Genomic DNA, 56,586 nt, shown 5'->3' on the forward strand with positions numbered 1-56,586 from the left:
CAGAGGGCATACCCATTTGGGTAAGCAGCGCAGGTAAAAGGCGTGAAGACCATACTTCACCAAACCCTTGCGCCCATGCGCGCTGCGCCTCGGTTAAACGCGCTTCAGCCGCTTGTGCCAATACGCTGAAATCATCATAAAGCGCATCGACCAATGCTTGCTTGGCATCACCTTCAATCAGGTTCTCAATCAAATCCTGCTGATATTTGCGTAAGCTTTGCAGGCTTTCATGCGCAAGACGGCCATCTTTCTCAAGAAGGCCTAACCATTCGATAAGACGATTGGTGGTTTTACCGGCAGCAGAAACCACGACCAAGTCATCTTCGCCACTGTATTGCTCGAGGATACGAGCCACGCGACGAAAACACGCAGGGTCGGCAAGGCTACTGCCACCAAACTTGTGTAACTGGCGGGACAGCGAATGCTGTGGGGGTACTACTTCAACCGCGCTCATTACTGACTCTCTCTCACTGTGTCGAATGCATGTTTCAGGTCAGCGACCAAGTCGTTATGATCCTCTAGACCGATGGATAAACGCAATAGCGTTGCGGCAATACCCGCTTCCGCCTGCGCTTCATCAGACATGGCTCTGTGCGTCATCGAACCTGGGTGAGTCACGAGACTCTCCACACCGCCGAGTGATTCTGCCAACGTGAATAGCTTAAGGGAGCGAAGGAAAAGTTTCAGCTCACTTTCGTTTCCTTCGAGCTCAAAGCTCAACATTCCACCAAAACCTGATTGTTGTTTCTTCGCAATCTCATGGCCAGGATGCTCTGGCAGCGATGGATGATAGATAATGCGTACCAAAGGCTCGCCTTGTAAGAAGGCCAGCACCTCTGCACTGTTTTCTTCATGCTGGCGCATTCTCGCGCTCAAGGTACGTAACCCACGCAACGTCATGTAGCTATCGAATGCATTGCCCGTTGCGCCGATACAGTTACCCCACCATTTCAGTTCGTCCGCCAAATCCTGATCTTTGGCAACCACAACACCACCAACGGTATCAGAGTGACCATTGATGAATTTCGTGGTGGAGTGAACAACGAAGTCAGCGCCTAGGTTAAGTGGCTTTTGAAGCATTGGAGACAAAAAGGTGTTATCCACGCCGACCCACGCGCCCACCGCATGAGCCTGCTGGCAAATCGCTTGCACATCTACCACGCGAAGAAGCGGGTTTGATGGGGTTTCAATCCATACCAGTTTCGGGTTCTTCGCAAGCGCTGACGCCAAGGCCGCTTCATCAGACTGATCAACAAACGCAATCTTGAATGCCCCTTTTCTCGCGCGCGAATCAAACAAACGATACGTGCCACCGTAGCAATCGTGCGGCGCAACAATCAGATCGTCAGGCCCTAATAAAGACAACACCAAGTTAATGGCTGACATGCCGCAGTTCGTTACCACCGCTCCCGCGCCATTTTCTAAATCACAAAGTGCAGTCTCTAGCAGGTTTCGTGTTGGGTTACCGCCACGTGCATAGTCGTAGGTTGGCACTTCCCCAAACTCTGGGAATTCGTAATTGGTTGAGAGATAAATAGGAGGAACCACTGACTGGTATTGTGAATCTGTGGTGATACCAGTGCGGACGGCGATGGTGGCTGACTTCTTGTCGCTCATAGGTGCTTCCCTGTAAAAAATGCGTGCGGAATATGTTTGAATTATGATCAACCTTAAACATTCAAGAGCAAGACGTCAATACTTCTAGACGTCTATATGTCTTTACATGTAGCGGTTAATATCGCTAAAATTTATGTTCATCCAACCTGGGCGATTGCTTCCGGCGTTGACTGCGATTTGAGAATTGAACTGCTTATGAAGGTGAACGATGGCAGACTGGAATGGCGAATATATTAACCCTTACGCCGAGCACGGTAAAAAGAAAGAACAAGTAAAGAAGATCACCGTCTCTATCCCGCTGAAAGTGTTAAAGATTCTGACTGATGAGCGTACTCGTCGTCAGGTGAACAATTTGCGCCACGCCACCAACAGTGAACTGCTGTGTGAAGCATTTTTACATGCTTACACCGGTCAACCACTGCCCACGGATGATGATATTCGCAAGGACAAAGGCGATAGCGTGCCTGCGGAAGCAAAGCGCATTATGAAAGAACTGGGTATCGAGTTTAACGAAGAAGAATATTAATTTCGTTAGCAGAATGACAAAAAAACCAGCCGATTGGCTGGTTTTTTTTATTTAAAAGAAAACAGTACTATTTTCCTTTCAGAGTACTACGGAAGAATTATGCGTTGATAAACGCTTATTTATCTTCCATGTAGTTTTCTGGCATCTCGATGCGCGACACACCAGATTCCACCGCAGCTACCGCTACGGCTTTCGCGACGCGAGGCAACAAACGTGGGTCCATCGGCTTAGGAATGATGTAATCAATACCAAAACTCAACGCATCAGCACCCGCAGCCTTCAACACTTCTGCTGGCACAGGCTCTTTCGCTAGAGAACGAATGGCTTCAACCGCTGCTAACTTCATTTCGTCATTGATGCGGCTTGCACGTACATCCAGTGCGCCGCGGAAAATGAATGGGAAACAAAGCACATTGTTCACTTGGTTCGGGTAATCCGAACGGCCAGTGCCCATGATCAAATCATCACGCACTTGGTGTGCAAGCTCAGGTTTGATTTCAGGATCCGGGTTTGAACACGCAAACACGATTGGCTTCTCTGCCATCAGCTTCAACGCTTCCGGAGGCAGCAAGTCAGGGCCAGACACACCCAAGAAAATGTCCGCACCTTCAATCACATCTTCAAGCGTGCGCTTGTCAGTGTTGTTCGCAAACAATTGCTTGTATTCGTTGATGTCATCACGACGCGTGTGGATAACGCCTTTACGGTCCAGCATGTAAATCTTTTCACGCTGAGCACCACATTTGATCAACAGCTCCATACACGCAACAGCCGCTGCACCTGCACCCAAACAAACGACGACCGCGTCTTCGATGTTTTTACCTTGCAGTTCTAGCGCGTTCAGCATGCCCGCCGCGGTGACAATCGCCGTACCGTGCTGGTCATCATGGAAAACAGGGACGTGGCAACGTTCGATCAACTGCTTTTCGATTTCAAAACAATCAGGTGCTTTGATGTCTTCAAGGTTGATGCCACCAAAGGTGTCAGAGATGTTGGCGACCGTGTCGACAAACTCTTCGATGGTGCGGTGCTTCACTTCAATATCAATGGAATCCAAACCCGCGAAGCGTTTAAACAGTAGCGCTTTACCTTCCATCACAGGTTTTGATGCAAGTGGGCCCAAGTTACCTAGGCCAAGGATAGCGGTGCCGTTTGAAATCACGGCAACCATGTTCCCTTTCGCTGTGTATTTATAAACATTATCAGCGTCTTGTGCGATTTCACGTACGGGTTCAGCCACACCTGGGCTGTACGCCAACGCCAGATCTTCCACGGTATCAGCTGGCTTGGTAAGTTCTACCGAAATTTTACCTGGCACTGGATAGGCGTGATAGTCCAGAGCCTGTTGGCGTTTGTCTTCAGACATGTTGTTATTTCCTGATTGTATTTATCGTCATTGGTTAAAAGACTTGCCACGTTAGCGATCTCGCAAGCAAAGAGATCAATCCGTAACAAGTTCAGGGCGAGAACATCCCTACCCTAAATGTAATCGTAAAATGTTAACGCAGTGAGAATTTCAGAACCACCCTATTCCACGGTTATTATTAATTAGTATCTATAGTGATTTATGTAACGGGTATTACATGCCGAGATGGCATAAAAAAAGGGAGGTGCTTTCGCACCTCCCTTTTTTCGTTGTCTTTGCAATATTACTTGCTAGACAGTGCGCCAAAACGCTTGTTGAAGCGATCAACACGGCCGCCAGTGTCAACAACACGTTGCTTACCAGTGTAGAATGGGTGGCACTTGTCACATACGTCCAGGTTGATATCTTTACCTAGAGTAGTGTTGAATTCAAAAGTGTTGCCGCATGAACATTTTGCAGTTACTGCAGCGTATTCTGGATGGATACCAGCTTTCATAGGGATAACCTCTAATATAAGGCCGTGTCGCTCTCCCGAGCCTATCGGGCACCACACGTCGTTAACAAACAAATTGTAAGGCGCGAAATTCTAATCAAGGAGACCTAGGATCGCAACTTTTTTGTTCAATTCATTTCAAGACCAAGGATTACACTGCTTCAGCGCCTTGATTCAAAAAGATTATACTTTCGTCCTTTGCGCACCTGTTCCCCATAGGTACACTGTTCCGATGACAAGTTTCTTAATACGCAGCCTTTACACCTCATGATCCCAATCATTGCCCAAGTGGCCTTGCCTGTGCCGTTGCACAAAACGTTTGATTACCGAATTGGCAGTGACATGCCTGTTATCGGTGGGCGAGTACGCGTGCCATTTGGTAAGCAATTCAAAGTGGGCATAGTGGTTGCGCTGTCCGATACGTCAGATTTTCCGCTAGAACAAATCAAACCGATCAATAGCGTCATAGATGCAGCGCCTTTGTGGCCCTCTCCTTTATATCAGCTATTAAATTGGGCAAGCCGCTACTATCAGTACCCACTTGGTGATGCACTTGGCACGGTAATGCCCGGCCATTTGAGAAAAGGAAAGCTTGCGCAGCGTGAACGCGAACGCGTTTGGCAGATCACCGAATCAGGTAAAGACCAACCGCTCACGGCATTAAATCGCGCCCCCAAGCAAGCGCGTCTTTTAACCTTGCTAAGAAGCGGTGCGATGACACACAGCGATCTGCTTGATACCGAACTCACGGCAGCCGTTATCAAAGCGGTTGAGGACAAAGGTTGGATTGCGCCCGTAGAGAATGTGCGTGCGAAACCGTGGACACCAGGTTATGCCGTCGTCGAAGACAAGCCGACCCTCAACCATGAGCAAGCCATGGCGGTGGCAACCATCAATGCCAACCCAGAGTTTGGCTGCTATTTGATTGAAGGGGTGACAGGTTCAGGTAAAACAGAGGTGTACTTGAACCTGCTTGAGCCTGTTCTGTCAAAAGGCCAACAAGCCCTGATCCTTGTGCCTGAGATTGGTTTAACGCCGCAAACCATCAACCGGTTTAGACGCCGCTTCAATGTGCCCGTTGAAGTACTGCACTCAGGCTTGAACGATACCGAGCGCCTAAATGCTTGGCTCGCAGCCCGAGATAACGAAGCCGCCATTATTATCGGCACTCGCTCTGCGCTTTTCTCGCCGTGCAAATCTCTCGGCATCATCATTGTCGATGAAGAGCACGATGCCTCTTATAAGCAGCAAGACAGTTTTCGCTATCACGCCCGCGATCTGGCTGTGATGCGTGGCCATGAAGAAAACATTCCCGTGGTTCTTGGCTCTGCCACTCCCTCACTGGAAAGCCTTCACAACGCCACCACAGGCAAATACCATCATTTAATTTTATCGATTCGAGCCGGTAACGCCGTAAAAGCCAAACACGGCGTGTTAGATATCCGAGGTTTGTATCTCGAGTCAGGGCTCTCTGCGCCCATGATTGCGGAAATGCGTAAGCATTTGTCCGTGGGTAATCAGGTGATGTTGTTTTTGAACCGCCGAGGTTATGCCCCTGCGTTAATGTGTCATGAGTGTGGCTGGCTGGCTGAATGTAAGCGTTGCGATGCTTACTACACACTGCACCAGCAAAGCGGTGAACTCCGCTGCCACCATTGCGGAACGCAGCGCCCAATCCCACACCAATGTGGCAGTTGTGGTTCAACGCAGTTAATCAGCGTCGGAGTGGGCACGGAACAGCTTGAGTCCCAATTGGCTAGCCTGTTTCCTGAATACAAAACCATTCGTATAGACCGCGATAACACGCGACGCAAAGGCGCGTTAGAGGAATACCTCAACGCCATCCACAATAAAGAATATCAAATCCTTATTGGCACGCAGATGTTGGCAAAAGGGCATCACTTCCCTGACGTCACGCTCGTGGGCTTGGTGGATGTAGACAGTGCCCTGTTTAGCAACGATTTTCGTGCCCCAGAAAGATTGGCGCAGCTTTTTGTGCAAGTAGCAGGTCGAGCAGGCCGTGCCAGCAAGCCCGGTTTAGTCTTGTTGCAAACGCACCACCCAGAACACGCACTGCTGCAATCCTTGATTCACAAAGGCTATGACAGCTTCGCACGGGCGGCTTTGCAAGAACGCCATCAAGCGCAATTGCCGCCATTCAGTTTCTTTGGGTTGATCCGCGCCGAATCCCACCAAAGCGACATGGTTGAACAGTTCCTGCAACAAGCACGTACCGTGCTGGATGCCAGCCCATTGGAAGATGACGGTTGCGCCGTGATGGGGCCAGCCCCAGCGCCGCTTCATCGCCGAGCGGGGCGCTACCGTTGGCAACTGATATTCCAAGCGCCGAGCAGAAAGATGTTGCAGCAACGCCTCTCCATTGCGCTTCAAGCTATTCGTCAGCTTCCTTTGTCCAAAAAAGTTCGTTGGTCGCTCGATATCGAACCGCAAGATATGAGCTGAATGGTTTTCATTCGACTAAACCGACCGACATCACGTTATTCTTGTAATATCTGTTAACATGACCATGTTTAATACAGCCCCATCAGATTAAGATAGAGGCACCAAGACAAATTTTGTCTCATTGCTGTAGGTCCCAAATGGGAAGCATTGCCAAATATATTAAGCAAGAGGAATAGCACTATGGCGACAATGAAGGATGTTGCCCATCTGGCCGGCGTTTCAACGGCAACGGTATCACGCGCCTTGATGAATCCTGAAAAGGTGTCGGCATCGACACGGAAGAAAGTCGAACAAGCTGTGATGGAAGCTGGCTACAGCCCAAATTCATTGGCGCGCAACCTACGACGCAATGAGTCGAAAACCATCGTGGTTATCGTCCCGGACATTTGTGATCCTTATTTTACTGAAATCATTCGCGGTATCGAAGAGGCAGCCATGGAACACGGCTACCTCGTGTTGCTGGGTGACAGTGGTCAACAAGACAGTCGCGAAAGTTCTTTCGTGAACCTGGTATTTACGAAGCAAGCTGACGGTATGCTCCTTTTAGGCACAGACCTTCCTTTTGACGTCAGTAAACCAGAGCAGAAAAACTTGCCACCTCTCGTAATGGCCTGTGAATACGCGCCAGAACTTGAATTGCCAACGGTACACATCGACAACCTGACTGCGGCTTTTGAAGCGGTGAACTACTTAACGCAAGTGGGTCACAAGCAAATCGCGCAAATCACAGGATCGAAGGATGCGGCATTGACGCAATTCCGTGTGCAAGGTTATCAGCAAGCACTGCGTCGCGGTGGCATCACGATTAACCCTGCCTATACCGTATCGGGTGATTTCAGCTTTGCTGCTGGCGCACGCGCGATGACATCTTTACTGTCTTTGCCTGTGCCACCTACGGCCGTATTCTGTCACTCCGACGTCATGGCTATCGGTGCAATGCAACAAGCCAAGCGCCTCGGTTTCCGCGTCCCGCATGACATCTCCATTGTCGGCTTTGATGACATTCAATTTGCGGAATACTGCGACCCTGCCCTGACGACGGTATCGCAACCGCGTTACGACATTGGTCGTCAAGCCATGTTGATGCTGTTGAAGATTCTCAAAGGCAACGATGTGCAAGCAGGTTCACGTTTGTTGGATGCACAACTGGTTGTTCGTGAGAGTGTCGCACCACCATCACGCTAAACTCAGTCTATCGGTACTGGCGTGCTTTCGAGCAAGCCAGTACCATATAGCATCCATTCGAAGAAAAGATACGCAAATCAGTGGCAACCAGAGATTATGTCAAACGTGGCAAAGCGCCGCGTAAACCGACCAGAAATACCAAGAAAGCCCCCCCCAAAGCGGCCTTCCCATTAAAGTGGGCGATTATCGCTGTTTTACTCGTGGGCGCATTCGGTTACGGCCTTTTCCACCTCGCCACCAGCACGCCACCGGAAAACACCACACCTGTAGAGCAGAAAGTTGAAAAACCTAAGCCTGCGGCAAAAAGCCCCCCTTCAAGCCAAAAGGCAAAAGAAACACTGCCACCTCAGCCCAAAGAAAAATGGTCATACATTGAAGAGTTAGAAAACAAAGAAGTGGAAGTCGAGGCCAACGAGCAAGAAATCTCAAGCCGTCCGTATCTCATGCAGTGCGGTGCTTACAGAAGCTCAAGCCAAGCCGATGAGCGCAAAGCCATGATTGCTTTCCAAGGTCTAGAAAGCCATGTCAAAACCAGCCAAGGCGAGAAAGGAATCTGGTATCGCGTAGTGTTAGGGCCTTACCCGCTCAAGCGCGAAGCAGAACGCGACCGCAACATGTTACGCCGCGCAGGTATCGAACCTTGCGCAATCTGGTACTGGAACTGATTTAATCTCGTTTTTCGGCGAAAAAATACGATAAAGCAGGGTTTCATCCCTGCTTTTCCCCTTGAATTTAGTTTTCTCCATCCCCACCTCTGTTGTTAACAACTCATACTGGCTAGTAAGCCAGAGCAAAACGAAGAGGTTCTTCCGTGACAACGATTGTTTCAGTCCGCCGCAACGGCAAAGTTGTGATCGCCGGTGACGGCCAAGTGTCACTGGGTAACACCGTAATGAAAGGCAATGCCCGCAAAGTTCGCCGCCTATACAACAACAAAGTACTGGCAGGTTTCGCTGGCGGCACCGCTGATGCCTTCACCCTATTCGAACGTTTCGAGCGTAAGCTGGAAATGCACCAAGGTCATTTGACCAAAGCCGCGGTTGAGCTCGCTAAAGATTGGCGTTCTGACCGTGCACTGCGCAAGCTAGAAGCACTGCTTTGTGTTGCCGATGAAACCGCTTCTTTGATCATTACCGGTAACGGTGATGTGGTTCAGCCAGAGCACGACATGATTGCCATTGGTTCAGGCGGTAACTTTGCACAGGCTGCGGCCATTGCATTGCTTGAAAATACTGAGCTAGATGCACGCGAAATCGCCGTAAAATCTCTGACCATCGCTGGCGACATCTGTGTCTTCACCAACCAGCACCACACCATCGAAGAACTTGATTACTAAGCAGGATCCCAGCATGTCTGAAATGACCCCACGCGAAATCGTGTCTGAACTAGACCGTCACATTATCGGTCAAACCAAAGCTAAACGTGCCGTTGCGATTGCGCTTCGTAACCGCTGGCGTCGCATGCAGTTGGATGAAGATCTACGTGCAGAAGTGACGCCAAAGAACATCCTGATGATCGGCCCAACGGGTGTCGGTAAAACCGAGATCGCACGTCGCCTCGCAAAACTGGCGAACGCACCGTTCATCAAAGTCGAAGCCACAAAGTTCACCGAAGTGGGCTATGTCGGTAAAGAGGTGGAAACCATTATCCGTGACCTGACTGACGTCGCGGTGAAAATGACCCACCAGCAAGCGATGGAAAAAGTGAAATTCCGCGCTGAAGAACTGGCTGAAGAACGTATTCTGGATGTCCTACTGCCGCCACCTCGCGATGCATGGGGACAATCAGAGGAACCAAAAGCCGATTCGAACACTCGTCAAAGCTTCCGTAAGAAAATCCGTGAAGGCAAACTAGACGACAAAGAAATCGAAATCGATGTTGCTGCGCCGCAAATGAGCATGGAAATCATGGCCCCTCCAGGCATGGAAGAAATGACTAATCAACTACAGGGCATGTTCCAAAACCTCGGTGGTAGTAACACGTCTAAAAAGCGCAAGATGAAGCTAAAAGACGCGCTAAAAGCTGTGACGGAAGAAGAAGCTGCGAAGCTGGTTAATCAAGAAGAATTGAAAGACCAATCCATCCACATGGTTGAGAACAACGGCATCGTCTTCATCGATGAAATCGACAAAATCTGTAAGCGCGGCGAAAGCTCAGGCCCAGATGTATCGCGTGAAGGTGTTCAGCGTGACCTGCTTCCATTGGTTGAAGGCAGCACAGTTTCTACCAAACACGGCATGGTACGTACCGACCACATCCTGTTCATCGCATCAGGTGCTTTCCAAGTGGCAAGCCCATCGGATTTGATTCCAGAACTGCAAGGTCGTCTGCCGATTCGCGTTGAACTGGAAGCACTATCCGCATCGGACTTCCAACGCATTTTGACTGAGCCAAATGCATCTTTGACAGAGCAATACTCTGCACTGATGGGCACAGAACAGTTGAACCTGACCTTCACGCCAGACGGCATTGAAGAAATCGCGAACGCAGCATGGCGCGTGAACGAACGCACTGAAAACATTGGTGCGCGTCGTCTACACACTGTGATGGAACGTTTGGTTGATGAAGTGTCCTTCGACGCGAGCGAACGTGGCGGCGACTCTGTTGAGATCAACGCAGAATACGTGCGTAACTGTCTAGAAGAGCTGGTTGACGACGAAGATCTGAGCCGCTTCATTCTGTAATCCTTCAGATTATCAGACAGTAAGATAAAAACAGGCAGCTTCAGCTGCCTGTTTTTGTTTCTACCTATCCAGCCTTAAGCAATGACTATCACGGCTAATTTGGGCTTCAACATTGCCGATAGTGTAAAAAATGCCAATAATGTCGCCTGATTCTTTAGGTACTGCATGGCTATGTCTTCAATCACTCTTTCTACTTGGCTCGACGCTGCGCGTCCTAAAACACTGCCGCTCGCCATCGCGTGCATCTTGTGTGGCAGTGCAGTCGCAGCTCAAACCGACCGTTTTTCTATCACTGTCACTCTGCTCGCATTGGTGACGGCGCTGTTGTTGCAGATCCTCTCCAATCTTGCCAATGACTATGGCGATGCCGTTAAAGGCACAGACAATGACGACCGTTTAGGCCCGAAGCGCGCCATCCAGCAAGGCTTGGTCACCACCACCACGATGAAAAAAGCCATGGCGCTGAACATCGTACTCACCATCTTATCGGGTGCCGCATTGGTGCTAACCGCGTTTGACCAGACTGCAGATATTCTGAGTTTTATCGGCTTAGGTGCACTCGCGATTGTCGCTGCGATTTGCTACACCGTTGGCAACAAGCCTTACGGTTACCGCGGACTTGGTGACTTATCCGTGCTAATTTTCTTTGGCTGGCTCGGCGTGGCAGGTACGTACTATTTGCAAACCGGCTCGCTGAGCAGTGCGGTACTTTTGCCAGCAACGGCTTGTGGCTTACTGGCTGTCGGCGTGCTAAACATCAATAACCTTCGCGATATCGACAATGACAAAGCCTGCGGCAAACACACCTTGGTCGTGCGCATGGGCCCAAGATGGGGGCGAATGTACCATCAAGTGCTACTCACCGGCGCCTTTGGCTGTTTCGCTCTCTATGCCATGCTTGAGCATGCACCTCTCACAGGTTGGTTGTTTATATTGGCACTCCCGCTCGCCATCAAACACGGTAAAGCCGTGTGGTCGTCACCCGACGGAGAAACCGTGCGTCCGATGATGGCAGACATTGTGAAAGTGGCATTGCTGACCAACTGTTTGTTCGCCATCGGTGTCTTAGTTAGCTAATACGACCATGTACATAAAGGCGTTGGGCATCCGATTTATGTTTTGAGTCATTGCAATGCCCCCCCTTGTCGTTATACTTTTTTGACATAGGGTGACGGTGAGCTTAGTTCGAACCGTTACTATTTTGCCTTCCGGCCACTTGCGCCCCAAGAAGAAGTCTGATTATGGAATACAATACCTCTGAACTGTGCGACATGTACCTCGATCAGGTTGATGTGCTTGAACCTATGATGAGCACGTATGGCGGCCGAAGCTCTTTTGGCGGTCAGATTGTCACCGTGAAATGCTTTGAAGACAGCGGGCTTATCCGCCAAGTGGCAGAGCGTAATGGCGAAGGTTGCGTCATGCTTATCGACGGTGGTGGCTCATTGCGCCGTGCTATCGTAGATGCTGACATTGCAGCACTGGCTGCGGAAAACAACTGGGAAGGCTTGGTCGTGTACGGTTGTGTGCGCGACGTTGATGCGCTAGATGAAATCGATATTGGCGTTCAAGCGCTAGCATCTATTCCGGTTGGAGCGGATAACCAAAGCGTGGGCGATACTGACATTCCGGTGAATTTTGGTGGTGTCACCTTCATTCCTGAAGATCACCTCTATGCAGACACGACAGGTATTATTCTTTCTCAAGAGCCTATCGATATTGAATAATCACACATTGGCGTAAACGTTGATGTGTCTGATGCCTCATTGAAAAACAGTGAGGCATAAAGAAAAACAGAGCCCATCGGCTCTGTTTTTTTATTCTACTTCTTCAATTTTACCAAGCAGGCTACGAATGCGTTGTTGCCATGCCTCTTGGTCAGAACGAAGACGCGCATTTTCTTGCTCTAATACATCTCGGCTTTCACGAACAGTGTCCGTTTCTTGACCCAAGGTTTCGTTCTTTTCTTTAAGCTCTTCAATTTCCATTTGAAGCAGAGAAATGGTATCCACTGCCATCTGAACTTTGGCTTCAAGCTGCTCTAAAATTTCCAATGACATCAAGGCCACCTTTCTAATCCAACTAAATCTCGCCAAGGCTTGCCCGATAAGGGTTCTTCACCTTGTGCGTCCCAGAAAACCTATTCTAACGGGGCATGGCTCAGGCCGCACCTTTCTAATACGTTTTTAGATCACAAGCGAACAAAAAAGCGGCAGTTTTAACATTTTCTCATACCGCCGTTGTTTTTAAATCCGGTTTCCCCATTGCACTTTTGACTAACAATGCGATCTCACTCAATTTATATTCACTTTTCACATGGTACCGTATACACGATCGTATCTCTCTTGGAACATTCCAAGACTTGCCGGTATCGGCTGGGCTGACACTCTTGGTGTCAGCCTTTTCTTTTTGTGCCCTCTGAAGCCCGTCGAAAGTTATTCACTTCGTATCACGTTGCCTTTCTTCACACTCAAATTCACCGCACAAATGCTCAATCGCGCATTCATATTGCATAAATAATGAGCGAACGCACATTTAGACGCGCAAACACTTCACGAAATCCGTTTCATCTCTAAAGTAGCAGGTACGATTATCGTGGCAGCCAAGACCACGAGCATGAAATGGGTCTCGTACCTACCCCAATAACCGAATTCTTAGCGCTATGCTGTTTAGAGGAAACAAAGAGGACACCCTATGAGCACGGAACAGAAATACGTCGTCGCATTGGATCAGGGCACTACCAGCTCTCGTGCGGTTATCCTCGATCATGACGCGAACATAGTGACCGCCGCCCAACGCGAATTTACGCAAATCTACCCACAATCTGGTTGGGTGGAGCACGACCCTCTTGAGATTTGGGCCACGCAAAGTGCCACATTAGTGGAAGCACTGGCAAAATCCGGGATCCGCTCTGATGAAGTCGCTGCCATTGGTATCACCAACCAACGCGAAACCACCATTGTGTGGAACCGTCATACCGGCAAGCCGATTTATAACGCCATTGTATGGCAGTGCCGTCGTACTGCTCCGATTTGTGAGCAGCTCAAATCAGATGGCTACGAAGATTACATTCGCGAAACCACAGGCCTTGTGGTTGACCCATATTTTTCAGGTACCAAAGTAAAGTGGATCCTCGACCATGTTGAAGGCGCGCATGAACTTGCTGCCAAAGGCGATCTGCTGTTTGGTACCGTCGATACTTGGCTTATCTGGAAGATGACCCAAGGGCGTGTCCATGTGACCGATTACACCAATGCGAGTCGCACCATGCTGTTCAACATCAACACGTTGGAATGGGATGACACCATGCTCAAGGCATTGGGGATCCCATCCTCAATGATGCCGGAAGTAAAACCTTCCTCCACCGTCTATGGCGAAACCAACATTGGTGGTAAAGGCGGCACACGTATTCCAATCGCAGGCATTGCAGGCGATCAGCAAGCAGCACTGTTTGGCCAAATGTGTGTGGAAGCCGGCCAAGCAAAGAACACCTACGGCACAGGCTGCTTCTTGCTCATGAACACCGGCAAAGAGAAAGTCACGTCGAACAATGGGCTTCTCACCACCCTGGCTTGTGGACCAAAAGGCGAAGTCGCGTATGCACTTGAAGGGGCCGTCTTCATGGGCGGAGCGTCTATCCAATGGTTACGCGATGAAATGAAACTCATCAGCGATGCGAGCGATTCGGAATACTTTGCAACGAAAGTAGATACCAGCAATGGCGTGTATGTTGTTCCTGCATTTACCGGGTTAGGTGCGCCACATTGGGACCCGTATGCACGTGGTACTATCGTGGGCATTACGCGCGGTGTGAACGCAAACCACATCATTCGCGCCACACTTGAAGGGATCGCGTATCAATCGCTTGATGTGTTAACCGCGATGGAAGCCGATTCGGGCATCAAACTCGATTCACTGAAAGTGGACGGCGGTGCTGTAGCCAACAACTTCTTGATGCAGTTCCAATCCGACGTATTAAACACGGAAGTAAAGCGCCCGAAAGTCACCGAAGTGACCGCGCTGGGTTCTGCCTATCTTGCAGGTTTGGCCGTGGGCTTCTGGAGCAGTATTGACGAGCTCATGAACAAGTCAGAATTGGATCGCAGCTTCACACCTTGCGAAGATGACGGCAAACGTGAACGCCGTCACCGCGGCTGGCAGCGCGCGGTTGAATGTTCAAAAGGCTGGGAAGACCACTAGACCGTGCTGTTCACGCCTCCTTTTCAATACCTTAAACGTAACCCTCGCTGATAAACGGCGAGCGTTACGTTTCTTGTCTCAAAAACGCAAACGTTTCCTTTTTGCTTATGGTAAAATCCGCGCCGAGTTTTTCAGCGACTCGCACGGCCTTTTTTCACACTATGACAAGGCGGCGATTAGCTTCTATTTCACTTCATGAAAACACTGGAGATCGGATGAAACGCGATTTAGCGATGGCTTTTTCACGCGTCACAGAGGGCGCAGCACTGGCAGGTTACAAATGGCTTGGCCGCGGCGACAAAAACGCTGCTGATGGTGCTGCAGTTGAGGTTATGCGCATTCTTCTGAATAAAACCGAAATCGAAGGTGAAATTGTCATTGGTGAAGGTGAGATCGACGAAGCACCGATGCTATTTATCGGTGAGAAAGTGGGTCTAGGCGGCGATGCGGTTGATATTGCAGTCGACCCTATCGAAGGCACACGCATGACAGCCATGGGGCAATCAAATGCATTGGCAGTATTGGCGGCAGCCGAAAAAGGCAGCTTCTTAAAAGCCCCTGACATGTACATGGAAAAACTGTGCGTAGGCCCTGAAGCGAAAGGCATTATCAACATCGACCTGCCACTTCGCGATAACCTGATCAACATTGCCAAGGCACTGGGTAAAACCTTGGACGAATTGGTGGTAACGACATTGGCGAAACCACGCCACGACGACACCATCCGTGAGATGCAAGAAATGGGCGTGAAAGTGTTTGCGATTCCTGATGGCGACGTTGCTGCCTCTATCCTAACGTGTATGCCAGACAGTGAAGTCGATGTGATGTACGGCATCGGTGGCGCACCAGAAGGTGTGGTTTCAGCTGCCGTTATCCGCGCACTGGGCGGCGACATGAATGGCCGTTTGATTCCTCGTCACGAAGTGAAAGAAGACAACGCAGAAAACCGTCGCATGGGCGAAGTGGAAATTGAGCGCTGCACAGAAATGGGCATCACCACCAATATCCGTTTGACCATGGAAGACATGGCCAGCAGCGACAACGTGATTTTCTCAGCAACGGGCATCACCAAAGGTGACTTGTTAGAAGGCATCACGCGCAAAGGCGATATCGCGACCACAGAAACACTGCTTATTCGCGGAAAATGCCGCACCATTCGTCGTATCAAATCTATTCACTACCTTGAGCGCAAAGATGACGCAGTAAAAGCCATCATTCTTTAATCTCAAGACGAACTGTTTGCACACAGGCTGACGGTTAGTGATAAAAAAGCACGCTAAATAGCGTGCTTTTTTGTTGGTATCAGGAAGGTGTTGTCTGCCGAGGTGGTTTCTTCTCTGGCTTTTTAAACAAAGCCAAAAGAGGAATTAAGACCACATACGACACCATGATGAATCCAAAGGTATACACAAACGCCAACAGCGTCGATTGCTCGTGAAGCATGTTGGTCACACTGGCAATGAAGCTAGGGTCTGTTACCGTTTTACCCTGAGAGGCAGCAAGATGCTGGACAACAGGGTTATCAGGGGTAATGCCCGACCCAAGGGCATGCCATTCTTTTTGCTGAATTTGGCTGAAATAGGTATTCACAATCGAGATACCGAACGAACTGCCTAGCGTTCTGCAAAGGTTGAATACCACCGCACCGCCCACTGCCTGATTGGGCGCTAACGTCGCGTAAGCCAACTGACTCAATGGCGCAAACACTAACCCCATACCGGCCCCTTGAATGATGCTAGGAATAAGCACCCAATAGACATCTATCTCGAGCGAATAGCGCATCATCATAAAGCTGCCGATACCATTAAGCACAAGGCCAATGGTGATCAACATGCGAGGGTCGAGGCGATCGATAAACCGCGAAATCGCCAGAAGCACAATGGCGGAAGCAACGCCTCTTGGTGCCATAACAAACCCAGTGGTGTCGACGGGAAAGTTGAGCAGCTGTTCCAGCATCATGGGTTGTAGTTGGGTGATACCAAACATGCCCATCGAAAAGCCAGTCATGATCAGGCAAGACACCAACAAATTTCGATCTTTCAGTAGCCACATTGGTGCAATGTCGCCTTTGGTTTTGAACGATCGCACCAAGAAAAAGGCCCACGCAAGCATGCTAATAACAAACGCAAACAAGATGGTATTAGAGCTAAACCACCCGTCTTCGTTGCCACGTTCCAGTACCATTTGTAGCAAGCCTATACCGATAGCCATCCCAAACACCAAGGGCCAATCGACCGTGGTTTTATCTCGTCCATCAATGCGCACAAAGATAGCCAGCAGGGTCAAACACAATGCGCCTATCGGCAAGTTCACATAGAAAATCCAGCGCCAGTCCATGTGTTCCGTTATCACCCCACCCACCGTCGGCCCTAGAATTGGCCCCAGTAGCACACCCACAGAAAACAGCGCCATGGCTTTGCCACGCTCTTCTGCTGGATAAATCTGTACCATAATGGATTGAGAAAGTGGAATGACCGACGCGCCAAACGCTCCCTGCATAATGCGGAAGATGATCATTTCGGTCAGGGAGTCCGCTTGTCCGCAAAGCGCCGACATGATCACAAACCCAGTGACCGACACCAGAAGCAGCTTTCGAACGCCAAAACGCAAACTGAAATAGCTCGCCAATGGAATACAAATGGCTTCCGCCATAGAGTAAGACGTCAGCACCCATGTGACTTGTTCCGAGGTCACCCCGAGCGCCCCCATCATATGCGGTAAAGACACATTGGCGATGGTCATGTCGAGCAGCACCATGATGGCCGACAACATCACTGCCAAGGTCACCATGAGGCGAGTGGTTCCTTCTAGCGGCTTTATCGCTTCCGAGCTTGCCGCAGTATTGGCCTCCATGCCTATTTCGCCACAGTGGTTTCACGCGACAGCGTATCAATGGTCACCGTGGCACTCGCACCTACCCGCATGGGGGTCGATGATGAGGCATTCGCGTTGTCATCAAGTTTGATTCGTACAGGAAAACGCTGTGGTACTTTTACCCAGTTTCCCGTGGCATTTTCTGGCGGCAGCAGAGAAAAGGATGAACCGCTGGCTGGCGAAATAGCGTCAACAACGCCGCTAAACATGACATCAGGATACATATCTAACACGATAGAGACGGCCATCGTGGTGTGAATGTGCCCAATATCGTCTTCCTTAAAATTGGCTTGAACCCAAAACGAATCTGCCTCAATGAGTGGCATCATGGCTTGCCCGGGAGCAACAACACTGCCAGGGCGCACATTCACATCACCTAACCGCCCAGAAGAAGGGGCAACAATTTCGGTATACGAAAGGTTTAGCGAGGCTTCTGATAATGCTGCGGCGGCTTGTCTGACTTGGGGCGCGGCGTCACCGACTGCGCCTTGTTCACTAACAAGCTGCGACATCCTCGAGCGCGCCACGTCCAAATTGTTCTTCGCGGCAGCAAGCTCTGCTTTCAAATCATCACCCTCTTGTTTCGGCAACAATCCCTTCGCCACCAGCGCCATGTTACGACGATATTTTTCTTCCGTGTCGACAAGCTGCGCACTGGCAGCGCGGATTTGGGCACTCGCACCGACAATGGCATCACTGCTCGCTTTATTCGCGGCAGTAGCACTCTCATACGCAGCCTGCGCTTGTTCTAAACGGGCTTTATAAGGCGCAGGATTGATCCGAGCGAGCAGCATGCCTTTGTCCACATGCTGAAAATCAGTGACATCAACACCCGTCAGTTGCCCACTGATTTGCGGCGCTATATAGAGGATATTACCGTGAACGTAGGAATCATCCGTGCTGGGATACTGCGCTTGATGACGCACATAAAAATACGCAGCGACCACCAATACGCCTGCCACCAGCGACAAAATAATCAGGTTTTTTACGGGAAAGGCTTTTTTATCCGCCATTTGACCTCCTCGGACACGCTAGCCGCCAACAACAGCGCACTAATATCGATGCAGTGTAGTTACGCTGCTTTATTTTGTGAGAAAACAGCGGGCTATCGGCCCGTTTTTCTTGTCAATTTTTACCCTTGCGACATACGGTCTCAGTTGCATGACAAACTTCACATTCTGAGTGTCAAACCTTACACAGCGCATGCGAAAACGTCGCGCTTCAGCGCTCACTGAAAACCACACTGCTACAATAAATAAGTAAAGACATTGCTTTATTTAGCCTGCGCACTTCATAATGGGTCAACAACGGGGAGTAGCGAAACGCGATGAAAACAGTCGACAAAATCCTGAACAAAATTAAACGCGAAGGTGCAATCAGTGCCCGTGTATTGGCAGATGAAATGGACATGACCACCATGGGGATTCGTCAGCATCTGCAAGCCATGGAAGACGATGGTCTTTTGGATTTTAGCGATATCCGCGTCAAAGTTGGTCGTCCTACGCGCCATTGGTCGCTGACCGCGGAAGGCCATCGCCGTTTTGCAGACAGCCATGGCGATCTCGCCATTTCAGTGATTGATTCTGTCGAGAGTTTGTTTGGTGAAGCAGGCCTTGCCAAAGTCATTCAGCAACGGGAAGAAAAGACGTTGCAGCAATACCGCGATGCGCTCAAAGATTGCCACAATTTAAAGGCTAAACTTGAAACCTTGGCGTATCTTAGAGAGAAAGAAGGTTACATGGCCGAAGTGCAACAAGATGGCGACGCTTTCTTGTTGATCGAAAATCATTGCCCGATTTGCCAAGCCGCAACCCGTTGTCCAGCGTTGTGTAAGTCAGAGAAGAACATATTTAAAACCCTGCTCGGAGAGCATTATCACGTTTCTCGTGAGGAGCACATTATCGAAGGGCAACGCAGGTGTACCTACAGAATTTTGTCGAGAGAGTAACGAACGAAAATAATAAGCAGCCTGAGAGTCAGGGTCGCATCACTGAAAGGTAAGGAGCGCATATGGCAAATTGGATCAAAGCGGAAGTCATCGAGAATCGTCGCTGGAATAAGGATCTGTTTAGCCTTGTGCTCGACGCTGACGTCTCTCCATTTGTAGCTGGCCAGTTCACCAAACTCGGTTTAGAAATCGACGGTAAACTCATCCAACGCGCCTACTCTTACGTCAACTCACCCGACAGTAAATACCTCGAAATTTACGCGACTCGTGTCGCCGATGGCCTTTTATCACCACAACTCCATGCGCTTGAGTCAGGCGATTCAGTGATGATCACCAAAGACGCCGCTGGCTTCTTTACACTGGATGAGATCCCCCAAGGCGAACATCTTTGGATGCTCTCAACCGGCACCGCGCTCGGTCCTTATTTGTCTATTTTGCAGCAAAAAGACGTCTGGCAGCGTTTTAGAAAGGTCATTCTGGTTCATGCTGTGCGGTTTTCTGCAGATCTCAGCTACCAAGCGGAAATTAACGCACTCAAGGACACCCATAGCGACCAAATCATTGTGCAGCCGTTTGTCAGTCGAGAGCCCACCGCAGGTGCACTGTCTGGCCGTATTACGCATGCATTGGAAGATGGCATGTTAGAACGTGTGGTTGGCCAGCCTCTGTCTGCACAGCAAAGCCAAATCATGTTGTGTGGCAACCCACAGATGGTTAAAGACGTTCGCGCGCTGTTGGAACAAAAAGGACTCGAGAAGAATTTACGCCGCAAGCCGGGTCAGATCACCACCGAGCAATACTGGTAAACCCTATTCAACGTCGATACCTAACGGTATCGACCATCCCAAAAAGTAATAATCCTTCCCAACACAGCTTTCCTTAAAGGGACGCTTTGTCCCCACAGAATGACATCCACCACTTTTACACCAACGTCTCTTTATTGAGAATGCGTTTTAGCGCATGGCATGTTTCAGTCTGGTATCAAACAATTACCTGTATCACAGCTCAGACACACCAAATTGATTGACCAGATCTGTCTCATTTATGAGTCACAAGTGTGATTGATCGCTCATTTTTTAAACGTATAGTCTAGGGCAAGTCATGAGCAGACGGAGGAGTAATGCCATGAAAACGTTGCCTTCATTCGACGAATTAAAAGCGTTAGCGGAAACGGACCCGCAAGCTTTGGAACAACTCAGATTGGACATGAGCCAAGACATCATCGACAACGCCAGCGAGCACATGAAGCCAAAACTTCAAGCGCAGCTGTGCCACATCAACAACGTCATTGCGGTGGGTAAAAACCCCAACCACGTGAATGCACTGCTGATGAAAGAATTGATGCGTCAGTTCGATCGTTTTGCCACTGCCGTGAATGATCCAGAATCACTCACCGCAACAACGGCAACCGTCACGCCATTTCGCCCTCGTCGCGATGCAGAAACGGTTGCGGTAGAAGGGTAAACACATTTTTAGTGCGGTGGTTCGCCACCGCGACTTTTTTACACCCTTCCCTCTTCATAAAAACACGCCACACTTACGCGTCGCGTTTTTCTTTCGCGTACCAGCGTCTATCCATATCGCGAGCATCCACCGTCAAACTCACCACGTCAGCCGCATGCTGTTTAAGCACATCGAGCAATGCATGTGTCAAATTGTGCTTCTTACTTTCATCTCGGCCATCTAACAGCCACAAGGTGACATGAATGAAGTTCTCTTGGTTATCCGCTTCACCAATGAGCCACTCATGACACGCATAGGCGCGAGACTTAGTATCACTGGCATCAAATTCACCACTACCAATCACAGTGTGGTGTAAGTCTTCTAGCAATTGTCCGATATTCACACGCTCTGAAACCGGGTCACTGTACTCCATGACAATATGAGGCATAACTTGCTCCTTGTTACGATATTGAGCCACTGTACCCCAGCATTTCGAGCAATTGTTACTAGAGAGAAGGAAATTAACCTCAGATCACACCACGAGTAAGCGCGGTTAAGGAATGCCATTCCGAAAATTTATAACGAAAATTTGTTACTCAAAGGTTCACTTTTACGCATAAAACGCGTACAAACGATCGCATTTATGATTTTGAGCAGGAAATGCTAGCGGGTCTGCTGCTATCGTTCCCAGCAATTGATTTTGATAATTGGATTACGGAGAAATTCCTATGCGCCGTCCACTAGTAATGGGTAACTGGAAACTAAACGGTAACAAGACAATGGTAGCTGAGCTTATCAAAGGTCTTGAAGCTGAACTTAATGGTGTAGAAGGTGTTGATGTTGCCATCGCGCCACCTGTTATGTACTTGGATCTGGCAGAGCAACTGCTAGGCAAAGCGGAAAGCAAAATCATTCTGGGTGCACAGAACGTTGACGTTAACCTAAGCGGCGCGTTCACTGGCGATATCTCTCCAGACATGCTGAAAGACTTCGGTGCAACGCACATCATCATCGGTCACTCTGAGCGTCGTGAATACCACGAAGAATCAGACGAGTTCGTTGCGAAGAAATTTGCATTCCTAAAAGAAAACGGCCTAACGCCAGTGCTTTGCATCGGTGAATCTGACGCGCAAAACGAAGCGGGCGAAACCCTAGCCGTATGTGCACGTCAAATCGACGCAGTGATCAACACTCAAGGTGTTGAGGCTCTGAACGGCGCTGTTATCGCATACGAACCAATCTGGGCTATCGGTACGGGTAAAGCAGCAACAGCTGAAGATGCACAACGCATCCACGCAGCAATTCGTGCTCACATCGCAGCGAAAAGCGAAGATGTGGCGAAGAACGTTGTTATCCAATACGGCGGTTCTGTTAAGCCAGAAAACGCAGCCTCTTACTTCGCGCAACCTGATATCGACGGTGCGCTAGTCGGTGGTGCAGCGTTGAATGCTGAAGGTTTCGCGGCTATCGCGAAAGCAGCTGCAGAAGCAAAAAACTAATCATGGCTTAACGCCACGTTAGTTTGCCTCGCGCAGTCGAAAAGGAAGTGCCTAGCACTTCCTTTTTTTGTTAGCGCCTCCTTTTTGTTTTTAGTGCCCGCGTTATTCTCACCGAAACCTGCAACTTCATCTGACATGAGGTTATACTGCCTTCCACCTTTCTAGCGCGGTTATTTAACGTCATGTTTCACATTGCTCTCTACGAACCTCAGATCGCTCCAAATACTGGCAATATCATTCGACTGGCTGCCAATACGGGCTGCAAACTTCATTTGATTGAGCCTCTGGGTTTTGACTTCGAAGAGAAGAAACTGCGTCGCGCGGGCTTGGATTACCACGATTTGACCAACGTCACTCGCTACCCAAACTATGCCGCGTTTCTTGAGGCGATGGGTGACAGACGCATTTTTGCCTGCACAACGAAGGGCAGCCGCCCTCACACGGATGCAAGCTATCAAGAAGAAGATGTGCTGCTGTTTGGCTCAGAAACCAGCGGTCTCCCAGATGCTATACGCGATAATTTCGCACCAGAACAACGCATTCGAGTCCCTATGATGCCGAGCAGCCGCAGCTTGAATTTGTCCAACTCAGTCTCAATCATCTGCTACGAAGCATGGCGTCAGCTCGGTTTTAAAGGCGGTATTTAGCGCCTTACCCATGAATTCCGACAATAAAAAAAGCAGGCCGAAGCCTGCTTTTTTTGCATTTACTACACCATCCAGTGACGACGTCAGTGGTTACGCATGTTTGCCAACAGAAGCCTGAAGGTTGGTGGCAATTTGATTGAGTTTTGTCGTTGCATCCACCAAATTTAGAATCTGCTGAGCACTAAGCTCCGCCATGTCATTAATCTTATTCACGTTAACGTTCACTTCTTCAATCACCCCGCTTTGCTGTTCTGCCGCGCTCGCTACTTGAAGGTTCATGTCCGTCACACCAGCACTGGCTTCGCTGGCTTGAGAGAGATATTCACCAGATTGGCGAGAAAGCGAAATGGTCTTATCACCCATTTCACAGCTTTTCTCCATTGTCTCAACGGCATCTTTGGTTACCGAGCTCAATTGCGCAATCATGGTTTCAATTTCAGAAGTGGAGTCATGGGTACGTTGCGCCAAGCTACGCACTTCATCAGCCACCACAGCAAAACCTCGACCTTGTTCACCCGCTCGCGCAGCCTCTATCGCCGCATTCAATGCAAGCAGGTTCGTTTGCTCTGCGATGCCTTTAATAACATCCAGCACCGAAGCGATGTTACTACTGTTTTTCTCCAGTTCACTCAACGCCGCACTGCTTTGCGAGAGGCTCTCAATCAATTGTTGAGTCTGGGTCATCGCTTCTTCATTCACACGCATGCTTTCTGACGATTTCGTTGATGCATTCTCAGTGGCGCTTTGTGTTGATGCTGCGTTGTTGGAAATTTCTTGTGCAGTGGCCGCCATTTCATTGAAAGCAGCAGCGACTTGAAGAATTTCACTCGATTGCTCGCTTACATTGCTTTTAACTGCATGTGTCGTTGAGTTTAATGCAATCACCGCTTCAGACACGTCATCAGCAACTTTCGCAATCATGGCGTTGGTGCTTTTACGCGTCCCTTCCATGTTCTGTTGAAGCACACCGATTATGCCAGGTTCATCCACCACGCCCGCTCGACTAAAGTCACCCGCAGCTTGCAAGGCAAGCGCCTCAGACACTTTACTAAGGCCACCGTAAATACGATTAAGGATGATTTTTGACATGATGATGGCTATCACTAACGCCAGAACAACGGACCCGATCACGGTATATTCCAAGATAATGGCGCGTTTTTCGATATCAAGGACCGCGGTTTCGGTAAATTGACCAACGTCAGTCAATAAGCTGTCCACCATCTTGGTTGTCGTTTCAGCCTCTTCACCGACCACCAGGTCCAACACTTCGGCCTCGTGAAAATGCTGACCTTCCAGCTCTTTGAACACATCTTCAACATGCACCATCCATTTGGTGTGTAACGCCGATGCCTCGTTGAGCTTATTGTCGGCGGCGGTAAACGCGAGTTTTTCTTCTTCAGTGCCTGCCAAAATGCCATTAGCCAACAGCGCTTTGATCTCTTTTTTGTCTTTATTAACCTTCTCACCGAGCTCGTGAAAATACGCTTTTTCTTTGGCGTATTTAGCTTCAACTCCTGGTTCTATCCCTACTTCAAGGGCATAACGGAAGGCTTTGTTGTAGTGAACTCGCTGCTCGACCTGATGTTCAGTCGCTCTACTGATAGCGGCTAGCACTGGAATATCTCTATGAGCTACCCCTTGCACATGACTCTCTATGTAAGCCAACTTGTAGAACACAAACGCGCCTACCACGATTTGGATACCACACACTAAAACGACAAACATTGTCAGTCGTTGTTTTATCGTCATTGAAGAGGACATAAGCTAACCATTCCTTAAAAGCATAAACTGCAGGGGGTACAAGTGGTAACGTCGAAAAGACGTCACCATGTTCTAAGGTTAGCCACTAGTTTTCAAAATGAGACATTTAACAGTAAAGATAATACAAGTAAATCTCTCAATATTAAGAATGTGTGACGAGGCTAAAAATTAACCGAATTGTTAGTCCGCCTTTCTCATTCAGCAGAGCCTCTGCACGACCGTTGTGCTGACGCATGGCGCTATCAGTGATGGCAAGCCCAAGACCGGTGCCTCCACTTATGCGATCTCTTGCAGTAGAAACACGGTAAAAAGGTCTGAATATATCCTCAAGCATTTCGGGTGGCACACCATCGCCATCATCGCTTACTTCCACAAGCAGATTCCGTCCTTCAACAGCAAACGTCACGTTGATCTGCCTGTTCGCGTATTTGATGGCATTGCGCACCACGTTTTCTAATGCGCTACAAAGCAGCGGGCCATTGCCTTCAATGTTTGCGTTTGGCAAAGGCTGGTAGCTGAAGCGCTTATCACACTGGCTCGCTTCAAATTCTGCATCTTCCATGAGCGTCAGCCAAAGATCGTCGAGCGAAAACACATCACGCTCAGCATGACTGTTTAACTGCATGCGCGACAGCGAAAGCAAGTCGGCAATCATTTGCTCCATACGCTCGGCTTCGGTATCAATACGGGCTAAATCCGCACTTTCTCCCTGCTTACGTATTGCCAACGCATTCGCCATACGAAGGCGGGTTAGCGGAGAGCGTAGCTCGTGAGATATATCGGAAAGCAGGCGCTGTTGACCACTGACCATTTGATTCAGCGCAGTCACCATCTGGTTGAAGCTCGCGCCCGCCTGACGAAACTCTTGCGGACCTTGTTCAAGGCTAGGGTCGAGTTCAAAACGCCCTTCTGCAACGCGTTCCGCCGCTTGTTGCAGGCGACGAGCAGGTCGGCTTACCGCCCATGCCAGCCATAGCAAAAACGGGGTACTCACCACCATGGTGACAAGCAGAAGTTGAAATGGTCTATCAAGAATCTGCACATAGAATGGCGGCGCTTCTCGCCACAATTTCCCCACGTACATCAATGCTTGTTCATCACCGTCTGAAACAACGAATGGCCCAGCCAGCATCCATCGACCATAAAGTCGCTGCATGGGTGCTTCAGGGTTATCTGCCACACTGGTGAAGTTTTTCAGTACACGGCTACTACCATGATGACCGTTAAACAACATCTCGCCTTCTAACCCTGTGAAGTAAAGTTTTCGCGGCGCACGCTCTGGCTGCTTCTTTTGTATTTTTTTAAGCTTTGACTGCAAGCTCCCGTGCTTGCGGGTTAAATCCTGCGAAATGTCCTCGGCCAATTCGGTATATTTCGCTTTGACGGCGTCAGGCAAGCTACGCTGCTGGCGTGGGTCACTGTGCTGGGCTGCTAAAACAGCAATTAGCACCAGCAATAGCGTTAGCCAAAAGGTTGCAAAAATGCGCCCATAAAGGCTTTTAATTCGGGGGAATGTTATTTTCGATAGAAAGGACGGCATTACACCTCCACCAGCAAGTAGCCGCGTCCACGCAATGTCTTAATGCGAGGCTTAGCATCGGCACGTTCAGGTAACTTCTTACGGATGTTGGAGATGTGCATATCAATCGCGCGATCAAACGGCGCAAGGCGTTTTCCCAGCACATTCAAACTGATATCGGCTTTCGCGACAATGGTGCCCGGCTGCCTCACCAAATAGGTCAGCAACGCAGTCTCAGTGCCTGTCAGGTCGATCAACTGCTGCTGGCAATACACTTCCATCTTGCCGGGGAAAATTTCGATGTCTTGGTATTCGAGTTTTTCTTGCGCATCATCGGTGCGCTTTTCGTCATTGCCTTTGCCCGTGCGACGTAAAATAGCGCGCATGCGTGCAAGCAACTCTCGGTCACTAAACGGTTTAGGCAAGTAGTCATCAGCACCCAGCTCTAAGCCCATCACGCGATCGATTTCTTCCCCTTTCGCGGTCAGCATCAATACGGGGGTTTCCCATTGGTCGCGCAAGCGACGCAAGGTTTCCATGCCGTTCAGCACGGGCATCATGACATCCAGTAGCACCAAGTCGGTGTCGACGGCAATTTTTTCCAAGCCTTGCTGACCGTTGTCGGCAATGTTGACGGAATAGCCTTCAAGCTCAAGAAGATCTTTTAATAAGCTCGTCAATTCAGTGTCGTCATCAATAAGGAGAATGTTTGCCATGGTCGGTGATTGCCTTCATCAGTAATGTCAGGGGAATACCCAAGCAACCTAAGCGGCTTTCTTTAGCCTGTCTCTTTAGGTTGTGCGAATACAGTATCTGCCAATCTCGAATGTGATTCCATGCGTAAAGCGGAGGTTTACCGCGCTTTACATAAGTTTACCTTACCCGCACACCGGTTTACGTCCCAAGCGATAAAGTTACTCCCATCAAACGACACAACAAAAAAACAAACCGGAGAAAACACCATGAAATTTTCTAAACGTATTGCTGCTACCGTTATCGCCATGCCTCTGATGATGGGTTCTATGTCTGCCATGGCGTTTGGTGGTAAACACCACGGTGGCGAAGGCATGATGGGTGGCAAACACCTACTACGCGGCATCGACCTTACGGATGCGCAAGAAGAAAAAATTGATGCACTTCGCGAACAAAACCGTGATGCGAAGAAAGCAAACAAAGCGAAAAACAAAGAAGCAATGATGGCTGACCGTCAAGCGATGCAAACACTGCTTCTTGCCGACAACTTCGATGAAGCCGCTATCCGCGACCTTGCGACAAAAATGTCAGACCAACAAGTTGAGCGCCGCATTTCTCGCATGAAAGCACAGCATGAAATGCTCAACGTTCTGACGCCAGAGCAGAAAGTTCAAGTCGAAGAAAACATGGCTAAAATGGCTGAACGCATGCAAGAGCGCATGAACAAGCACCACGGCTAATCGCCACTTCACCGCCAAGTGAGTATCCCTTCATGCCAGCCCCTGCTGGCATGTTGCACTTTTACCGCAAGAAAAAGTCAACGTAATACCTAAGCGGACAACGTAAACGACTTATCACGTTTTACATTGCTTGATTGAATACGCGCGCAATTGCTTAAAACCACACCAAAAAACGTTATACTCTGCGCACTTGTTCAGAATACGTTCTCAATATGACTAAAAATTACGCCCGGCTCGTTCAAATGGCCGCATGGGCAGCCACAATCACAGCAACGTTTCTCCTCATCATGAAGCTCTTCACTTGGTGGTACACAGGCTCTGTGAGCTTGTTAGCATCACTTGTTGATTCTCTGATCGACCTTCTCGCCTCTGTGACTAACCTTTTTGTTGTGCGCTATGCATTGCAACCCGCCGATGAAGAGCATCGCTTCGGGCACGGCAAAGCAGAATCTCTCGCCGCGCTCGCGCAATCGGCCTTCATTGTGGGCTCGGCCTGCTTCTTATTGCTTAATGGTATTGAGCGCTTCTTTAAGCCCGCTGAACTTCATCACCCTGAAGCGGGCGTTGCCATCAGTGTCGTCGCAACGCTCATTACGGGTTGCTTAGTGCTGTTCCAAAAATGGGTCGTACGCAAGACAGGAAGCCAAGCGATTTCGGCTGATTCCCTTCACTACCAATCTGACTTACTCATGAACATCGCGATCATCATTGCGCTGGGTTTATCTTGGTACGGCTTCTCTCAAGCTGACGCCATTTTTGCCATTCTTATTGGTCTGTTTATTTTGGTGAGCGCCTTCAAAATGGCGAATGATGCGGTGCAATCTCTGCTGGATCATCAACTCCCTGTGGAAGAACAAGAAAAGATAATGACATTGGCGTCAACCGTCGCGGGTGTGCAAGGCGTTCACGATCTTCGCACGCGTCAGGCCGGTGCAACACGCTTTATTCAGCTTCACCTGGAGTTGGACGATGAAATGAAATTGGTGGATGCGCACCGCATTGCAGATGAAGTGGAAGATAGGCTCGAGATAGCTTTTCCGAATGCGGATATCTTGATTCACCAAGATCCTGTCTCGGTGGTAGGAAAATCTCCACGAGAATAAAACTAACACACAAATTGTCACAAAAATTTGTAACCGTTACTGATATTTATCAACGAAAAACGGTAGCTAAATTGTAATAGTCTTACATAAGTAGGAAAGTTACAGTTTTAAACGAGCAGCCAGCAAGCTAAACTGGCACGTCAAGCATGCCTGAGGCAAACCCGCGATACCTACTAAGACTTTTCTTAGCGAAGCAGGGTGCGAGGCCTACGTTTCTGCATGCAAACCGGATTTGAAAGTTCAATTCCCAAAGTCAGAGGGTAACCATGGTTAGTAAAATTGGTGTTTTGACCAGTGGCGGTGACGCCCCAGGTATGAATGCAGCCATCCGCGGTGTTGTGCGCGCCGCATTGAGTGAAGGCATTGAAGTCTGCGGTATTTATGATGGCTACCAAGGCCTTCACCAGAACCGCATCGAGAAACTGAACCGCACCAGCGTTTCAGACATGATCAACCGAGGCGGAACCTTCCTCGGTTCTGCGCGCTTCCCTGAATTTAAAGAAGAGAAAGTGCGTGAGCAAGCCATCCAGAACATGAAGATGCACGGCATCGAAGCGCTGGTTGTGATTGGCGGTGACGGTTCATACATGGGTGCGAAAAAACTGACTGAAATGGGTTTCCCATGTATCGGTCTACCAGGCACCATTGATAACGACATCCCAGGTACTGACTACACCATCGGTTACTTGACGGCACTCAACACCGTTGTTGAAGCGATAGACCGTCTGCGTGATACCTCTTCTTCTCACCAGCGTATTTCTATTGTTGAAGTGATGGGTCGCCACTGTGGTGATTTGACTCTGATGGCATCAATCGCTGGCGGTTGTGAGTACTTCATCACGCCAGAAATCGGCCTGGATAAAGAGAACCTGATTTCTAAGATCAAAGAAGGTATCTACAAAGGCAAGAAGCACGCAATCATCGCGATCACCGAGCTAATGACGGACACCAACGAGTTGGCGAAGTACATCGAAGCTGAAACGGGTCGTGAAACGCGCGCAACCATTTTGGGTCACATTCAGCGTGGCGGTCAGCCTCGTGCATTCGACCGTATCCTTGCGTCTCGCATGGGTGCATTCGCGGTTGATCTGTTGATTCAAGGTGAAGGTGGTCGTTGTGTCGGTATCCAGCACGAACAACTGGTTCACCACGACATCATCGATGCGATTGAAAACATGCGTCGCCCATTCCGCCAAGATCTTTACGACGTCGCCAACAAACTGTTCTAAGCATCAATTGCTGATAACACGCGTCTAAGACATATAAGACAGCGGAAATGAAAAACGGAGCCTATCGGCTCCGTTTTCGTATTCTGTGTAGACGTTTCTGTTGTCTGCGAATGCTAAATACCCGCAAATCAGATCAAATACCGTCGCCTTCAATAAATTCGGAAGTACTGATATTTTGGTCCATGTCGAACGACGGCGTGTCGCTACTTGGGGTACCAATGATCTTCGCAGGCACACCCGCCGCAGTGGTATGCGCAGGCACTGGGATCAACACCACTGAACATGCCGCAATCTTCGCGCCTTCGCCCACTTCAATGTTACCCAGCACTTTAGCGCCAGCTCCAATCATAACGCCGGTACGGATTTTAGGGTGACGATCGCCACTTTCTTTACCTGTACCGCCGAGGGTGACGTCTTGCAAAATGGAGACGTCATCTTCGACCACGGCAGTTTCGCCGATCACAATGCCGGTTGCATGGTCGAACATGATGCCTCGACCAATCGTAGCGGCAGGGTGAACATCCACCTGACACGCAACAGAAATCTGGTTTTGCAGATACACCGCCAATTCACGTCGGCCTTGCGACCAAAGCCAATTTGCCACACGGAAGCCTTGCAACGCATGGAAGCCTTTTAGGTACAAAAGCGGCGTGGAATACAGCTCGATCGCAGGGTCTCGCTCGACAGTCGCGCAAATATCACAAGCAGCAGATGCCACAATGCGCTTGTCGCCCGCATACGCTTCTTCAACCACTTCGCGCACCGCCATTGCTGGCATGCTTGGCGTGGCCAGTTTATTCGCCAAAATATAACTGAGTGCCGCAGCGAGTGTATCGTGCTTAATGATGGTGGCGTGGAAGAAACTCGCCAACATAGGCTCACGTTCGGTTTGCTCTTTTGCTTCTCGCTTTATGGCCTTCCAAACACTGTCTTGCTGACATTTTTTGTCGCGGCCTTCACCACATGTCCTTTGCATTCCTGACCCTTACTTCTTTCACTTATATTGCTGACAGTCACCTCAACATCCCCCATTCTTCGTCGTGTGTGAATGGCAGTGTTAAACCTTCGCTCATTTGCTTTCGCAGGTGATAGCTACATCCTTGGGGAATCACTCGCCAAACATTGAAGAGTCTTTCCCTAAGTGTGACATAGATAGCTAAACAACCAAAATAGCCGCATAGAAGACCAAACATCAAAACACCCGATTACCCCAGTCATTCTGCCGTTTGTCGCAAAAAAGAAAAACGCGGGAGAATATCCCGCGTTTTCAGATTTCACATCTTCGCTCGAGGACTATTCAGATGTTCTTTGACGTGCAAGCAAGTCTTGCGCCGCCAAATTGGCATCTTTACCTTTATAAAGTACCTGATAAATTTGCTCAACGATGGGCATTTCTACGCCAATGCGTTTCGCAAGAACACGCACTTCTTTGGTATTGCGATAGCCTTCAACAACCTGACCAATTTCAGTTTGTGCTTCTTCAACGCCTTGGCCTTTGCCCAGCGCTAAACCAAAACGGCGATTACGAGATTGGTTGTCAGTACATGTCAGTACTAAATCTCCCAAACCCGCCATGCCCATAAAGGTATCGCGTTCAGCGCCTAGCGCCACCCCCAAACGGGTGAGCTCTGCAAGACCACGGGTGATCAACGCTGTGCGAGCATTGGCACCAAAGCCGATGCCATCAGACATGCCTGCACCAATCGCGATCACGTTCTTCACCGCACCACCAAGCTGCATCCCGACAAAATCGCTGTTGCCATACACTCGGAAGGTACGGCTACAGTGAATTTTCTCTTGCAGGTCAGCAAGAAACTCAGCATTAGGAGACGCAACTGAAATTGCTGTCGGCATACCTGCTGCCAGTTCTTTGGCAAACGTTGGGCCTGATAACACCGCCAATGGCACGTTATCGCCCAACTGTTCATGCGCGACATCTTGAAGTAAACGACCTGTCTCAGGCTCTAAACCTTTCGTCGCCCAACAAATTCGTTGGTCATCTCGAAGAAATGGCTTCACCTGCGCCAGTACCATGCCAAAAACATGGCTTGGAACCACCACAAGAATATCACGCGTTGCTTGAACGGCTTCTTGAAGATCGGCGCTGAGGATCAGTGAATCTGGAAAGGCGACACCCGGCAGAAATGCTTCATTAGAACGATCAATTTCCAATTGCGCCATGTGCTCGGGTTCGTGCCCCCACAACACCACATTCGCACCATTACGCGCGAGTGAGATTGCAAGAGAAGTGCCGTATGAGCCTGCGCCCAATACGGTCATAGCCACGTTTGCATCTAGAACATTGGCTTTCGCGTTATCTGTCATTCGTGTCGACCTTAAATTTGCGTAGATTACGCTTCTGCGCCGTCTGTCGCTTGTGTTTGGTTTTGCAGGTAGTTCATGAATAATGCGTCAAAGTTAACTGGCGCTAGGTTCAGTTGTGGGAACGTACCTTTAACCACTAGGCTAGAGATAGTCTCGCGCGCGTAAGGGAATAGGATGTTCGGGCAGAATGCACCTAGGCAATGCGCAAGTTGTGGCGCTTCCATACCGTCAATAGTGAAGATACCACCTTGTTGTACTTCACAAAGGAACGCACTTTCTTCTGCATTTTTAACAGTCACGGTCAGACGAAGAACCACTTCGTAAACGCCTTCACCCAGCTCACGGCTTTGCGTGTCTAGGTCTAGGTTTACATCTGGATTCCATTCTTGCTGAAACACGTCAGGAGAGTTTGGCGCTTCAAAAGACACGTCTTTCAGGAAGATACGTTGAATCGCAAAGTTCTGTTGTGCTTGTTGGTTGTTCGCTGCTTCAGCCATAGTGTTAAATCCTTGTTATATAAAACAAATGCTTTCACGCATTACAAAATAATTCAGGCAGCCGAATAAGGCTGCCTGTCGAATAGGTCACCCGGTAAACGGTTACTTTTTCTTTTTGTGTTTGATCAGTGGCAGATTCGCTTCATTCCACGACATCAAGCCATCTTTAAGAATGCTGACATTCTCGAACCCTGCTTTTACCAGCGCATTGGCGCTTTCTGCAGCGGTTTGACCAGACTTACATACCACGATGATTGGGTCAGACTTGTGTTTTTCAATCTCACCAAAGCTTTCTGCTTTAATGTCTTTCGCCAAAACGTGAAGTGCGCCTGCAATATGACCTGCGCGATAATCATCACGGCTACGAATATCCACAAACACACCGTTCTGGCGGTTAACAAGGACTGTCGCATCATTTGGCGTCACGACGGCATAAGCGGCGGTTTTCTGTTTAACAACTGACACAATCAGCATGACAACCAGAGCCACCCACACAAGTGACAAAATCATTTCACTTTGAACAAATTCAATAAACTGCTGCATAGCTCGCTTCTACATTTATGTCGGCAAAAAAATCGACCCCGAGTATAACCTCCCCCGTCCTCAAGTACAGCATGGGCTTGGATTTCCATGCCCTTGCTCACTTCTTATTAAAGCGAAAAACTTGAATTCCATCACATCCACCCTTACGTACGGATAAAGACATCAATATTGCTCACCGACCACCTAAAACTGGACAACGAGCAATCGAAAGGCTGTTGACTTACTACAGTTTTTATTCGAGTGGCGAACAATAAGAGAAGGCATTAAAAAGTAAGCTTTTTCTTCAAGGACGCAAAGAGGCTACGTTAAACACTTGCCGTTACAAGATTTGTTAAAACGTTAGCAGAAAGATTTGCCTACTGATCGACCAGTAAAATGTAGTAAAGTTACGCTAATCGCTTTTTCTATTTTACACATTGAAATTGACATAAAGAGGACACCGTATGTCTGCTAAGAAGCCTTTGGCACTCGTTATTCTGGATGGATGGGGTTATCGCGAAGATAACAACGACAACGCCATTGCTAATGCAAAAACACCTGTACTTGATGGTTTGATGGCGGGCACCAGCACCCTGATCTCGGCATCAGGCATGGATGTTGGCCTGCCAGACGGTCAAATGGGTAACTCAGAAGTCGGCCACACCAACATTGGTGCAGGTCGTATCGTTTACCAAGACCTAACAAAAATCACCAAGTCTATTGCTGACGGTGAATTTTTTGACAACGCAGTGCTCACCAACGCTGTCGACAAAGCAGCGAAAGCTGGCAAAGCAGTGCATATCATGGGTCTGATGTCACCAGGCGGTGTTCACAGCCATGAAGACCATATTGCTGCAGCAGTAGAAATGGCGGTTCAGCGCGGCGCAGAAAACGTGTACTTACATTGCTTCCTCGATGGTCGTGATACGCCACCGCGTAGCGCACAAAACTCTTTGGTTCGTTTCGATGAGCTATTCGCGAAACTGGGCAAAGGCCGTACCGCGTCTATCGTTGGTCGTTACTATGCAATGGACCGCGATAACAACTGGGATCGCGTTGAAAAAGCGTACGACCTTCTTACTGAAGCAAAAGGCGACTTCACTTATGCTTCCGCAGTTGAAGCACTTGAAGCCGCTTATGCGCGTGAAGAAAACGATGAATTCGTTAAAGCGTCTGAAATCCGTGCTGAAGGCCAACCTGTTGCGTCTATCAACGACGGTGACAGCCTGATTTTCATGAACTTCCGTGCTGACCGAGCGCGTCAAATCGCACGTACGTTCCTGCCGATCTTTGACGGTTTCGCCCGTTCAAAAGTGGCTGAGCTTGCAGACTTCGTGATGTTGACTGAATACGCAGCAGACATCGACGCGTCTTGCGCATATCCGTCAGACAACCTTGTGAATACGCTAGGTGAGTGGCTATCAAAAGAAGGCAAAACGCAGCTTCGTATTTCTGAAACAGAAAAATACGCGCACGTGACCTTCTTCTTCAATGGCGGTGCAGAAGACGCATTTGACGGCGAAGAGCGCTCACTGGTTGCCTCTCCTAAAGTGGCAACCTACGATCTTCAGCCAGAAATGAGTTCTGAAGAACTGACCGACAAATTGGTCGAAGCCATCAAGAGCGGTAAGTTTGACCAAATCATCTGTAACTACCCGAACGGCGACATGGTTGGCCATACCGGTGTATACGATGCTGCGGTTAAAGCATGTGAAGCCGTTGATAGCTGCATCGGTCGCGTTGTTGAAGCCATCAAAGACGTTGACGGTCAATTGCTGATAACAGCTGACCACGGTAACGCAGAAATGATGATCGACCCAGAAACGGGTGGTATCCATACTGCACACACCAACCTTCCGGTACCTTTGATCTACGTAGGTAGCAAAGACCTGGAATTGGCAGAAGGCGGTAAGCTGTCTGACTTAGCACCAACTATGCTTGCATTGACAGACACCTCAATCCCTTCAGACATGACTGGTAAGCCGCTGTTCAATCTGAAATAATCGTCTCCATGCGGGAAATGATTAAGCGCTTCACCAACAAAACTCGCGCCAGTGCTCTTTGCACTGGCGTTTTTCTATGCCTGTTATTCAGCACGGCTTCACGGGCTGATGAAGGGCAACTGTCTGGTGTGAATAATGAAATTTCCCGCCAACAGCAACAACTTAGTGCCAGCAGCAAAAAGCTCAACACCCTTCAAGCCGACCTAAAAAAACAAGAACAAGCCATCAGCTCGGTTGCCACGCAAATCCGTGCAGCGTCCTTAAAGCTTGAAACCATCGACGATGAAATTGCCACCCTCAATCAAGAAAGCCAACGACTGGAACAGCGTAAGCTAGGTCAGATGGAGCTGTTGAAAGAACTTTTAAACAGCCAATACCGTCAGGGTGAGCACAGCCAACTCAATACCTTTTTAAGTGGCGAAGACAGCAACGACCTTGATCGTATGACCGTTTACGCTGAACGACTATCCAAAGCGCGTACCGATGCCATCAATGAACTGGCCGCCACGGATACCGAACTTCAACTGAAGCGCCGCATGCTTGCCGAGCAAACGCAAAAGCAAACTGCGCTGCTCGATGCATTGAAAGCCGATAAAGCGACGCTGGAAAAACAACAGCACGCTCAGAAGAAAACCGCCGGCGCGGTACAACGACAGATTCGTAACGATAAAAGCTATTTGTCGGAACTTCGTAACAACCAAAACCGCTTAAAAGCGGAAGTGGCGAAAGCCGCAGAACAAGCCCGAATTGCCGCCGAGCAGGCCAAAGTAAAAATGGATGGCTTAGGCCGCTACAAAGGCAAATTGCACCGTCCTGTCAAAGGGAAAACACTGCACAGCTTTGGTAGTACGCAAACGGGCGAGCTTCGTTGGAATGGCATGGTCATCTCATCCAAAGAAGGCGCTGAAGTCAAAGCGGCACACGATGGCACTGTTGTTCTGTCTAACTGGCTTCGCGGCTATGGTTTGATGGTTGTCATCGACCACGGCAAAGGCGACATGAGTTTTTACGGGTATAACCAAGCCTTGTTGAAAAACGTCGGAGATACTGTAAAAGCCGGCGACCCTATCGCCCTCGTCGGAAACAGCGGCGGGCAGACTCAATCCGGCCTTTACTTTGAAATTCGGCGAAAAGGCAATGCCACCAACCCTAGCCCCTGGTTAGGCCGGTAAGCCAAGAAGGTCGCAGATGCAAAGGATTGTCACTGTCACCGCCCTACTCATACTGCTTCTCGCGCCGCCTGTCGTCGCCAAGCCTAAGCTCGCACTGATTATTGATGATCTCGGCTATGATTTGATGCCACGAGACATCGCTAAGCTGCCACCTGAAATCAGCGTCTCTGTCATTCCTTTCACTGAATTCGATACCGCCGTTGCCCTAACAGCGCTCAATCAACGCCGTGAGGTGTTGCTTCACCTCCCCATGCAAAGCCCACCAGGCTCACCCGCAGAGCCCAATGCGCTGACGCTTGAAATGAACAAAGAACAAATGCAAACCTCGGTTCGAGAAGCGCTCTATCGCGTACCCCACGCCGTGGCAGTGAACAACCATATGGGCAGCTTACTCACGCAACATCACGAGCCTATGCACTGGATCATGGAAGCGCTTCACGCCAAGGAACTCGGCTTTATTGATAGCCGTACCACGCCGAGCACGGTGGCGCAAAAAATTGCAAAGCAGCACGGATTAGCCAATAACCGCCGTCATGTTTTCCTCGATCATCTGCAAACAGAAGCTTTTATCCACCAACAGCTCGAGCTCGCGATTCAGCAAGCCAGCCGACGCGGCATCGCTGTCGTCATTGCTCACCCGTTTCCAATCACGCTTGATACGCTGCAAAAAGCACTGCCATCGTTGCAAGAGCGTGTCGATCTCGTGCCCATCTCTCAGGCCTTATCTCAGTAAACGGCCATAAAAAAACCCGCCGAAGCGGGTTTAATCAAGCATTCAGGTTGGCATTATTTCTGCCAATCAAGAATCACTTTGCCTGACATGCCAGAGCACATCTTGTCGAAGCCTTCTTGGAAGTCATCGACACTGTAGTGGTGTGTAATGATTGGGCTGAGATCCAAACCAGATTGGATCAAGCTTGCCATTTTGTACCACGTCTCAAACATTTCGCGGCCATAGATACCTTTGATCACCAAACCTTTGAAGATCACTTGGTTCCAATCGATACCCATGTCTGACGGTGGAATACCCAGAAGCGCAATACGACCACCGTGGTTCATGGTTTGCAGCATAGAGTTAAACGCTGACGGGTTACCTGACATTTCAAGACCCACGTCAAAGCCTTCTTTCATGCCTAGTTCAGCCATGACATCTTCAAGCTTCTCTTCCGCCACGTTAACCGCACGGGTCACACCCATCTTACGCGCAAGATCGAGGCGGTATTCGTTCACATCGGTGATCACGACATAACGCGCACCTACGTGTTTCGCCACAGCCGCCGCCATGATACCAATCGGTCCTGCACCGGTGATCAGCACGTCTTCACCAACCAAATCAAACGACAGTGCGGTGTGAACCGCGTTGCCGAATGGGTCGAAGATTGACGCTAAATCATCTGAAATGTCTGCTGGGATTTTGAATGCGTTGAACGCTGGGATCACCAAATATTCCGCAAATGCGCCTTCACGGTTCACACCCACACCTGTCGTGTTACGGCAAAGGTGCGTGCGACCAGCGCGACAGTTGCGGCAGTGACCACACGTGATATGGCCTTCGCCAGATACACGGTCGCCCACGGTAAAACCGCGCACTTCCTGACCCATAGCAACCACTTCACCCACGTATTCGTGACCAACAACCATTGGTACCGGAATGGTCTTTTGTGACCATTCGTCCCAGTTGTAGATGTGCACATCGGTGCCACAAATCGCGGTTTTACGGATTTTGATCAGAAGATCGTTATGGCCCACTTCTGGAAGCTCAACCTCGGTCATCCAAATGCCAGGTTCCGCTTTCAGTTTTGCCAGCGCTTTCATTTTGTTCGTCATTGACTGCTTATCCAATCAAGCCCATGTCTTTACCCACTTTGATAAAGGCATCGATGGCTTTGTCTAATTGCTCGCGGCTATGTGCAGCCGACATTTGTGTACGAATACGTGCTTGGCCTTTTGGTACCACAGGGAATGAGAACCCAACCACGTAGATACCTTCTTTCATCATGCGTTCTGCAAACTCAGCACCGACTTTCGCATCGCCAAGCATCACAGGGATGATCGCGTGATCTGCACCAGAAAGCGTAAAGCCCGCTTCGCTCATGCGCGCGCGGAAATGGCTCGCGTTATCCCAAAGTTGGGTACGCAGATGGCCGCTTTCTTCCAGTAGGTCAATCACGCGAATAGACGCAGAGACGATCGCTGGAGCGAGAGAATTCGAGAACAAGTAAGGGCGTGAACGCTGGCGCAGCCAATCGATCACTTCTTTCTTACCCGAGGTGTAACCGCCTGACGCACCGCCCATGGCTTTGCCTAGCGTGCCAGTGATGATGTCGATACGATCAATTACGTCATGGTGCTCGTGCGTACCACGGCCATTCGCGCCCATGAAACCCACGGCGTGAGAGTCATCCACCATCACCAATGCGCCGTATTTGTCAGCCAAATCGCAAATCGCTGGCAGGTTCGCCACAACGCCGTCCATGGAGAACACACCGTCAGTCACGATAAGCGTGTTGCGTGCGCCCGCTTCCTTCGCCGCAATCAGTTGCTTCTCAAGCTCTTCCATGTTGTTGTTCGAATAGCGGAAACGCATCGCTTTACAAAGGCGCACACCATCGATGATTGATGCGTGGTTTAGTGCATCAGAAATGATGGCATCTTCCGCACCTAAAATGGTCTCAAACAAACCGGTGTTCGCATCAAAGCAAGAGGTGTAAAGAATGGTGTCTTCCATACCAAGGAATGTAGAAAGTTTTTCCTCAAGCTCTTTGTGTGCATCTTGCGTACCGCAGATGAAACGCACAGATGCCATACCAAAGCCATGCTCGTCCATGCCCTTTTGCGCGGCTTCAATCAGTACAGGGTGATTCGCCAAACCTAAGTAGTTATTGGCACAGAAGTTCAGCACTTCATCACCTGATGTCACGGCAATTTTGGCTTGCTGTGCGGTGGTGATAACACGTTCATCTTTGTAAAGGCCTTCAGCTTTCACTTCTTCAAGCTGCTGACGAATTTGCTGGTAAAAAGCGGCAGTCATCGCACACTCCATCATGGAAACAGGAACAAGGGATTCACGCCCACCATCACCCCCTAAAGGACAGTGATACGCAGGCATGCGGTAAGTTTACGCCACCCATCAGATTTACGCGGCGTCGTGATTGTCATACCTTCTAGAAGTAAAAGCATCTAGTGAATGATATTTAATCAGTATGACCTATCAGCAAGGAGGCTGATAATAGTTTTCTAAGGAAGGGTAAGTCTATCGAATTAGCACATCTTGTTGCAGTAGATCACGCAAGTGTATTGGCCATTTGCTGATGATAATGTTCAATGATTTCTGCCACCACAGCTTGCCCTTTGTCGGTCGACATCGGCAGCACCATGCTCAGTATCTGAAGAACACCTTGGTAAATGACGGTCGGCGTGATTTTAGCCTGTGGCGCTTGTGCGCTTTGATAGAAAATCCAGCTTGAGGCAACCAATTTGAGGTTATCGCACAAGGATTCAATGCCGTCATCGTCCATATCCAGCCAACCCGTGGCACGAAATTGCGTCAATGTGACGACGAGATTGGCTTTTAGTGCCTGCTGCGCGGTAAGGTATTTGTCTTGTAATACCGCATCTCGGCGCAAGATATCGGGCAAATTGGCGTAGAAGAATCGATAGCGCCACATCAACTGAAACGTCGCGTCTAAATACGCAAGTAGACGCTGTTGATCGGTATCTACCGAAGTTTCTGGCTGAAATGACGTGGTGAGATCGAGGGCGTATTGATCGAAAATACTGTGTATAATCTCTTCCTTATTACGGAAGTGGTAATACAAGTTCCCCGGGCTTATACCGAGATCCGCTGCAATGTGATTGGTGGTGACATTGGGTTCACCCTGTTCGTTGAACAGCGCCAGTGCAGAATGAATAATGCGATCACGGGTTTTCATGGTTAAACTGCTATCCTCAAGCCCAGAGCGGAAACACAAATATTACCATAGCCATCACAGTCGTGATGGCGAAGTCTTCTCATTGTCAGAATTTAGGTAAAAGTATGATTATAGTGACTGGCGGCGCTGGCATGATCGGCAGCAACATTGTTAAAGCCCTGAACGAACAAGGCATCAACGACATCCTTGTGGTTGATAACCTAAAAGACGGTACCAAGTTCGTTAACCTGGTCGATCTAGACATCACTGATTACATGGACAAAGAAGACTTTATCACCCAAATCATGGCGGGTGATGACTTTGGCCCAATCGAAGCCATTTTCCACGAAGGTGCATGCTCGGCAACCACAGAGTGGGACGGCAAGTACATGATGCTCAACAACTACGAGTATTCAAAAGAGCTACTTCATTTCTGTCTTGAGCGTGAAATTCCGTTCTTGTACGCCTCTTCTGCTGCAACCTACGGTGGCCGCGACCATGACTTTATCGAAGAGAAACCGTACGAAGGTGCACTGAACGTTTACGGTTACTCGAAGCAACAGTTCGACAACTATGTTCGCCGTATTTGGGCAGACGCAGAAGCACACGGCGAAACGCTGTCTCAAATCACGGGTTTCCGCTACTTCAACGTTTACGGCCCACGTGAAAACCACAAAGGTAGCATGGCGTCAGTGGCATTCCACCTGAACAACCAAATTAAAGAAGGCCAAAACCCGAAACTGTTCGAAGGCAGCAACACCTTCAAACGTGATTTCGTGTACGTTGGTGACGTGTGCAAGATGAACCTTTGGTTCCTTGAAAACGGCGTGTCTGGCATCTTTAACTGTGGCACTGGTCGCGCAGAACCTTTCCGCGCCGTAGCCGAAGCGGTTATCGCTTACCATAACCAAGGGGAAGTGGAAGAGATTCCATTCCCAGACCACCTAAAAGGCCGCTACCAAGCCTTCACCCAAGCCGACCTCACCAAGGTGCGCGCCGCGGGCTACAGCGAAAAGTTCAAAACCGTCGCTGAAGGTGTTGCTGAGTATATGGCAGTCCTGAATAAATAATTGGCTGGAAAAGCGAGCCTAGGCTCGCTTTTTTGTTTAAATCTGATTTATCTGTAGTCCGACTCTATGAGCCAAGAATCCAACAACACCTCTTATTTGCCAACATTTGAATGGGCATTCCTACACCCTCGTTACTGGGGTACTTGGTTAGGGATGTTCCTTGTCGCCATCCTCGCGTTTGTCCCTTTCCGTCTGCGTGATAAATTCGCTGAGTTTCTCGCTAAACGATTGGTTAAAATGAACAACCGCGCGAAAAAGCGTGCCGTCGTCAACCTTCAAGAATGTTTTCCTGAGAAAACAGAAGAAGAGCGTTTCGCTATTCTTCAACAAAGTTATATTAATGCAGGATGCGTGATGCTTGGCTTTGCTACCATCATGATGCGCAGCAAACGCTACTTAGAAAAACGTACGCTGTTTCGCAACGAAGAGATCCTCACGGAACTCGTTGAAAATGGGGAGAAGGTCATTTTACTCGTGCCTCATAGCTGGGCGATTGACTACCCTGCCGTGCAACTTGCATCGCGTGGCCTACCTGTTGCCGCCATGGTGAAAAAACAAAAAAACCGTGTGGTCGACTGGCTGATGAACGTTCAACGTTTAAAATATGGCGGTCGTACGCACGAGCGCGCTGATGGCGTGAAACCATTCATCAAATCCGTACGTGAAGGTTTTCTCGGCTATTACTTGCCAGATGAAGACCACGGTCCTGAATACAGTGTGTTCGTGCCACTTTTCGGTACGCAAAAAGCCACGCTCTCTGGCCTCGGTAAACTGGCAAAACTCAGCCGAGCGAAAATCGTCCCGTTAATGCCTGTGTACAACCGCGAAACCGGTAACTTTGAAGTTATCGTGCAACCGCCACTTGCACCGTTCCCTACAGGTAGCGAAGAAGCTGACGCGCGCATGATGAATGAACGCATTGAACAATTTTTAGAATCTGACCCCGGCCAGTATATGTGGATCATGAATCTGCTTAGATCACGACCGGATGGTAGTCAGTTGTATTAAGAGGTCACTAATCGTGAATACATCCCCACAAGGTGGCCTATTTCATCGCCTTCTTTTCACTCTTCGCAACAAAGTGAAAGTTCAAAGCGGCAACGTCATTAATCTTGCTTCATCAACACGTATCCGACAGTGCCATATTTCAATAAAAGGCACAGGCAACACGCTGACGATTGAAGACGGTGCAAACCTAAAAGGTGTGCATATCGAGGTCAATGGCAATAACTGCTCCCTTACTATCGGCAAATACTCAGTGATTGGAGAAGGTTGTTACCTCTCTGCGCGTGAAAACGGAACAACACTTTCTATCGGTGAAAACTGTATGTTCTCGCGTAACGTTAAAGTGATGACAAGCGATGGGCATGACATTCTCTGCGCTAACAAACGTATCAACCCAGCAAAGAGCATAGTGATAGGCAAACGCGTGTGGTTGGCTGATGGCACCACTGTCCTCAAGGGCAGCAATATTGGTGAGCATTCAATTGTCGGCATCAATACGGTGGTAACTCATGATGTTCCCGCAAATAGCATCGCTGCAGGTAACCCTGCGAAAATCATTAAATCCGACATTTGTTGGGATGAAAAGTTAACCTACTAACCATGAAAATACTCGTAATTGGCCCTTCTTGGGTAGGCGACATGGTCATGTCCCAAAGTCTTTATAAGCGCTTAAAATACCATCATCCCGACGCATTAATTGATGTGCTCGCTCCTGCGTGGTGTAAACCCATCCTCGAGCGTATGCCAGAGGTTCGACGTGCTATTGAAATGCCAGTCGGGCATGGCCAGTTTAGCCTTTCAGAACGTTGGGACTTAGGTAAGTCCTTGCGAGAAGAACAATATGACCACGCCTACGTTCTGCCAAACTCCGCCAAATCAGCACTGATCCCGCTGTTTGCCAAAGTGCCTTATCGCACTGGCTGGAAGGGGGAGATGCGTTACGGCTTGTTGAATGATCTGCGCCCAGACCGCAGAGTCTTCCAATTTATGGTAGAACGTTATGTTGCACTTGCCCACAACAAAGACACTATGTTGTCTGAAGCGATGATTGATGACATTCCTCATCCATCGCTAAATGTCGATGAAACCAACCAACTCTCTTGCCTAAAACGCTTTAATATTTCAAAAAACTTACCGATTGTTGGCTTGTGTCCCGGCGCAGAGTTTGGTCCAGCAAAACGCTGGCCTGAGCAACACTACGCTTACGTGGCAAAGCAGTTGATCACGGAAGGTAATCAGGTTTGTCTTTTTGGTGGCCCTAAAGATAAATCAGTGACTGAAGGTATTGTTAACGCTCTTTCTGAACAGCAAAGAGCGATGTGTTTCAACTTGGCAGGAGAAACGTCTTTGGTCGATGCGGTAGATCTGCTTGCGGCTTGTCACACGGTGTTCTCCAACGACTCAGGACTGATGCATGTCGCAGCTGCCGTTAACGCAAATATTGTTGCGATTTATGGCTCAAGCTCTCCTAAATATACGCCACCACTTTCAACTAAAGTGCGGATCGTTAACACCGACATAAATTGTCGTCCTTGTTTTAAACGAGAATGTCCTCTCGGACACTTAGACTGCTTGAACAAGTTATCACCGCAGCAAGTCCTTAGCTCCTATTACGACTTAACTTCGACGCTTTCAGTGGAAAAACAATGAAATTTAATCAGCCTAAGATTTCATCAAAATACGCATGTTTTGAAAAAGGTGCCTACGCATCCAAATCCGCAAAGCATTACCTAAATAACGATTTTGACCCAACAAAAGTCAAGAAAATTGCGGTTATCCGACATGCGGCCTTAGGTGATCAAGTCATCACTCGACCGTTTTTGATCGAAGCGCGCAAGTTTTTCCCCAATGCGGAAATTACGTTAGTCGCTCTTTCTACTTATCAATACGGAATGCCTTCCGATCTTACAGATCGCACGGTGGTACTTCATGGTAGAGATCGAAAAGGGGAAGTGTCATTCAGCGATAAGATGAATAACTTTCGTGAAGTTGGCGATCAGGACATCATTTTTGATTTAGCGGGCACCAATCGCTCTTACTGGGTAAACCTTCTTAACAAAGCTAAATTGAAAATCGGATTCCCTTATAAGTCTTGGCTGAAAGGCACGCTGTACAATGCAGCAGTATTTCGGTCTGATCTCCAACCAGAAATCGAAACGATGCTAGATATGCTGCGCTTGCTGGGGCACATTCCGGCACAACGCCTCGACTTTGGCTATCCAGATCACGAGGAACTTGTCTGTTCAGAAAATCCTTACTTCGTGTACTTTAATGGCGCATCGCAACCAAGAAAGGTATTAAAGAACGACCAAGTTATTGCGTTAATGGAATTGGCAGTGAAAACCTTTCCTGAGGTTAAACATGTTTTCCTTGAAGGCGTGAATGAGTCTGAAAAGGGTGACTTTTTGTCACACCTAACGTCCTACGATAACTTTGCTATTCAACCCTGCATGCCTTTAAAAGAATTACTCACGTTCTGCGCAAAAGCCCAGTTGGTCGTAGCACCAGATACTGGCGTAAGAAACGTGGCAATTTCAACCCACACACCCACCGTTGGTATTTTCTATGCCACGGTTCCATTCCGATATACACCAAGATATGAGCCTATTCACCATATCGTCATGAATGCGTCCTGCGCCATTCCTACCAATGAGCAAATAGTTCATACTATTTCAAACGCATATACCACAGAAAAATAATGTGATGAACAAAAGTGAGGCCGTTTGGCATTACTTTCACTTAGCGCTATTTCTGTAGTGAGTTAACTTACGGATAAATCGAATGATTTTAACACTTCTTACTTTTGGTGACCGATTAGAAAATCACTATCAGGCTTCTTTTGCCATTCTCACTTATTTGAAAAGTGACCTCATTTCTAAGGTTTGTGTTGTTACCGATCGCCCAAAATATTACGAGTATTTTGGTGATCGTGTTGACGTCATCGACATTGATCAAAACATCATGAACGAATGGCGTGGAAAGGATGATTTCTTTTGGCGCATCAAAATGAAAGCCATCGAAGCTGCTACGTTACATAACCCAGAACAAGACATCCTTTATGTTGACTCAGACACCTTCTATGTTCGGGATATGGAAATTATCTCTAAAGGCTTAAGTCAAGGTAAGTCCTTCATGCATGAAAATGAAGGAAAGATTAGTGAGATGAGAAGCAAAACACCACGAAACATGTGGAAGTCTCTTCAAGGTAAATCCTTTTCCGGTGTGCTTATCAACGAAGATACCGAGATGTGGAATGCAGGTGTTATCGCACTTCATCGTGATCATGCTAAGCAAACAATTTCACTCGCCATCGATATCTGTGATGAGATCTGCAAAACAGATTGCCCTAGACGATTGGTTGAGCAATTTGCATTTTCAATTGCTCTAAAACATACCTCAACCTTAACAGCCGCAGAAAATCAAATTGGCCACTATTGGGGTAATAAGCCTCATTGGAACGCAAAAATTGTCGATTTCTTTATGTTTTCCTTACTTTCAGGATCTTGTGTTGAAGCTGACATTGATAGAATTAAAACAATAGACCTAGAATCTTCACCTACGGTCTATAAAGAAAAAAGTACCAAAGGAAAAGTACAAAACATGCTTGATAAAGTGTTCCCACCTAAAGATGTTCAGTATTTTAAGGGCAGAAAAACAACAATATAGGTAACACTAAAAGGTGTGCTAATGGACCAAGCCACTTCAGTATCGTATAAGGTAAATGATGACACTACCGACAATCTCTATCGTCTGTCCCTGCCACAATGAGCAGGAAGTCCTTCATGCTTTTACAGATAAAATCGTGGGTATTTTGTCTGAAAGCACATTTACCTACGAAATCCTTTTCGTGAATGACGGCAGCACTGACGACACGCTTGCCGTCATTCGCGATTTAGCATCAAACAATTCAAATATTCGCCTCATCAACCTTTCGCGCAATTTTGGTAAAGAAGCGGCGCTCACTGCTGGGTTAGACCTTGCTCAGGGTGAAGTTATTATTCCCATAGATGCCGACTTACAAGATCCACCTGAACTCATTCATGATTTTCTTCTTGAATGGCAGAAAGGCTACGACGTAGTTGTTGCTAAGCGTGTAGACAGAAGCAGCGACACACTGGCAAAAAAAATCACAGCAAATCTCTTCTATCGATTCCACAACACCATTGCTGACGTCGAAATCCCTGACAATGTCGGCGACTTTCGCTTGATCACACGCCGTGTTGTCTCCGCTATCCAGTTACTGCCAGAAAATCAGCGATTCATGAAAGGAATATTTTCTTGGGTCGGGTTTAAAACGTCGGTTGTTGAGTATTCACGTCAACCACGCGCTGCGGGAGAAAGCAGCTTCAATGGGTGGCGTCTTTGGAATTTTGCCTTAGAAGGTATCACCAGCTTCAGCACCGCGCCGCTAAGAGTATGGCTATATCTTGGTTTTTTTGTTTCCGCAATATCGTTTCTCTTTGGCGCATCCATAATATTAAAAACCATGCTTTTTGGTGTTGATATACCAGGTTACGCATCGCTACTCATCATTGTTCTTTTTTTTGGTGGTATTCAATTGATAGGGTTAGGGGTCATGGGGGAATACATCGGAAGGCTATACATGGAATCAAAACGGCGCCCTGTTTACATCATCGAAGAAGACTCTGCTGATACAAAAAATGACGCAGGTGATTGATGAAAGCCTTCATGCGTAAGATGCTAGAAAAGCGAATCGTCAGATTTGGGATAACAGGAGCACTCGCATCATTCACCCATATTGTCATCGCTTTCACATGGCTTTACTTCCTAGATTCAAGCGTCTTTATCGCCAACATGTTTGGTTTTTCCTGCGCTTTTGGTTTGTCTTATCTCTTGCAATCACACTTCGTGTTTCAGAGAAAATTGTCTATCGAAAATGCCAAACGATTCTTTGTAGTGCAATTTAGCGCACTCATGGTGTCACAACTTTTTAGTTCGCTCTTCCAAGAAGGCAATCACTATGCTCGCGTGCTGATCGTGGTCTTCATGATTCCTTTGGTCACATATCTTATTCATCGATGTTGGACCTACAAAGGCAGCAAAAACAAACAGCAGTAGTGCAAAGGAAATACCATGCATCTAATTGAGAAGCATGCTGTAGCAATCCGATGGCTAACAATCGGGCTCGGACTGTGTTTTGCGGTGATGTACGCCAATCAGCAAATACTGACTGGCGATCAAACGCAAATGCTCGAAAAAGGCTACCTTGGCGCCTATCACCAGACGTGGGCAGCATTTGGTAATGCTGCAAGTGCAGTTGGAAATGTGCCTGGCTCGTTGTCCGCTTTCGTGATTGGTGGCCCGCTTCTCATCTGGGATTCACCTTGGTCCCCCATGCTGTTTCTCATCCTTTTAAGACTCTGTTCTTTTTTACTTCTCGACGCTGTCATACAGAAAATATTTAGCCCGCCAGTTCGAATGCTCTTTGCCATTATCTATTGGCTGAACCCTTGGCTTTTGTACGATAGCCTGCTCTACAACCCTTCCTATCTCTGCTTCTTCGCAGCCTTACACTTGTGGTCAGCGTTTAAGCTGAGAGAGCATGCCTCGTTCATCTATAGCTTCCTGCACATTCTCGCTATCGGCGGCGCGATGCAGTTTCACTACTCGTGGCCCATTCTTGCTGTTATTTCTTGCTACTTGTTATATCGAAGAATGGCGCGTCCTTCTTGGTCTGGCGTTGCTGTGGCTAGCGTTGTCATTCTTGCTTCGCTCATTCCTTACTGTCTGGAATACATAAACAATGACAGCCTCAGCAGAGAAAGCGATCGCTACTTCGGTTATGGTGCCGTACATGTATACCCCGTACTTAAAGCGATATTCTATTGGCTAAGGTATGGCTCTACGCTTTTTTCCAACCGCTTAATTACTGACGTCAGTTTTGACTGGATAACGTCCATCAGTTGGTTAAAAATGATTTTCCAGTACTGTTGGCAAGCCTTGCTATTCATCATAGGGATGATCACTGTTGTTCTCTCCGTGAATGTGAATATGAGGGCATGGAAAACCATAAAGCCCGCGATCAAGCGAGGCTCACCCATCGCTGATAATAAACAATGGATGCTACTTTATGCTGGCGCAGCAGTATTGGCGATCGTGATAAACGCCATGCTCTCACCGATTACTTTTTCTTATTGGCATTTAATTCTCACGTTTCCCTTTGCGTTGTTTCCACTGCTCGTCGCGGCTGAAGCGTGGCAAGAAGAATTACCGAACCGTTTCATCAAAGGAATGGGGGTTATTACTGTTTTCTTCATTGCGGTCAATCTCGTCGCTGCACACGACAGTGATAAATATTCCTACAAGGTTGATTACGTTGAGCAAGTCACCCATTACCTTAACGAGAAAGGGTTGCAACGTGAGCAATAAGTCTCGAGGAAATGGACTCAATTTAGAGCCCTTTGTTGTAAACTGCCTCAAGGTTTTCCAAACAAGGTTTTCGTGTGCGCCTTCTCTATACGCTTTTACTTTTCATCGCAGCCCCTTTTCTTCTTCTGGGTCTTTATCGCGCCAAAGATGGAAAACCAAAGGTCGGCAAACGTTGGGTTGAACACTTTGGTCGCACGCCGCGCCTGACATCCAACACCCAACCAATTTGGGTTCACGCCGTATCCGTCGGTGAAGTGATTGCCGCAAAACCGATTATTCTGGCGCTTCGTAAGGCACACCCGAACGCTTCAATACTCGTCACCACCACAACGGCAACAGGGGCTGCGATTGCGAGCAAGCTTGGCGATGGCGTGGAACACAGGTACATGCCGATCGACTTTTCCTTTGCCGTGAATGGCTTTTTGAAGCGAATCAATCCTCAAGCCATGTTGATCATGGAAACTGAGCTTTGGCCAAATACCTTAACTGCGGTAAAAAAAGCAGGCATCCCGATCGTCGTCATGAATGCACGCTTATCGGAAAAGTCGATGCGCGGCTATCAGCGTGTGCAGCCGCTATTCGATCTGCTTTCAAAGAATATCGACCACATTCTTTGCCAATTTCAGGACGATGCCGATCGTTTCATTCAACTTGGCGTGAACTCGCAGAACGTTTCTGTATCTGGCTCTGTGAAGTTTGATTTACCCGAATTTGATGAAACGAGCGATCCCGTTATCTCGCTTAAGCAAGCGATCAAACAACGCCCAGTGTGGGTAGCTGCAAGTACCCACCCTGGCGAAGACGAGATTTTACTCGACGCTCATCAAGCGCTATTGGCTGAACAGCCCGATGCATTAATGGTGCTGGTGCCACGCCACCCTGAACGTTTCGGCGATGTCGCTGCGCTCATTGAGCAAAAAGAGTTCTCACTGTCACGTCGTGGACAATCGCAACCGATTGATGACAATACGCAGGTGTATTTAGGCGACACCATGGGTGAGATGATGACCTTACTTGCTGCATCCAAAGTGACGTTTATGGCGGGAAGTTTGATGGGTGAGAAGCTCGGTGGGCATAACCTGCTAGAGCCCGCCTCCCTTGGGAAGCCTCAAATCACAGGCCCAAGCTACTTTAATTTTCAGGTCATTGGCGATCAGTTGATTGAGGCGGGCGCTTGTGAGGTGCAAGAAGCGCCCTCAGACATTGCCAATGCGCTATTGGGTTTCATGAACAACCCAGAGAAATGCCAACAAGCAGGAGAAGCCGCGCTGAATGTGGTGGAGAGAAACCGTGGCGCAGTCGCTAAAACACTTGAAGCAATAGCACCTTGGATTGATGACTAAGCGGCGTCACTTGCTGGTTAAGGGGTAACCTTGCGTTTATGTGCCTTGCTCTTGATGACCTTGTTCTTGATAGCCAAGCAACAAAGCATCCCAGTCTGATTCCTGCCACTGGATGTGTCGCTTATTCAGCTCTTTTCGAAATGAACGAAGCAAGCGACTGAGATTAGAGGCTTTCCAGCTCTCTCCCGCCTTTTTCCCACATTTATCGAAATCGATTAGCCAACACGTGCCTGTGGTATCAAGCAAAATATTGTGGATATTTAAATCTGTGTGGCACACCCCAGCATCATGCAGTTTTCTCACCATGACGCCAATCCGGTGGTAATGGGAAGCGTCGAGCGGAGCTTCCATCAAGATATCGACCAAATCTTTGGCATCATCGATTTTTTCCACCAGCAAATCCGCTTGGTAGGTCAGCCCATCTCGAATCGCACGCGCTGCGATAGGACGCGGTACTGATATGCCCTTTTCACGCAGATAGGTGAGTAACTGAAACTCTTGTGCCGAGCGGGTGTTTCCCCACCCCGTGAACGCATAACTGTCACGAACCAATTTCCCGAACAAACCACCGCGGCGATAGTGACGAAGCGCAGCAGGCAACACCTCAGTTTGCACAAACCATGTCGTGCCACGCCCCGTTGCAGAGCCAATGATCGCGTCTTTCTGCTGCCAGAATTCAACATCAAAACATTGCGTAGGATCTTCACGTAACAATGACGCGTCAAACCAAATACGGGTGTTGTTGTCGACTAACTGATCCACGCAAGCTCCTTCAAATATGTCTTATCTTCTCAGTATCTCAAGCATTACTGACAGATACGATGCAGTTGCATTTTACATTGCTGATCGGCAACTGCATAATTTCAACCATCAAAACCCTATAAGCATTCTCATGGCCTTATTTTCTGCCCCACCACAGTCTCTCTGTATTTTGCGCCTTTCTGCGATTGGCGATGTTTGCAATGCCATCGCCGCTGTTCAAGCTATTCGCCAGCAATGGCCAAAAACACAACTGACATGGATAGCAGGGAAAGCCGAAGCCGCCCTTCTCACACCGTTATTACCCGATGTCACCGTGATTGCTTTTGATAAGAAGCAAGGCTTTAAAGGGATGCAAGCTGTCTGGAAAGCGTTAAAAGGCCAACGCTTCGATGCGCTACTTCATATGCAAAGCGCAATCAGAGCGAGCATGTTATCTGTCGGGATCAAAGCCAAATACAAACTGGGGTTTGATAAAGCCCGGGCCAGTGATTTGCAGCAGTGGTTTACCAATGTAAAAGTGCCATCACCAGCGTCTCCGCATGTGCTAGACGGTTTCATGGCCTTCACTGAAGCACTAGGCTTAAAGCCTCAAGTACCGACATGGACACTGCCGCTGTCTGAAAGCGACATCGCATGGGCAAAAGGTCAGTTATCCACGAAGCCGGCCCTCGTGGTTGCCCCTGCCGCGAGCAAAGCCTTTAAAAACTGGACGGCGGAAGGTTACGCAGGTGTGATTGAGCATGCACTCGACAAAGGATTCAATGTCATCTTAGCGGGCGGCCCTGGCAAAATTGAGGTGGAACTCGGCCAAGCCATAGAAAATCGCCTTACCCGCCCTGTCACCAATTTGATTGGTAAAACAACACTTCTACAGCTGCTGGCACTTGAGCAGGAAGCAGATTTAGTCTTGGCACCCGATAGTGGCCCGGCGCACCTTGCCAATGCAGTGAACACACCCGTTATTGGTTTATACGCGCACCACAATCCGGCGCGAACAGGGCCTTACAACTGGCGACACTATGTCGTGAGCGTATATGCAGAGGCGATTGAAGCCGAAACAGGCAAATCAGCGAATGAAGTGTCTTGGCGAACACGCGTGAAAGACGATACCGCTATGCAAAGAATAACCATTGATGAGGTGATCTCGCGTTTTGATGAAGTCATCCAAAAAGAGGAAATCGGCTCATGAGCCAGAATCAAACTCGCGCCTCGATCAGCGCAATCATCATCACCAAAAACGAAGAACAGATCCTGCCAGAGTGTTTAGCATCACTGGATTGGGTCGATGAAATCATCGTGGTGGATTCTGGCAGCACAGACAATACCGTCGCCATCGCCAAGCAAGCGGGTGCGAAAGTCTTCGTGAATGCTGAATGGCCGGGCTTTGGCAAACAAAAACAATTGGCGCAAAGCCATGCAACCAACGATTGGGTGCTTGCGATTGATGCAGATGAAGTCATCACGGATGCATTGAAAACCAGCATTCTAGCGGTATTAGAAAACCCGCCAGAGAAAACCCTGTTTGTGCTCCGTCGCACCACATGGGTATTTGGCCGCTTTCTTAAGCACTCTGGCTGGTACGATAAAATCGTTCGCTTCTACCCTCGTGAATTCGCCGGCTACAACGATGCCTTGGTTCACGAGAAAATCATTGAGCCAGAAGGCTGTCAGAAGCAAACCTTGAGCGGCGACATGCTGCACTACTCATACCGCGACTTGCACCAGTACCTTGTGAAATCCGCATTCTATGCAAAATCATGGGCAGATGGTCGTCAGGCGCGAGGGAAGAAAAGCAGCATCGGGCAAGGTGTCACTCACGCGATTGGCTGCTTTTTGAAGATGTATCTATTAAAGCGTGGTTTTCTCGATGGTAAACAAGGCTTCTTGATTGCCGTGCTCTCAGCGCACTCAACGTTCGTGAAATACGCCGACCTTTGGATCAGAGAAAACGACAGCCGCGCCCCATAAGCCTCAAAGTACGCGCTGAAGAAACGCTAGCGAGTCTGGCAAAATAGTATCAACGTCGATTTTCGACATGTCTGCTGCCACATCTTTGTCTTTGTCTGCTGGCGGTGCAAAGGCAAGGTGGCGGCCTTCACTGTTGATGGGTTGCCATCTCAACGGCGTCGCGCTGCGCTTTGCGGGGAAAAAGCCGATCGTCGGCACATCCACCGTTGCCGCGATATGCAACGGCCCGGTTGAGCCCGCAATGAAGGCACTTGCGCAGGCAATTGAACGCGTAAAGTCTTGCAGGCCATCGTTCTTATCGTAAATCACCGACTGCACATCACCTTGTGCCAACAACGCTTTCAGCTCTGTCGCTTTTTCTTCTTCACCCGGCCCTGCTGTTAATACCACATCCATATCAACATGTTGAACGATACCCGATACCAGCGCCGTGTATTGCTCAAGTGATAAGTTGTTCGCCGAGCCGCCGCTGCCAGCATGAACAAATAGCCAAGGTTTCTCTGAGTCAAGCGACAGTGAGGTCGTCAGCTTTTGGCGCTGAGCTTGAAGCGTATCAGCGTTAAACGCTAAATAAGGCGCAACGGGTTCAACGGCCTTGATGCCTTGTTTCGCCAAGAAAGCACGCACCAAATCAAGGTTATATTCAAACTCTGGTTTGGCAGATTGAGAGCGACGCTGCTTGATGCGGTGGTTATAAAGAAGCTGAGAGATTTTCGTTGCAGGCGCTAAACGGAACGGGACGCCCGCTTTCCAGACTAAACCTGCATTGTAGCTGTCTGAAAACAAGCAAATTGACGCGTCAAACTGTTGTGCCTTGATGTCAGCAATCAATGCTTTCTTGCTCAACTTATCCGCATTTTTCCCACAATCTACTAACACCTTATCAATCGATGGACACAACGCCGCAAGTGCTTTGGTGTATGGCGGCACCAACGCTGTGATTTCAGTATTGGGCTGAGATTGCTTCAACATGGCAAAAGCAGGCCACGCCAACATGAAATCACCGATTTTATCGTTGCGAATGACAAGGATTTTTTTCATTTTGTGTCCTAGTTTACGGTTCTTAGTCCCGATCATACCGAATAGTGCTGATTAAGCCATAGCGAGGTAGTAGGCTAGAGGTCTGAACCTTATTTTCGATGCGCTGCGTATTATGTTCACCAAAAAATAATGATATTTTGGTAGCATGTCGCCAGTTTAAAAGATGGCAGGAATAATCAGTGAGCAAGAAAGCCCTGACTCGGGTTATATACCCAGGCACTTTTGATCCAATCACAAACGGTCACACCGAAATCGTTAGCCGTGCCGCATCCATGTTTGATGAAGTCATCGTGGGAATTGCAGCCAGCCCAAGCAAAAAACCCTTGTTTGAGCTCGAAGCACGTGTCGCCTTCGCCAAAGAGGTAACAAAACACCTCGACAACGTTTCTGTTGTGGGTTTTTCTGGCCTGCTTGTCGACTTCGCAAAACAGTATCAAGCAAACATTTTGGTTCGTGGTCTGCGTGCGGTTTCAGATTTTGAATATGAGTTCCAACTCGCCAACATGAACCGACGTTTGATGCCAGAACTAGAAAGCGTTTTCCTCACGCCGTCGGAAGAGAATTCATTTATTTCTTCCACGCTAGTGAAAGAAGTCGCCCTGCATGGTGGAGACACCAGTGGCTTCGTGCATCAATCCGTGCTCAAAGCGATGCAAGCGGTTCTCAAAAAACCGGAATAAGCTAACGTTAACGAGCACAAAAAAGCCCACTCTCGCAGCGGGCTTTTTTATACGTATGACTCGGCACTGTCTGATCAAATCTGACAATCAGGGCAAAATACCGTGTTTCGCTGCCCTATCTTCACACTTTCAAGTTCAGTCCCGCATGCAGGACAAGGCTTTCCCTGATTGCCGTAAACTTGAAGCTCTTGCGCAAAATAGCCAGGCTTACCGTCCGCCTGCTTAAAATCTTTTAGCGTTGTGCCGCCTTGCTCAATCGCCGTTGCCAGCACTGATTTAATGTCAGCGACGAAGCGATGAGCGTCCTCTAGGCTCAACTGGCCCGCTTGGCGCTTAGGATGAATGCGGGACATAAACAATGATTCATTGGCATAAATGTTACCTACACCAACCACCACCGCGTTATCCATAATGAATTGCTTGATAGGTGTACGCTTATTTCGGCTTCGCTCAAACAAATATTCAGCCGTAAAATCATCCGTTAGTGGTTCAGGCCCTAGCTTTCCCAACACAGGATGGTCCAAACCATCATTGGGTTGCCATAACCACGCACCAAAGCGACGTGGATCGTTATAGCGGATCATCTCGCCCGAACTTAAATGCAGATCAACATGATCGTGCTTAGCGGGAGGCGATCCTTCAGGAATCACACGTAAACTGCCAGACATCCCGAGATGAACCAAAGCATATCCTACGTCTGTTTCAAGGATCAGATATTTTGCACGACGCTTCACCCCTCGAATCACCTGACCTTCCATGTCATGCAATTCTTCTGGCACTAGCCAGCGTAATTTGGGCTGTCGCACCTCGATTTTGGTAACGGTTTGACCTTTCGCATGGGGTTTAATGCCCATACGACTCACTTCGACTTCAGGTAATTCTGGCATGATCCATTGAACTAGTTGGAAAGTGGGAACAAGTAGTTTGGCTCAACCGACACCGCAAGCCAACGCTTTTCCCAGTTTTGGATGAGCCAAAACTGAGGCAATTCATAATATGTCAGGCGATAAGGTTCGAATTCATTGCCTAAATCAACCACCAAGGTAGACGGGGAGTGAAGACCAGGTTTGAGTTGTTCAAACATATCACCGCTGATTTCAGTGCCGGAGAGGTTAAGCCAGCGATTCGCTAACTCTGTGGCTGACACATCCAAAGGACGATCTGTTTGCCACGGCAAGCCTTGAGTAAGTGTGAATTGAGGGAATTGGAGCGCTTTAATGGCAGCACTTTCTGGTACTAACGCAATCACACCATCAGGCAGCACTTGAGCCACCTCTTGTGATGCGCTGTTTTCAGCGAGTTTTGCGCGGATGTAGTCCGGCAGATGCATCATGGCGATAAACACCAAGGTGCCAATAATGAGGATGTTATTAAAGGTACGGCGGGAGATTCTTCCCATTTGATTCGTCCACGCTAATGCCATTACAAGATATTAGCAGTGTATATCTGGAACTTGCTGATTTACAGATATAAAAAAACCCAGCCTAAGCCGGGTTTTTATCGAAGTCGAAAACCAATTACTTGATTTTAGCTTCTTTGTACATAACGTGTTGGCGAACAACTGGATCAAATTTCTTGATCTCAAATTTGCCTGGCATGTTACGTTTGTTTTTGTCAGTAGTGTAGAAGTGGCCTGTACCAGCAGATGATACTAGACGGATCTTCTCACGAATGCCTTTAGCCATTCTTTAAATCCTCTTAAACGTTCTCACCACGGGCGCGGATGTCTGTAAGAACAGCATCAATGCCTTTCTTGTCGATGATGCGCATACCTTTAGGGGTAAGACGCAGTTTAACGAAGCGGTTTTCGCTTTCTACCCAGAAACGATGAGTTTGCAGGTTCGGCAGAAAACGACGCTTGGTGGCGTTACGTGCGTGAGAACGGTTGTTACCCGTTACAGGACGCT

The 56,586-nt window shown here is 48.6% G+C and carries 58 protein-coding genes (2 of these 58 running past the window's edge); 34 read left to right on the forward strand and 24 right to left on the reverse strand.

Features of this window, described 5'->3' with window-relative positions:
* Positions 1–454: the 5' end (the start) of a bifunctional aspartate kinase/homoserine dehydrogenase II gene (locus tag BM082_RS09390; RefSeq protein ID WP_017013143.1), read on the reverse strand. Its footprint begins 1,988 nt before the window's first position; only the first 454 of its 2,442 coding nucleotides appear in the window; it begins with the start codon at positions 452–454; the stop codon falls past the left edge of the window.
* Complete coding sequence (locus BM082_RS09395; RefSeq protein ID WP_017009579.1) at positions 454–1,617, reverse strand: O-succinylhomoserine (thiol)-lyase; 1,164 nt, start codon at positions 1,615–1,617, stop codon at positions 454–456. Before BM082_RS09395 ends, BM082_RS09390 begins: the two co-directional genes overlap by 1 nt.
* 208 nt (positions 1,618–1,825) lie before the next feature.
* Here BM082_RS09395 and metJ point away from each other — a divergent pair, with 208 nt between their 5' ends.
* Complete coding sequence (metJ, locus tag BM082_RS09400) at positions 1,826–2,143, forward strand: met regulon transcriptional regulator MetJ (protein WP_017009578.1); 318 nt, start codon at positions 1,826–1,828, stop codon at positions 2,141–2,143.
* 115 nt (positions 2,144–2,258) lie between these two features.
* Here the strand turns inward: metJ and BM082_RS09405 are convergent, their stop codons facing one another.
* A complete protein-coding gene (locus tag BM082_RS09405; RefSeq protein WP_017009577.1) occupies positions 2,259–3,509 on the reverse strand; it encodes a malic enzyme-like NAD(P)-binding protein in 1,251 nt (416 codons plus the stop codon).
* Between the two features lie 283 nt (positions 3,510–3,792).
* A complete protein-coding gene (gene rpmE, locus BM082_RS09410) occupies positions 3,793–4,005 on the reverse strand; it encodes a 50S ribosomal protein L31 (RefSeq protein WP_017009576.1) in 213 nt (70 codons plus the stop codon).
* 264 nt (positions 4,006–4,269) lie between these two features.
* Between rpmE and priA the strand changes: the two genes are divergently transcribed.
* From priA to rraA, 7 genes are all read left to right on the forward strand, one after another.
* Positions 4,270–6,465, forward strand: a complete 2,196-nt coding sequence (priA, locus tag BM082_RS09415) for a primosomal protein N' (RefSeq protein WP_074926721.1) — start codon at positions 4,270–4,272, stop codon at positions 6,463–6,465.
* Between the two features lie 156 nt (positions 6,466–6,621).
* A complete protein-coding gene (gene cytR / locus BM082_RS09420) occupies positions 6,622–7,650 on the forward strand; it encodes a DNA-binding transcriptional regulator CytR (protein ID WP_258186739.1) in 1,029 nt (342 codons plus the stop codon).
* A gap of 80 nt (positions 7,651–7,730) precedes the next feature.
* Entirely contained in the window at positions 7,731–8,315 is a 585-nt protein-coding gene (locus BM082_RS09425) for an SPOR domain-containing protein (RefSeq protein WP_017009573.1), read from the forward strand.
* Between the two features lie 146 nt (positions 8,316–8,461).
* A complete protein-coding gene (gene hslV / locus BM082_RS09430; protein ID WP_017009572.1) occupies positions 8,462–8,986 on the forward strand; it encodes an ATP-dependent protease subunit HslV in 525 nt (174 codons plus the stop codon).
* A 13-nt stretch (positions 8,987–8,999) separates the two neighbouring features.
* A complete protein-coding gene (gene hslU / locus BM082_RS09435; protein ID WP_074926723.1) occupies positions 9,000–10,334 on the forward strand; it encodes an ATP-dependent protease ATPase subunit HslU in 1,335 nt (444 codons plus the stop codon).
* Between the two features lie 171 nt (positions 10,335–10,505).
* Complete coding sequence (locus tag BM082_RS09440; protein WP_026024828.1) at positions 10,506–11,411, forward strand: 1,4-dihydroxy-2-naphthoate polyprenyltransferase; 906 nt, start codon at positions 10,506–10,508, stop codon at positions 11,409–11,411.
* 164 nt (positions 11,412–11,575) lie between these two features.
* A complete protein-coding gene (gene rraA / locus BM082_RS09445; protein ID WP_017009569.1) occupies positions 11,576–12,061 on the forward strand; it encodes a ribonuclease E activity regulator RraA in 486 nt (161 codons plus the stop codon).
* 90 nt (positions 12,062–12,151) lie between these two features.
* Here the strand turns inward: rraA and zapB are convergent, their stop codons facing one another.
* Positions 12,152–12,394, reverse strand: coding sequence for a cell division protein ZapB (zapB, locus tag BM082_RS09450; protein ID WP_017009568.1), 243 nt, complete (start codon positions 12,392–12,394; stop codon positions 12,152–12,154).
* Positions 12,395–13,028: 634 nt separating this feature from the next.
* Here zapB and glpK point away from each other — a divergent pair.
* Both glpK and glpX read left to right on the forward strand, forming a co-directional pair.
* Positions 13,029–14,534, forward strand: a complete 1,506-nt coding sequence (gene glpK / locus BM082_RS09455; RefSeq protein WP_017009567.1) for a glycerol kinase GlpK — start codon at positions 13,029–13,031, stop codon at positions 14,532–14,534.
* A gap of 215 nt (positions 14,535–14,749) precedes the next feature.
* Entirely contained in the window at positions 14,750–15,757 is a 1,008-nt protein-coding gene (glpX, locus tag BM082_RS09460; RefSeq protein ID WP_074926725.1) for a class II fructose-bisphosphatase, read from the forward strand.
* Positions 15,758–15,836: 79 nt separating this feature from the next.
* Here glpX and BM082_RS09465 read toward each other — a convergent pair whose 3' ends face one another.
* Both BM082_RS09465 and BM082_RS09470 read right to left on the reverse strand, forming a co-directional pair.
* On the reverse strand, positions 15,837–17,324 hold the full coding sequence (locus BM082_RS09465) for a DHA2 family efflux MFS transporter permease subunit (protein WP_017009565.1): 1,488 nt from the start codon (positions 17,322–17,324) through the stop codon (positions 15,837–15,839).
* Between the two features lie 65 nt (positions 17,325–17,389).
* The gene (locus BM082_RS09470) at positions 17,390–18,421 is read right to left on the reverse strand and encodes an HlyD family secretion protein (RefSeq protein ID WP_074926727.1); all 1,032 of its coding nucleotides are present in this window, start codon (positions 18,419–18,421) and stop codon (positions 17,390–17,392) included.
* A 314-nt stretch (positions 18,422–18,735) separates the two neighbouring features.
* Here BM082_RS09470 and BM082_RS09475 point away from each other — a divergent pair, with 314 nt between their 5' ends.
* The 3 genes from BM082_RS09475 (at position 18,736) to BM082_RS09485 (ending at position 20,820) form a co-directional block, all read left to right on the forward strand.
* Complete coding sequence (locus BM082_RS09475; protein ID WP_017009563.1) at positions 18,736–19,356, forward strand: helix-turn-helix transcriptional regulator; 621 nt, start codon at positions 18,736–18,738, stop codon at positions 19,354–19,356.
* A 62-nt stretch (positions 19,357–19,418) separates the two neighbouring features.
* Entirely contained in the window at positions 19,419–20,162 is a 744-nt protein-coding gene (locus BM082_RS09480; RefSeq protein ID WP_017013138.1) for a ferredoxin--NADP reductase, read from the forward strand.
* 319 nt (positions 20,163–20,481) lie between these two features.
* Positions 20,482–20,820 (forward strand): DUF3135 domain-containing protein, encoded by a 339-nt coding sequence (locus BM082_RS09485; protein ID WP_017016237.1) that lies wholly within the window; start codon positions 20,482–20,484, stop codon positions 20,818–20,820.
* Between the two features lie 73 nt (positions 20,821–20,893).
* On the opposite strand, the gene BM082_RS09490 is transcribed toward BM082_RS09485, so the two are convergent.
* On the reverse strand, positions 20,894–21,247 hold the full coding sequence (locus BM082_RS09490; protein WP_017009560.1) for a 5-carboxymethyl-2-hydroxymuconate Delta-isomerase: 354 nt from the start codon (positions 21,245–21,247) through the stop codon (positions 20,894–20,896).
* Positions 21,248–21,527: 280 nt separating this feature from the next.
* Here BM082_RS09490 and tpiA point away from each other — a divergent pair, with 280 nt between their 5' ends.
* Both tpiA and trmL read left to right on the forward strand, forming a co-directional pair.
* Entirely contained in the window at positions 21,528–22,298 is a 771-nt protein-coding gene (tpiA, locus tag BM082_RS09495) for a triose-phosphate isomerase (protein ID WP_017009559.1), read from the forward strand.
* Between the two features lie 182 nt (positions 22,299–22,480).
* Positions 22,481–22,945 carry a tRNA (uridine(34)/cytosine(34)/5-carboxymethylaminomethyluridine(34)-2'-O)-methyltransferase TrmL gene (gene trmL / locus BM082_RS09500; RefSeq protein ID WP_017009557.1) on the forward strand — a complete coding sequence of 155 codons (465 nt, stop codon included), beginning with the start codon at positions 22,481–22,483 and terminating at the stop codon, positions 22,943–22,945.
* 90 nt (positions 22,946–23,035) lie between these two features.
* Here trmL and BM082_RS09505 read toward each other — a convergent pair whose 3' ends face one another.
* The 3 genes from BM082_RS09505 to BM082_RS09515 all read right to left on the reverse strand — a co-directional run bounded on the left by BM082_RS09505 (position 23,036) and on the right by BM082_RS09515 (position 26,941).
* The gene (locus BM082_RS09505; protein WP_244275979.1) at positions 23,036–24,670 is read right to left on the reverse strand and encodes a methyl-accepting chemotaxis protein; all 1,635 of its coding nucleotides are present in this window, start codon (positions 24,668–24,670) and stop codon (positions 23,036–23,038) included.
* A gap of 178 nt (positions 24,671–24,848) precedes the next feature.
* Positions 24,849–26,246, reverse strand: a complete 1,398-nt coding sequence (cpxA, locus tag BM082_RS09510) for an envelope stress sensor histidine kinase CpxA (RefSeq protein ID WP_074926732.1) — start codon at positions 26,244–26,246, stop codon at positions 24,849–24,851.
* The gene (locus BM082_RS09515) at positions 26,246–26,941 is read right to left on the reverse strand and encodes a response regulator (RefSeq protein WP_074926734.1); all 696 of its coding nucleotides are present in this window, start codon (positions 26,939–26,941) and stop codon (positions 26,246–26,248) included. The genes cpxA and BM082_RS09515 overlap by 1 nt, the downstream gene beginning before the upstream one ends.
* A gap of 246 nt (positions 26,942–27,187) precedes the next feature.
* Here BM082_RS09515 and BM082_RS09520 point away from each other — a divergent pair, with 246 nt between their 5' ends.
* From BM082_RS09520 to pfkA, 3 genes are all read left to right on the forward strand, one after another.
* A complete protein-coding gene (locus BM082_RS09520; RefSeq protein WP_074926782.1) occupies positions 27,188–27,658 on the forward strand; it encodes a Spy/CpxP family protein refolding chaperone in 471 nt (156 codons plus the stop codon).
* A gap of 212 nt (positions 27,659–27,870) precedes the next feature.
* Complete coding sequence (fieF, locus tag BM082_RS09525) at positions 27,871–28,761, forward strand: CDF family cation-efflux transporter FieF (RefSeq protein WP_026024827.1); 891 nt, start codon at positions 27,871–27,873, stop codon at positions 28,759–28,761.
* A gap of 266 nt (positions 28,762–29,027) precedes the next feature.
* Positions 29,028–29,990 (forward strand): 6-phosphofructokinase, encoded by a 963-nt coding sequence (pfkA, locus tag BM082_RS09530; protein ID WP_017009551.1) that lies wholly within the window; start codon positions 29,028–29,030, stop codon positions 29,988–29,990.
* Between the two features lie 133 nt (positions 29,991–30,123).
* Here the strand turns inward: pfkA and cysE are convergent, their stop codons facing one another.
* From cysE to BM082_RS09550, 4 genes are all read right to left on the reverse strand, one after another.
* Positions 30,124–30,966 (reverse strand): serine O-acetyltransferase, encoded by an 843-nt coding sequence (gene cysE / locus BM082_RS09535; protein ID WP_017009550.1) that lies wholly within the window; start codon positions 30,964–30,966, stop codon positions 30,124–30,126.
* Positions 30,967–31,283: 317 nt separating this feature from the next.
* Positions 31,284–32,315, reverse strand: coding sequence for an NAD(P)H-dependent glycerol-3-phosphate dehydrogenase (gene gpsA / locus BM082_RS09540; protein ID WP_074926736.1), 1,032 nt, complete (start codon positions 32,313–32,315; stop codon positions 31,284–31,286).
* 26 nt (positions 32,316–32,341) lie between these two features.
* Positions 32,342–32,812, reverse strand: coding sequence for a protein-export chaperone SecB (gene secB, locus BM082_RS09545; protein WP_017009548.1), 471 nt, complete (start codon positions 32,810–32,812; stop codon positions 32,342–32,344).
* A gap of 102 nt (positions 32,813–32,914) precedes the next feature.
* Complete coding sequence (locus BM082_RS09550; RefSeq protein WP_017009547.1) at positions 32,915–33,355, reverse strand: rhodanese-like domain-containing protein; 441 nt, start codon at positions 33,353–33,355, stop codon at positions 32,915–32,917.
* Positions 33,356–33,798: 443 nt separating this feature from the next.
* Here BM082_RS09550 and gpmM point away from each other — a divergent pair, with 443 nt between their 5' ends.
* The 3 genes from gpmM to BM082_RS09565 are packed head-to-tail and all read left to right on the forward strand — an operon-like array spanning position 33,799 to position 37,242.
* Positions 33,799–35,337, forward strand: coding sequence for a 2,3-bisphosphoglycerate-independent phosphoglycerate mutase (gpmM, locus tag BM082_RS09555; protein ID WP_017016238.1), 1,539 nt, complete (start codon positions 33,799–33,801; stop codon positions 35,335–35,337).
* Between the two features lie 17 nt (positions 35,338–35,354).
* Positions 35,355–36,509 (forward strand): peptidoglycan DD-metalloendopeptidase family protein, encoded by a 1,155-nt coding sequence (locus BM082_RS09560; protein ID WP_074926738.1) that lies wholly within the window; start codon positions 35,355–35,357, stop codon positions 36,507–36,509.
* A 16-nt stretch (positions 36,510–36,525) separates the two neighbouring features.
* Positions 36,526–37,242 (forward strand): divergent polysaccharide deacetylase family protein, encoded by a 717-nt coding sequence (locus tag BM082_RS09565; RefSeq protein WP_017016240.1) that lies wholly within the window; start codon positions 36,526–36,528, stop codon positions 37,240–37,242.
* Positions 37,243–37,295: 53 nt separating this feature from the next.
* Here the strand turns inward: BM082_RS09565 and tdh are convergent, their stop codons facing one another.
* From tdh to BM082_RS09580, 3 genes are all read right to left on the reverse strand, one after another.
* Positions 37,296–38,336, reverse strand: a complete 1,041-nt coding sequence (gene tdh / locus BM082_RS09570; RefSeq protein ID WP_017016241.1) for an L-threonine 3-dehydrogenase — start codon at positions 38,334–38,336, stop codon at positions 37,296–37,298.
* A gap of 7 nt (positions 38,337–38,343) precedes the next feature.
* On the reverse strand, positions 38,344–39,540 hold the full coding sequence (locus BM082_RS09575; protein WP_074926740.1) for a glycine C-acetyltransferase: 1,197 nt from the start codon (positions 39,538–39,540) through the stop codon (positions 38,344–38,346).
* A 253-nt stretch (positions 39,541–39,793) separates the two neighbouring features.
* A complete protein-coding gene (locus BM082_RS09580; protein ID WP_017009541.1) occupies positions 39,794–40,441 on the reverse strand; it encodes a TetR/AcrR family transcriptional regulator in 648 nt (215 codons plus the stop codon).
* Between the two features lie 104 nt (positions 40,442–40,545).
* Between BM082_RS09580 and rfaD the strand changes: the two genes are divergently transcribed.
* The 10 genes from rfaD (at position 40,546) to waaA (ending at position 50,228) form a co-directional block, all read left to right on the forward strand.
* Positions 40,546–41,490 (forward strand): ADP-glyceromanno-heptose 6-epimerase, encoded by a 945-nt coding sequence (gene rfaD, locus BM082_RS09585; protein ID WP_074926742.1) that lies wholly within the window; start codon positions 40,546–40,548, stop codon positions 41,488–41,490.
* A 66-nt stretch (positions 41,491–41,556) separates the two neighbouring features.
* Entirely contained in the window at positions 41,557–42,498 is a 942-nt protein-coding gene (lpxM, locus tag BM082_RS09590; RefSeq protein ID WP_074926744.1) for a lauroyl-Kdo(2)-lipid IV(A) myristoyltransferase, read from the forward strand.
* On the forward strand, positions 42,479–43,093 hold the full coding sequence (locus BM082_RS09595) for an acyltransferase (RefSeq protein WP_074926746.1): 615 nt from the start codon (positions 42,479–42,481) through the stop codon (positions 43,091–43,093). Before lpxM ends, BM082_RS09595 begins: the two co-directional genes overlap by 20 nt.
* A 2-nt stretch (positions 43,094–43,095) precedes the next feature.
* Positions 43,096–44,145: a lipopolysaccharide heptosyltransferase II gene (gene waaF / locus BM082_RS09600; RefSeq protein ID WP_074926748.1), complete on the forward strand. Its 1,050-nt coding sequence runs from the start codon at positions 43,096–43,098 to the stop codon at positions 44,143–44,145.
* Positions 44,142–45,194, forward strand: coding sequence for a glycosyltransferase family 9 protein (locus BM082_RS09605; protein ID WP_017013126.1), 1,053 nt, complete (start codon positions 44,142–44,144; stop codon positions 45,192–45,194). Before waaF ends, BM082_RS09605 begins: the two co-directional genes overlap by 4 nt.
* A gap of 82 nt (positions 45,195–45,276) precedes the next feature.
* The gene (locus BM082_RS09610) at positions 45,277–46,161 is read left to right on the forward strand and encodes a hypothetical protein (protein WP_017009535.1); all 885 of its coding nucleotides are present in this window, start codon (positions 45,277–45,279) and stop codon (positions 46,159–46,161) included.
* Between the two features lie 58 nt (positions 46,162–46,219).
* A complete protein-coding gene (locus BM082_RS09615) occupies positions 46,220–47,173 on the forward strand; it encodes a glycosyltransferase family 2 protein (protein WP_074926750.1) in 954 nt (317 codons plus the stop codon).
* Positions 47,174–47,193: 20 nt separating this feature from the next.
* Positions 47,194–47,574: a GtrA family protein gene (locus BM082_RS09620; protein ID WP_229491916.1), complete on the forward strand. Its 381-nt coding sequence runs from the start codon at positions 47,194–47,196 to the stop codon at positions 47,572–47,574.
* A gap of 15 nt (positions 47,575–47,589) precedes the next feature.
* Positions 47,590–48,885, forward strand: coding sequence for a hypothetical protein (locus tag BM082_RS09625; RefSeq protein WP_017013125.1), 1,296 nt, complete (start codon positions 47,590–47,592; stop codon positions 48,883–48,885).
* 74 nt (positions 48,886–48,959) lie between these two features.
* Positions 48,960–50,228, forward strand: a complete 1,269-nt coding sequence (gene waaA, locus BM082_RS09630; RefSeq protein WP_017013124.1) for a lipid IV(A) 3-deoxy-D-manno-octulosonic acid transferase — start codon at positions 48,960–48,962, stop codon at positions 50,226–50,228.
* A 36-nt stretch (positions 50,229–50,264) separates the two neighbouring features.
* On the opposite strand, the gene BM082_RS09635 is transcribed toward waaA, so the two are convergent.
* On the reverse strand, positions 50,265–50,990 hold the full coding sequence (locus BM082_RS09635) for a 3-deoxy-D-manno-octulosonic acid kinase (RefSeq protein WP_017016771.1): 726 nt from the start codon (positions 50,988–50,990) through the stop codon (positions 50,265–50,267).
* A 130-nt stretch (positions 50,991–51,120) separates the two neighbouring features.
* Between BM082_RS09635 and BM082_RS09640 the strand changes: the two genes are divergently transcribed.
* Positions 51,121–52,179: a glycosyltransferase family 9 protein gene (locus BM082_RS09640; RefSeq protein WP_026025138.1), complete on the forward strand. Its 1,059-nt coding sequence runs from the start codon at positions 51,121–51,123 to the stop codon at positions 52,177–52,179.
* Complete coding sequence (locus BM082_RS09645) at positions 52,176–52,958, forward strand: glycosyltransferase family 2 protein (protein ID WP_074926753.1); 783 nt, start codon at positions 52,176–52,178, stop codon at positions 52,956–52,958. Before BM082_RS09640 ends, BM082_RS09645 begins: the two co-directional genes overlap by 4 nt.
* Before the next feature lie 3 nt (positions 52,959–52,961).
* Here BM082_RS09645 and BM082_RS09650 read toward each other — a convergent pair whose 3' ends face one another.
* Positions 52,962–53,999, reverse strand: coding sequence for a glycosyltransferase family 9 protein (locus BM082_RS09650; protein WP_017016768.1), 1,038 nt, complete (start codon positions 53,997–53,999; stop codon positions 52,962–52,964).
* 179 nt (positions 54,000–54,178) lie between these two features.
* On the opposite strand from BM082_RS09650, the gene coaD reads away from it, so the two are divergent.
* Positions 54,179–54,679 (forward strand): pantetheine-phosphate adenylyltransferase, encoded by a 501-nt coding sequence (coaD, locus tag BM082_RS09655; RefSeq protein ID WP_017016767.1) that lies wholly within the window; start codon positions 54,179–54,181, stop codon positions 54,677–54,679.
* Between the two features lie 74 nt (positions 54,680–54,753).
* On the opposite strand, the gene mutM is transcribed toward coaD, so the two are convergent.
* From mutM to rpmB, 4 genes are all read right to left on the reverse strand, one after another.
* Positions 54,754–55,566 (reverse strand): bifunctional DNA-formamidopyrimidine glycosylase/DNA-(apurinic or apyrimidinic site) lyase, encoded by an 813-nt coding sequence (mutM, locus tag BM082_RS09660; protein WP_017009525.1) that lies wholly within the window; start codon positions 55,564–55,566, stop codon positions 54,754–54,756.
* An 11-nt stretch (positions 55,567–55,577) separates the two neighbouring features.
* On the reverse strand, positions 55,578–56,078 hold the full coding sequence (locus BM082_RS09665) for a hypothetical protein (RefSeq protein ID WP_017009524.1): 501 nt from the start codon (positions 56,076–56,078) through the stop codon (positions 55,578–55,580).
* 118 nt (positions 56,079–56,196) lie between these two features.
* A complete protein-coding gene (rpmG, locus tag BM082_RS09670; protein WP_002535344.1) occupies positions 56,197–56,364 on the reverse strand; it encodes a 50S ribosomal protein L33 in 168 nt (55 codons plus the stop codon).
* A 13-nt stretch (positions 56,365–56,377) separates the two neighbouring features.
* Positions 56,378–56,586: the 3' portion of a 50S ribosomal protein L28 gene (gene rpmB / locus BM082_RS09675; RefSeq protein ID WP_016961892.1), read on the reverse strand. 28 nt of this gene lie beyond the right edge of the window; the window shows 209 of its 237 coding nt (coding positions 29–237); its start codon lies beyond the right edge, outside the window — the gene reads right to left on this strand; it ends in the stop codon at positions 56,378–56,380.

Origin of the sequence: Enterovibrio norvegicus DSM 15893 (assembly GCF_900115495.1) — a bacterium.
In the GTDB taxonomy this organism is placed as follows: Bacteria; Pseudomonadota; Gammaproteobacteria; order Enterobacterales; family Vibrionaceae; genus Enterovibrio; species Enterovibrio norvegicus.

Excerpts from the sequence above, each read along its gene's own strand:
- BM082_RS09395 (WP_017009579.1), bottom strand. The coding sequence starts at position 1,617 with ATGAGCGACAAGAAGTCAGCCACCATCGCCGTCCGCACTGGTATCACC.
- metJ (WP_017009578.1), top strand. The coding sequence starts at position 1,826 with ATGGCAGACTGGAATGGCGAATATATTAACCCTTACGCCGAGCACGGT.
- BM082_RS09405 (WP_017009577.1), bottom strand. The coding sequence starts at position 3,509 with ATGTCTGAAGACAAACGCCAACAGGCTCTGGACTATCACGCCTATCCA.
- rpmE (WP_017009576.1), bottom strand. The coding sequence starts at position 4,005 with ATGAAAGCTGGTATCCATCCAGAATACGCTGCAGTAACTGCAAAATGT.
- priA (WP_074926721.1), top strand. The coding sequence starts at position 4,270 with ATGATCCCAATCATTGCCCAAGTGGCCTTGCCTGTGCCGTTGCACAAA.
- hslU (WP_074926723.1), top strand. The coding sequence starts at position 9,000 with ATGTCTGAAATGACCCCACGCGAAATCGTGTCTGAACTAGACCGTCAC.
- BM082_RS09440 (WP_026024828.1), top strand. The coding sequence starts at position 10,506 with ATGTCTTCAATCACTCTTTCTACTTGGCTCGACGCTGCGCGTCCTAAA.
- rraA (WP_017009569.1), top strand. The coding sequence starts at position 11,576 with ATGGAATACAATACCTCTGAACTGTGCGACATGTACCTCGATCAGGTT.
- zapB (WP_017009568.1), bottom strand. The coding sequence starts at position 12,394 with ATGTCATTGGAAATTTTAGAGCAGCTTGAAGCCAAAGTTCAGATGGCA.
- glpK (WP_017009567.1), top strand. The coding sequence starts at position 13,029 with ATGAGCACGGAACAGAAATACGTCGTCGCATTGGATCAGGGCACTACC.
- glpX (WP_074926725.1), top strand. The coding sequence starts at position 14,750 with ATGAAACGCGATTTAGCGATGGCTTTTTCACGCGTCACAGAGGGCGCA.
- BM082_RS09465 (WP_017009565.1), bottom strand. The coding sequence starts at position 17,324 with ATGGTGACCTTGGCAGTGATGTTGTCGGCCATCATGGTGCTGCTCGAC.
- BM082_RS09470 (WP_074926727.1), bottom strand. The coding sequence starts at position 18,421 with ATGGCGGATAAAAAAGCCTTTCCCGTAAAAAACCTGATTATTTTGTCG.
- BM082_RS09475 (WP_017009563.1), top strand. The coding sequence starts at position 18,736 with ATGAAAACAGTCGACAAAATCCTGAACAAAATTAAACGCGAAGGTGCA.
- BM082_RS09480 (WP_017013138.1), top strand. The coding sequence starts at position 19,419 with ATGGCAAATTGGATCAAAGCGGAAGTCATCGAGAATCGTCGCTGGAAT.
- BM082_RS09485 (WP_017016237.1), top strand. The coding sequence starts at position 20,482 with ATGAAAACGTTGCCTTCATTCGACGAATTAAAAGCGTTAGCGGAAACG.
- BM082_RS09490 (WP_017009560.1), bottom strand. The coding sequence starts at position 21,247 with ATGCCTCATATTGTCATGGAGTACAGTGACCCGGTTTCAGAGCGTGTG.
- tpiA (WP_017009559.1), top strand. The coding sequence starts at position 21,528 with ATGCGCCGTCCACTAGTAATGGGTAACTGGAAACTAAACGGTAACAAG.
- trmL (WP_017009557.1), top strand. The coding sequence starts at position 22,481 with ATGTTTCACATTGCTCTCTACGAACCTCAGATCGCTCCAAATACTGGC.
- BM082_RS09505 (WP_244275979.1), bottom strand. The coding sequence starts at position 24,670 with ATGTTTGTCGTTTTAGTGTGTGGTATCCAAATCGTGGTAGGCGCGTTT.
- cpxA (WP_074926732.1), bottom strand. The coding sequence starts at position 26,246 with ATGCCGTCCTTTCTATCGAAAATAACATTCCCCCGAATTAAAAGCCTT.
- BM082_RS09515 (WP_074926734.1), bottom strand. The coding sequence starts at position 26,941 with ATGGCAAACATTCTCCTTATTGATGACGACACTGAATTGACGAGCTTA.
- BM082_RS09520 (WP_074926782.1), top strand. The coding sequence starts at position 27,188 with ATGAAATTTTCTAAACGTATTGCTGCTACCGTTATCGCCATGCCTCTG.
- fieF (WP_026024827.1), top strand. The coding sequence starts at position 27,871 with ATGACTAAAAATTACGCCCGGCTCGTTCAAATGGCCGCATGGGCAGCC.
- pfkA (WP_017009551.1), top strand. The coding sequence starts at position 29,028 with ATGGTTAGTAAAATTGGTGTTTTGACCAGTGGCGGTGACGCCCCAGGT.
- cysE (WP_017009550.1), bottom strand. The coding sequence starts at position 30,966 with ATGCAAAGGACATGTGGTGAAGGCCGCGACAAAAAATGTCAGCAAGAC.
- gpsA (WP_074926736.1), bottom strand. The coding sequence starts at position 32,315 with ATGACAGATAACGCGAAAGCCAATGTTCTAGATGCAAACGTGGCTATG.
- secB (WP_017009548.1), bottom strand. The coding sequence starts at position 32,812 with ATGGCTGAAGCAGCGAACAACCAACAAGCACAACAGAACTTTGCGATT.
- BM082_RS09550 (WP_017009547.1), bottom strand. The coding sequence starts at position 33,355 with ATGCAGCAGTTTATTGAATTTGTTCAAAGTGAAATGATTTTGTCACTT.
- gpmM (WP_017016238.1), top strand. The coding sequence starts at position 33,799 with ATGTCTGCTAAGAAGCCTTTGGCACTCGTTATTCTGGATGGATGGGGT.
- BM082_RS09560 (WP_074926738.1), top strand. The coding sequence starts at position 35,355 with ATGATTAAGCGCTTCACCAACAAAACTCGCGCCAGTGCTCTTTGCACT.
- BM082_RS09565 (WP_017016240.1), top strand. The coding sequence starts at position 36,526 with ATGCAAAGGATTGTCACTGTCACCGCCCTACTCATACTGCTTCTCGCG.
- tdh (WP_017016241.1), bottom strand. The coding sequence starts at position 38,336 with ATGACGAACAAAATGAAAGCGCTGGCAAAACTGAAAGCGGAACCTGGC.
- BM082_RS09575 (WP_074926740.1), bottom strand. The coding sequence starts at position 39,540 with ATGACTGCCGCTTTTTACCAGCAAATTCGTCAGCAGCTTGAAGAAGTG.
- BM082_RS09580 (WP_017009541.1), bottom strand. The coding sequence starts at position 40,441 with ATGAAAACCCGTGATCGCATTATTCATTCTGCACTGGCGCTGTTCAAC.
- rfaD (WP_074926742.1), top strand. The coding sequence starts at position 40,546 with ATGATTATAGTGACTGGCGGCGCTGGCATGATCGGCAGCAACATTGTT.
- lpxM (WP_074926744.1), top strand. The coding sequence starts at position 41,557 with ATGAGCCAAGAATCCAACAACACCTCTTATTTGCCAACATTTGAATGG.
- BM082_RS09595 (WP_074926746.1), top strand. The coding sequence starts at position 42,479 with ATGGTAGTCAGTTGTATTAAGAGGTCACTAATCGTGAATACATCCCCA.
- waaF (WP_074926748.1), top strand. The coding sequence starts at position 43,096 with ATGAAAATACTCGTAATTGGCCCTTCTTGGGTAGGCGACATGGTCATG.
- BM082_RS09605 (WP_017013126.1), top strand. The coding sequence starts at position 44,142 with ATGAAATTTAATCAGCCTAAGATTTCATCAAAATACGCATGTTTTGAA.
- BM082_RS09610 (WP_017009535.1), top strand. The coding sequence starts at position 45,277 with ATGATTTTAACACTTCTTACTTTTGGTGACCGATTAGAAAATCACTAT.
- BM082_RS09615 (WP_074926750.1), top strand. The coding sequence starts at position 46,220 with ATGACACTACCGACAATCTCTATCGTCTGTCCCTGCCACAATGAGCAG.
- BM082_RS09620 (WP_229491916.1), top strand. The coding sequence starts at position 47,194 with ATGCTAGAAAAGCGAATCGTCAGATTTGGGATAACAGGAGCACTCGCA.
- BM082_RS09625 (WP_017013125.1), top strand. The coding sequence starts at position 47,590 with ATGCATCTAATTGAGAAGCATGCTGTAGCAATCCGATGGCTAACAATC.
- BM082_RS09640 (WP_026025138.1), top strand. The coding sequence starts at position 51,121 with ATGGCCTTATTTTCTGCCCCACCACAGTCTCTCTGTATTTTGCGCCTT.
- BM082_RS09645 (WP_074926753.1), top strand. The coding sequence starts at position 52,176 with ATGAGCCAGAATCAAACTCGCGCCTCGATCAGCGCAATCATCATCACC.
- BM082_RS09650 (WP_017016768.1), bottom strand. The coding sequence starts at position 53,999 with ATGAAAAAAATCCTTGTCATTCGCAACGATAAAATCGGTGATTTCATG.
- mutM (WP_017009525.1), bottom strand. The coding sequence starts at position 55,566 with ATGCCAGAATTACCTGAAGTCGAAGTGAGTCGTATGGGCATTAAACCC.
- BM082_RS09665 (WP_017009524.1), bottom strand. The coding sequence starts at position 56,078 with ATGGGAAGAATCTCCCGCCGTACCTTTAATAACATCCTCATTATTGGC.
- rpmG (WP_002535344.1), bottom strand. The coding sequence starts at position 56,364 with ATGGCTAAAGGCATTCGTGAGAAGATCCGTCTAGTATCATCTGCTGGT.